Below are 57,671 nucleotides of genomic sequence, written 5' to 3' on the forward strand. Positions count from 1 at the left end.
CCTGTTGGCGAAGGAGCACCCGGACGTGCTGCGGCTGGGGCACGACCTCGTCGACCGCTGGGGCGAGGTCCGGCCGGGTGCCCCCGACGCCGTTCCCGCCGCCCGCAACCAGCTCTTCCGGCACTCCTTCTGGACCACGCACGGGCTCCGCTTCACCGACGGCCCGTACGAGGACGTCCTCCCGGTCCAGCGCGCGCACCTGCTGGCTTCCGGTGCGGGGACACTCGCCACCCTGGACCGGCTCTGCGTCCGCCACCGTCGCCCGGGCGCCGGGGCGTGGCGGGGAAGCGGGGCGCTGCTCGCCGCGTACGGACAGCTCATCGCCGGGACCGGCGACGGCCCCCGGGCCGCAGCCGCGCGCACGGCCCACATCCGGGCGCTGCTCGAAGAGCCCGGCGCTGTCCCCGCCCGCGACCGCGCCGCCCTGTTCCGCGCCGCCGGTCTCCCGGGTCCCTACGCCGCCCAACGTGCGCGAACCGCGGCCCGCACCGCCCGCGCCCGCCTCCCCGCCGCTCTGCTCCGGCACCGTAAGGCGCTCCGCACGCGCGTCCTGCGCGCCGCCTACCGCGCCGACCTGCTGCGGCCGCTGGACCCCCGCCTCGCGGTGTACGGGGCGTACTGGAACCGCGGGATCGCCTGCAACCCGGCCGCCATCCACGCCAAGGCCCTCGAACTGGCCCCGCACATCCGGGGCGTCTGGGTCGTCTCCTCGCGCCACCGTGACCGGGTGCCGCCCGGTGTGCCGTACGTCATCGAGGGCTCCCGTGCCTACTGGCGGACCATGGCCACCGCCACGTACCTGGTCAACAACTCCAGCTTCCCCGGCGGCTTCACCAAGCGTCCCGGGCAGATCTACCTCCAGACCCACCACGGGACCCCGCTGAAGACCATGGGCCTCGACCAGCGCGCGTACCCCGCCCTCACCAACGGGATCAGCTTCGAGAAGATCGTCGCGCACACCGACCAGTGGGACTACAGCCTCTCCGCCAATCCCCACAGCACCGAGATCTGGGACCGCGTCTACCCGTCCTCGTACGAGCATCTGAGCCTGGGCTATCCGCGCAACGACGTCTTCTTCACCACCACCACCGAGCAGACGGCGACGATCCGCGCCGGTCTCGGAATCGGCCCCGGGCAGAAGGCGCTGCTCTACGCCCCGACCCACCGCGACTACCGCAAGGGCTTCCTGCCCCGCCTGGACCCGGAACGCGTCGCCCGCGCACTGGGGCCCGGACACGTGCTGCTGGTGCGCGCCCACTACTTCTACGGGGGCACGGCGGGACTCACCGACGCGCGGCACGGCCGGGTCGTCGACGTCACCGGGCACTCCAGCGTCGAGGAACTCTGCCTGGCCTCCGACGGGTTGATCACCGACTACTCCTCGCTGATGTTCGACTACGCGTGTCTGGACCGCCCGATCATCGGCTACGCACCCGACTGGGACGCCTACCGCGCCTCCCGCGGCACCTACTTCGATCCGCTGTCCGGGCGGCCGGGGGAGACCCCGGGGGCGATCGCCACCACCCAGGACGAGCTGCTGGAGCTGCTGCGGAGCGGCGCGTGGGAGAACGAGCGGACGAGGGTGCTGCGCAAGGCGTTCCGGGACCGGTTCTGCCCGTACGACGACGGGCGCGCGGCGGAGCGTGTGGTGCGGCGGCTCTTCCTCGGAGAGAAGGGGGTCTGAGGCACGTCGTCACTCGAACGGCGGATCGGGCCCGTCCGGTGCGACCCCTCCGCATCCCGCCGTCGTTGTGCTCAACAGCTCATGCACGCGGCAATGTCGGGAGAACCTCATGCACCAGTCGGCCTATGAGCAGATGGAACTCTGCATCGAGGAGTATCTGCCCAAGACGCGCAGACACCGCGTCGTGGACCTCGGCTCGCGGATTTCCGGCAAGCAGTCCCGTACGCACAGGGGATTGCTGGCAGGCCACGACATCGACTACTTCGGCGTGGACGTCCTCGACGGACCCAACGTCGACGCCGTGATGAAGCGGCCGTACCGCATCCCCGCGAAGTCCCGCAGTGCCGACGTCGTGCTCTCCGGGCAGGCGTTCGAACACATCCCCTTCTTCTGGGCGTCGATGCTCGAGATCGCCCGCGTCCTCAAGCCCGGCGGCTACACGTTCATCACCGCACCCTCACGCGGCCACGCGCACGACGCCCAGGACTGCTGGCGCTACTACCCGGACGGCTTCCGTGCGATGGCGGCCCACTCACGGCTCGAACTCTGCGAGGCGTACACCGACTTCCCGCCGCGCAAAGGCATCTGGCACGACTACCGGGGCATCGACAAGGGCGCCTACTGGGGCGACTCCGTCGGGGTGTTCCGCAGGCCGCAGCGCTATCCCCGGCTGACGATGTTCGCCGTACGGGAGCTGACCGTGTGGTGGGCCAACCGCGTCGGCGGAGTGGACGCGGTCCCGGTGCCGCGCCCGCTGGACGGCCGTGCGCGGTGCGGGCGGCCGGCAGCACTCCCGCACGACGCGCCGGCCGTGACCTCCTCCTGATTCCATGGTCCAACCGGGGCAAATCAATGGCAGGTTGACGAAAGATGACATGAGTCGCAATGCGCGCGTACTGTCCCTGGGCATGGCTTGGCGCAACGCCGTCAACGGCGTCCTTCAGCAACTCACCGGGTACCAGCTCAGGCGAGTGTCCGTGCCCGCTCCCCGTATCGCCCCCGCCGCTCCGGCGCCCGCACCGAAGCCCAAGCCGAAGGCCAAGGCCGGTCCGCAGTTCCCGGCGGACTACGACGACGAGGCGAAGGACATCATCCGGGAGGTCAAGCCGTACTCGATGACCTCCCCCGAGCGGCTCAACGCCTTCATCCTCGCGACCCGCCACATCGCCCGCCACAACATCCCCGGCGACATCGTCGAGTGCGGCGTGTGGCGCGGCGGTTCCATGCAGGCGTGCGCGAAGACACTGCTCTCGCTCGGGGAGACCGAGCGCGACCTGTACCTCTTCGACACGTACGAGGGCATGACCCCGCCCACCGAGGAGGACCTGCGCCGCGACGGCAGGTCGGCACAGGAGCTGCTCGACGCGCAGGGCAAGGACCGGCCGATCTGGGCGGTGGCCTCCCTGGAGGACGTCCAGGCCGGATTCGAGAACGTGCCCTACCCGAAGGAGCGCGTCCACTACGTGCGGGGCAGGGTCGAGGACACCGTCCCGGACCGCGCCCCGGAGCAGATCGCGATTCTCCGTCTGGACACCGACTGGTACGCCTCCACCAAGCACGAACTGGAGCACCTCTACTCGCGTCTGGTGAGCGGCGGAGTGCTCCTGATCGACGACTACGGCTACTGGCAGGGCTCCCGGCAGGCCGTCGACGAGTTCCTGGAGAAGACCGGCGAGCAGCTGCTGCTGCTGCGCATGGACGAGGGCCGCATCGCCGTCAAGCCCTGAAGACGGCCCCGACGTCGGCGGTGATTTCGGCGGTGACTTCGGTGGTTACGTCGGCGGTGACTTCGATGTCTACGTTCGCGTGAACCCGTGAACCCCACCAGCCCCGTGCCACACCGGTACGGGGCTCGGTCGTCTGACCGACTCCCGGCCGCCGGCCGTCACCCGAACGGCTGCTGCCGGGTGACCGGGGCGCGGCCCGCGCTGTTAGCCCCGGGGTGCGTCCGGCCCTGATCCGCCGGACCCGCCCCAGACCCCCCAGGTCGTCCGTCCGGAAGGATCGTGCACAGCGCATGCCACCCCGTCTCACCGTCGTCGTCCCCCTGTACAACGTCGAGCAGTACCTCGGTGCCTGCCTGGACTCGCTGGCCGGACAGACGATGTCCGATCTCGAAGTCGTCATGGTCGACGACGGCTCCACGGACGGAAGCGGGAGCGTCGCCCGGGAGTTCGCCGCGCGGGACCCGCGCTTCAGGCTGGTCTCCCAGGAGAACGCCGGGCTCGGCGCCGCCCGTAACGCAGGGGTCCTGGAGGCCCACAGGGACGGGGAGTTCCTGACGTTCGTCGACAGCGACGACATCGTGCCCCCGGGGGCCTACGAGCGGATGCTCGCCGAACTCAGCCGCTCGGGCTCCGACTTCGTCACCGGGAACGTGCTCCGGCTGCGCGCCAACGGCGCACTCGAACAGTCACCGATGTTCCGCAAGCCGATGGAGAAGGCCCGGTCCGCCACGCACATCACCCGCGACTGGCTGCTCCTCGGCGACCGCATCGCCTGCAACAAGGTCTTCCGCAGACCGTTCTGGGACCGCCACGCCTTCGCGTTCCCGACCGGCGTGCTGTACGAGGACATCGCCGTCGTCCTGCCCGCCCACTTCCTCGCCACGTCGGTCGATGTCGTCGAGGAGCCCGTGTACCACTGGCGGGACCGCGCCGGTTCGATCACGACGCGGCGCGCGGTGCCGCAGGGCATCCGGGACCGGGTCACCGCCGTCTCCACCGTCAGCACGTTCCTGGCCGCGCGAGGCATGGCCGAGGCCAAGCGCCGGTACGACGGGCACGCACTCTCCGGAGACCTCTGGCTGTTCATCGACGCGCTCCCGGAGGGTGACGCCGCCTTCCACGAGGCGTTCCTCGAACACGCCAACGCCTTCGCCGCGACCGTCGACCCGGCCGTCGTGGACGCGCTGCCCCTGCACCTGAGGGTCAAGTGGCAGCTCATCCGGGAACGCCGGATGCCGGAACTCCTCGCACTCCTCGCGTACGAGAAGCACGACCGCGACACCTTTCACGTCCGTGGCCTGCTCAGGCCTCGCGCGCACCACCCGGTCGTCGGCGGCCCGCTCCCGCCCCGCGCCACCGCCCTGAGCGGCGCGGACCTCCCCGTACACGCCCACCTCACCCAGGCCCTCTGGCGTGACGGACTGCTGCACCTCAAGGGGTACGCGTACGTCCGCAACGCCCCGGGGCGCTCGGCCGGTACCGGCTGGCTGCGGTCGGGGCGCCGCGTCCTCCCGCTGCGACTGCGCACCTTCCGTACGGACGAGGCAGCCGCCCGGTCCGGCCGCACGCTGCACCGCTACGAGCGGTCCGGCTTCGAGGCCGTCGTCGACCCCCGCACGCTCGCCGCCAAGGGCGCGGGAAAGAGCGGCCGCAAGACCTGGAAGCTGGAATCCGTCGTCCTGGGCGGCGGGCGGCCACGCCGCGGTCCGATGCGGCTGCTCGGCAACCCGGCCGCGCCCGCCGTCGTGTACGCCGGTGAGCGCACCCGGGTCGTCCCCGTCCTGTCGGGCAACAAGCTGGAGCTGCGCACCGACCGGATCGACGCCGTCCTCGTCGCGCACACGGCGACGGCGGACGGTGTACGGATCGAGGTGCGGGTCCTCGACGGCAGCGGGCCGACCGCCCTGCGCCTCCAGGAGTGGCGCACCAAGGAGACCCGGGAGATCCCCCTGGGGACCGGCGAGCCGGGAGCCGCGACGGTCGTCGCCGAGGTGCCGCTCACGGCCTTCCGGGGGTCCGACGGGGTGTGGGGCGTCCAGCTCGTCGGCGGGAGACGCCGGATCACGGTGGCCGCCCGGCCGGAGACCGGCTCCGCGCGGTACCCGCTCGCCGGTGGCCGCGAGGTCTACGTCGCCGCCAACCCCTCGGGGGACCTGGTCCTCACCGACCGGACCGGGCAGCCCGTCGTCGAACGGCTCTCCTGGGCCGACACCGGGGAGCTCGTCCTCGAAGGCGGCCTCGGCGGCCTCCCCGGGACGTACGACCGCGGCATCGAGCTCGTCCTGCGCCACAGCGGCCACCAGGAGGAGACCGCGTTCGCCGCCGAGACGGTGGCGGGCGACGCGGGAGAAGGGTTCAGGGCCGGGCTGGACCCGGCGGCCGTCGACGGGCTCGGCGGACCCCTCCCGCTCTCCGAGGGCCGCTGGTACCTCTTCCTGCGCGCCCTCGGCGAGACCGACCCGGACGCCTACCTTCCGCTGCGTGCCGCGACCCCGCTCCACGCCGGACTGCCGCTCCACCGTGAGCAGGACGGCCACCGGCCCTTCACCCTGGAGCGCCGGTTCCACGACCGGCTCGTCCTGGAGTCCGGCAGCGCCCTGCCCGTCGTGGACCGGGGCGCGTACGGGCAGAGCCGGCTGCGCGAGCGGTACGCCGGCCTGCGCGGCCTCGGGGAACTGCGCCCGGCCGTGCTGTACAGCAGCTTCGACGGACGGCAGTTCTCCGATTCGCCGCGGGCGATCCAGGAGGAACTGGCCCGCCGCGACAGCACGCTCGAACACCTCTGGGTGGTCCGCGACGAGCAGGTACGCGTCCCGGCCGGCGTACGGGCGGTCGCCCTGCACAGCGCCGAGTGGCACGAGGCGCTGGCCCGCAGCCGCTGGATCGTCTCCAACACGCAGCTTCCCGAGTGGTTCGAGCGGGCCGACGGACAGTTCGTCGTCCAGACCTGGCACGGTACCCCGCTCAAACGCGTCGGCCGCGACCTGGCGGGCACCCCGACCGCCGATGCCGCCTACATGGCGTCGATGCCGCGGCGCGCCGCCCAGTGGAGCGTCCTGGTCTCCCCGAACACCTTCTCCACCCCCGTCCTGCGACGGGCCTTCGGCCACACCGGCGCTGTCATCGAATGCGGCTATCCCCGCAACGACCTCCTGTACGCCCCCGACCGGGAGAAGGTCGCCGACTCCGTACGGGAGAGACTGGGCATCCCCCAGGACAAGCGCGTGATCCTCTACGCGCCCACCTGGCGCGAGGACCTGCCCAAGCAGGGCGGCCGCTACGGGCTCGACCTCCAACTCGACCTGGCCCACGCGGAGAAGGAACTCGGCGAGGACAGCGTCCTGCTCGTGCGCCGCCACTACCTGGTGGGCGGAAGCATCCCGCAGAGCGCGTGCGTCCGGGACGTGTCGCGTCACCCGGACGTCGCCGAGCTGCTGCTGATCAGCGACGCGCTGGTCACCGACTACTCGTCGCTGATGTTCGACTTCGCCGGGACCGGCCGCCCGATGCTGTTCCACACGTACGACCTGGAGCACTACCGCGACACCCTGCGCGGCTTCTGCTTCGACTTCGCCGCGCAGGCGCCCGGCCCGCTGATCCCCACGTCGGCGGGCGTGGTGGAAGCCCTGCGGGACCTCGCGGCCGTCACCGAGACGCACCGCGACGCCTATGCCCGGTTCCGTGAGTCGTTCTGCGATCTCGACGACGGCACCGCGGCGGTCCGGGTCGTCGATCTGATGCTCAAGGGGGAGCAGGCATGAGCACACCGGACTTCAGCTGTGTCGTCACCGGCGGGGGAGGGGCCGCCGCGCTCCGTGCTTCCGTCGGCTCGGTGACCGGCCAGAGCCTGCGGGCCACCGAGGCCCTCGTCGTCCTCGCGGGCGACTGCGGCCCTGACACCCGGGCGGCGGCTGAGGAACTCGCCGTGGGCCACCCCGGCCGGGTCCGCCTCGTCGTCGCGGACGGCGCCGCTGCCACCACGGGAGCCCTGCGCAACACCGGGCTCGACGCGGCCACCGGCCGGCACGTCCTCGTGCTCGGCGAGGGTGAACGCCTCCAGCCGCACGCCTGCCGCAACCTCTGGGAGGCCGCCGAACGCACCGGCGCGGACCTCGTGGCCGGGCGCTGGAGCCGGCTCACGGGGGAGGGCACCAAGGAGCGCGAACCCTCCTGGCAGCACCAGCTGTTCGCCCGCTCCCGGACCGTCACCCGATTCGGCGACGCACCCGAACTGGCGGTCAGGGACGCGCTGGTGACCGGGTTCTGTGTACGCCGTGAAGCCGTCGAGCGGCACGGTCTGCGGTACGCGGAGGACCTCACCCGCAGCGAGATCCTGTTCGGACCCCTGGCGGCCGCAGCCGTCGGCCGGATCGCGCTCGTCCGCAGACTGACCGTGACCGGCCGGGTGGAGAGCGGGCAGGACGTCGCCGGACTGATCCAGGCGCACCGGGGTGTGTGCGGCACCCTGGTCGCGCAAGGGCTGCACGAACTGCGCGAGCAGCGGGAACGAGCCTTCGCCCTCGACCGGCTGGTGCCGCTCGTCCGGACCTTCCCACGGCTGCCCTCCGACGACCGCGACCGGATCGCCGCCGCTGCCGCCCGGGGCCTGGCCGACAGCGTCCCGGGCCCGGTCCGGGAGACCCTGCCGCCCCTCGAACGGGTCGCCGTCCACCTCCTCGCCCAGGGCGACGCGGAGGGCCTGCTCGCGGCGGCGTACGCGCTGAACCGGCCGGGTGCGGTGGCCGCCCCCCTCGTCACGGGCGACGACGGCCGGGTCCACTGGCCCGCCCCGGGGCCGCCCCACGCGGAACCCGTAGCCCTGGACGTCACCGGACTCGGCCACCAGTACCGCCCGTTCGGCGAGTTGCGCCTGATGAACCGGCTCACCCGCTGCACCCCGGAGAACGGCCGCCTCCTTCTCGAAGGGCACCTGGTCCTGCCCGCCCACGCGGCTCCCGGCCCCGGCCTCCCGCTCACCGCCGAGCTTGAGTTCCGGGTACGGGACGGCTCCCGCGCCTTCCGCTTCCCGGTCGCCGAACTGCACCGCGAGGCCACCGGCATCCGCTGGCGCACCCACGCCGACCTGACCCGCGTCCTGCGCCCCCTCGGGGCCCGCGACACGCTGTGGGACGCCCGCCTGTTCGTCGAGGCCGACGGCACCCGGTGCGTCAGCGACCTCTACGCCGCCCACGGACTGATCGGGGCGACGGACCGATTCACCGCCCGCCCGCGGCTCGGACGGCTCGCCGGGGACACCTGGGAGCCCTACGTCACGCTCAAGGACCACCTGGCTCTGCGGCTCGTCCCCCGCAACCGGCCCGCCCGCGCCCTGCGCCGCCTGGTCCACTACGCGACCCACTTCCGTCCCGCCCGCAAGGCACAGCTCCTGTCGAAGGCTCTGCGCAAGAGGCGCGACCGGTGGCGCTCCCGGGCGTTCAAGGCGTCCGTCTACAACACCTGGCTCTGCCGGCTGCCCGTACGCAGGGGTTCCGTCGTCTTCGAGAGCCACATGGGCAAGTGCTACGGAGACAGCCCCCGGGCCATCCACGAGGAAGTGCGCGGACAGGGTCTCCGGCTGCACTGCGTCTGGTCGTACGAGACCTCCCCGAAGGGCTTCCCCGCCGACGCGCGGCTCGTACGCCGCTGGTCGTGGCGGTATCTGTGGGCCCTGGCCCGGGCCGAGTACTGGGTCGACAACCAGGGCTTCCCGCAGAATCTGCGCAAGCGCCCCGGTACGACGTACCTCCAGACCTGGCACGGCTCGGCGTACAAGCGCATGGGCTTCGACGAGACGCGGGTGCGGATGCAGAACGCGCCGCAGCGCCACCGCCTCCAGGAGGCCGTGCACCGCTTCGACCACTTCCTCGTCCGCTCCGAGCACGACGTGCGCACCCTCGCCCGCGCCTACCGGCTGCCCCCGGAACGGCTGTTGGCGACCGGCTACCCGCGCAACGACGCCCTGCTGGCCGCACGGGCCAGGGACGAGGCCGAAGGCCGGCTGCCGCGTTCCGCGCTCGCCGACCGTCTCGGCATCCCCGACCACAAGAAGGTCGTGCTGTACGCGCCGACGTTCCGCGGCGGCCCCGGGAAGCGCAAGCGGCGGCGGCTCCCGCTGGACGTGGCCCGCTTCGCGGAACGCTTCGGCGATCAGTACACGCTGCTCGTGCGGGCCCACTACCTGGAGGCCGCACGGCTGCCCGTGTGCCCGCCCGGGACGGTGGTGGACGTGTCGGCGCACCACGACGTCACCGAACTGCTCACGCTGGCCGACGCGTTGATCACCGACTACTCGTCGATCATGTTCGACTACGTGCTCCTGGACCGGCCCGTCGTCCTGTTCGCCCCCGACCTCGACGCCTACGCCGCCGCCCGGGGCAGCTACTTCGACCTGCGGGAGAAGGCACCGGGGCCGGTCGTGGAGACGGAGGACGAACTGTTCGCGGTGATGGGCCGGCTGAAAGCAACCGGCACCGCGTCCGAGGAGGCGCGCGCCGCGTTCGCCGAGGAGTTCGGCAGCTACGACAAGGGCGACGCGGCCCGTACCGTCGTCGGCACCGTCTTCGCCCGCCACCTCTCACGCACCTCCAGGGGGGCCGGCCGATGAGCCGCAGCCGTGACGTGTTCATCGTCTCCAACAGCACCGACGAACTCGGCGGAGTCACCGGCTGGACGCACCGGACGGCCCGGCTCCTCCAGGAGCGCGGCCACCGGGTGCGGGTGATCGGCATCCACGCCTCCGAGCTGAAGATGGCGCTCCCCGACACCCCCGGCTACCCGGTCACCGCCCTCTACCCGACGCACCCGCCGACCCCCTGGGCACCGAAGAGGCTGCGGGACCGTCTGCGCATCCCGGCGCGCCGACGGGAGGCCGCCCGGGCGGAGGAGAAGCGGCGCGCGGTCCGGCGGCTCTCCGGGATCTTCCGCACGGCGGGGCCCGGCGCGATCGTCCTCGTCACGCAGGTGTGGGCCATGGAGTGGGTCGGGGAGGCCGACACCTGCGGCCACCGCGTCATCGGAATGAGCCACGAGTCGTACGACTACTCGCGGGCGAGCCACCGCTACCGCTGGATCAAGAACCACTACAGCACCCTGGACCGCTGGCTCGTCCTCACCGAGGAGGACGCCGACATCTGGGCCGGCGACGGCATGAACAACGTCGGCTTCATGCCGAACGCCCTGGCCGGACTGCCCGACGTGCCCTCCCCGCGCACCGCGAAGAGCGTGGCGAGCATCGGCAGGCTCAGCGACCAGAAGGGCATCGACATGCTGCTGGACACCTGGGCGCTGGTGGCCCCGCAGCGGCCGGACTGGCGGCTGGGTGTGTACGGGGCGGGCGAGGACGAGGCGGAACTGAAGGCCCTGTGCACCGAGCTGGGCCTGGACGGTTCCGTCGAGTGGAAGGGGCGGACCGACGATGTGCCCGGAGCCCTCGCGGACGCCTCGGTCTTCGTCCAGTCCTCGCGCGGCGAAGGGTTCCCGCTGGCGCTGATGGAGGCGATGGCGAGCGGAGTACCGTGCGCCGCCTTCGACTGCGCGCCGGGCGTACGGGAGATCGTGCGTGACGGCGAGGACGGGCTGCTCGCCCCGGCCGGGGACATCGCCGCCCTGGCCGACCGGCTGCTTCGGCTGACCGGCAACCCCCGGATGCGGGACGCGATGGGGGAGCGGGCACGGACGAATGTGCAGCGGTTCTCCGAGGCGGAGACCGTCTGCCGCTGGGAAGAGCTGTTCGCCTTCCTGGAGCGGTGAGCGAGGGCGGGGGGAGGCGCCGGGCCGGGACCGTCCACCGGCCCGGCACCGCCGTCCTGCGCGGGCCTCAGTCCCCCACCGGGCTCGCTGTCGCCGCCCTGGACGGGTCCGACGGCGCCCGCACCGCCGACTGCCGGGGCAGCGTGCCCACCGGACGACGCTCCTTGAGCGGTACGGGCACGGGCAGCCCCGCCGTCTCGCCCAGGAAGACCCGGCGCACCACCCGCTCCGCGGCGTACCCGTCGTCGTACGGACAGAACCGGGCCCGGAACGCGGCCCGCAGCTGTGCGGACCGGGAGCCCCGCCAGTGGTCGGTGGTGAAGATGTCGAACAGTTCGTCCTGGCTGCGCGCGACGACTCCCGGCGGAAACGTCTGCAGATCGAAGTACGTGCCCCTGGCCGCCTCGTAGGCCTGGCTGTCGTCGAGGTGGATGACGAGCGGGCGGTCCAGATTGGCGTAGTCGAACATCAGCGACGAGTAGTCCGTGATCAGGGCGTCCGAGGCCAGGCAGAGCGCCTCCAGCGACGGGTGGTCGCTGACGTCGATGATCCAGGGATGCGGGGACCGGCCGGCCGGGGCCTTCGGGGCGCTGTACAGGTAGTGGGAGCGGGCCAGGACGACGAAGCGCGGGCCGAGCACCTGCAGGAGCCGTTCCAGGTCCAGGCCCTGGCGCTGGGAGCGCCGGTAGTCGCGGTGCGTCGGCGCGTACAGGATGGCGGTGCAGTCCTCCGGGACGGACAGCGTCTCGCGCACCCGTGCCACCTCCCGCGGGTCGGTGCGGTGGAAGACGTCGTTGCGCGGATAGCCGTACTCCAGCGTCGTGTAGGCGGACGGGTAGGTCCGCTCCCAGACGAGCGTGGAGTGCAGATTGGCGGAGAGGGAGTAGTCCCACTTGTCGATGTTGCGCAGCAGCTGGTCGAAGTCCGTGGACCCGGCCGCGGCCGGGCGGTCCACCAGGTCCGTTCCCATGGTCTTCAGCGGCGTCCCGTGATGGGTCTGCAACAGCACCTGACCGCGCCGCTTCACCAGCCGCCGGTCGAAGTTGACGTTGTTCACGAGGTACTTGGAGCGGGCCAGCGCGGTCCAGTAGCGGAACGTTCCCGGGTGCAGCCGGCGGGTCGCGGTGGGCACGGTGTGCGCGTGCTCGGGGCGGCAGATCCAGGAGGTCCGCAGCCCCGGGACCAGCTCGCGGGCCTTCGCCTCGATCGCCGCCGGATTGCAGGCGTAACCGCGGTTCCAGTACGCGGCGAACACCGCGTCGTGGGGGCGGACGGGCAGCCGCAGCTGGACGCGGTAGTGCAGCTGGAGGAGGGCACCGCGCACCGCGTGACGCAGTGACGCGGTGCGGAGCCGCAGCACGCCGCCCAGTTGCTGCGCGGCCCACAACAGCCGGTACGTACGGTGGGCGCCCAACCGGAACAGCCCGTGGCGCAGCCGTGCGCGGCGCGGGACGGGGGCGCCTGGAGTGCGGTAGCGGACGCAGTGGGCGCGGGCGCGGCGGAAGAACTCGGCGCGGGTGCCCGGCGGCAGCCGGCCGTGCGAGGTGAACAGCGTGGAGAAGTGGTCGAGCATCCGCCGGAACATCACCGGCCGCCAGACGGCGAGACCGGGCCGCTCGTCGATGAACGCGAAGACCCGGTCGTACTGGTCGAAGACGTCGAAGTGACGGCGGCTGGTGGTGGAGAGGATGTTGCCGCGGCGCCGCTGACGGTAGCCGACGCAGACGGCGTCGAGGACCGCGATCGATCCGGCGGCCATGAGCACCGGATAGGTCCAGGGCGTGTCCTCGTAGTAGCCCGGCGGGAAGGTGAAGCCCTCGGCCTCCACGAACTCGCGGCGGTACGCCTTGTTCCAGACGACCATCAGGACCTTGAGCAGCTCGGGGCGGTCCGCGAGCCGGAAGGAGGGGGGACCGGTCTCGGTGAGGTGCTGGGCGAGCTGGTTGCGGACGGTCCGGCCCGACCAGTACACCCGGGTGTAGTCGTAGACGAGGACGTCCGGGCAGCCGGTCGCCGCGATCCGGTCGGCGATGGTCCGCAGCGCGTCCGGCAGGAGCGTGTCGTCGCCGTCGAGGAAGATCAGGTAGTCCCCGCTCGCCTCGGCGATCCCGGCGTTGCGCGCGGGGCCGAGGCCGGTGTTCTCCGGCAGGTGGACCACGCTGAACCGGTGGTCGCGGCCGGCGTACTCGTCGGCGATGGCGCCGCAGGCGTCCGGTGAGCCGTCGTCGACCACGATGATTTCGAAGTCCTTGAAGGACTGGCCCGACACCGAGTCCAGGCACTCGTGCAGATACGCCTGGACCCGGTACGCGGGCACGATGACACTGAACCGGGGCACAACACATCCATGGGTCGGTCGCGGGCGGCAGGTGGCCCGCAAACGGCCGAAGGAGTGACATGGTTACGCCAGACGTGGCATTCGGGGGACATCGGGGGTGGAGCGGCCCGGTTACGGGTAACGGGGCCGCTCCGTGTTGACGCGCCGGCCGGGCGCGGTGCCGTGCCTACTTGACGGCGCCCGCCATCACCCCGGACACGAACTGCCGCTGGAACGCGAAGAAGACGGCCAGCGGAATCACCATCGAGACGAACGCTCCGGGCGCGAGCACATCGATGTTGTTGCCGAACTGGCGCACCTGCTGCTGGAGCGCCACGGTGATCGGCGGGGACTCGGAGTCGGCGAAGATCAGCGCCACGAGCATGTCGTTCCACACCCAGAGGAACTGGAAGATGCCGAGCGAGGCGATCGCGGGTCCGCCCAGGGGCATCACCACCCGGGTGAAGAGCCTGATCTCACCCGCCCCGTCGAGCCGGGCGGCCTCCAGGAGTTCGCGGGGGATCTCCGCGAAGAAGTTGCGCAGCAGGAAGATCGCGAACGGCAGCCCGAAGGCCGTGTGGAACATGATCACGCCGAAGGTCGTCTCGAAGAGGCCGATGACCCCGAAGAGTTCGGAGACCGGGATCAGGGCGACCTGGACCGGCACGACCAGCAGCCCGACGACGATCAGGAACCACCAGTCGCGACCGGGGAACTCCATCCAGGCGAAGGCGTATCCGGCGAGCGAGCCGATCACCACGACCAGGAACGTGGTCGGCACGGTGATCATCACCGTGCTGAACAGGGAGTCGGTGATCACCGAGTTGTCCAGCAGGCGCTGGTAGTTGGAGAACGTCAGCTCGGAGGGGGCCGTGAAGATCTTCCACCAGCCGGTCGCCGCGATGTCGTCGGCGTCCCGCAGCGAGGAGAGCAGCAGCCCGATCGTCGGCATCAGCCAGAACAGGGCCACCAGGATCAGGAAGACCCGCATCACCCCGCCGCCCGCCCGGGCGGCGAGCCGCGCACCGAGGGACTGCTTGGCCTTCACCGTCGGCACTGTGGTCACCGGCGCCCCTCCTTGCGTATCCGGCGGATGTTGAACAGCATCACCGGGATCACCAGCAACAGCAGGAGTACGGCGATGGCGCTGCCGATCCCCAGGTCGGCGTCCGTGCCGAACGAGGACCGGTACAGCTGGAGCGCCAGTACGTTCGCGTCGTCCTGCGAGGACCCCGGCGCGATGATGAACACCAGGTCGAAGATCTTCAGGACGTTGATCATCAGGGTGACCAGAACGACCGCGAGGACCGGGGCGAGCAGCGGCACCGTGATCCGGCGGAACACCTGCCACTCACTGGCACCGTCCACCCGGGCCGCCTCCAGCAGTTCACGCGGCAGACCGGCCAGGCCCGCCGCGATCAGCACCATCGCGAAGCCCGCCCACATCCAGATGTAGCTGCCGATGATCCCGGGCGTCACCAGGGACGGACCGAGCCAGTCGACGCCGTTGTACGGCTCCGCGAAGTTGGACGCCGGCAGCCGGACCTGGGCGCCGTCCGCCGAGGCGGGCAGGGTGAACGTGCCGTCCGCGCCCGCTGTCGCCGACGCGATGACCTTGCCGTCCCTGACCGCCTCGACCTTGATGCCCTTGAGGCCGAGCTCCTTGGGATCGACGACATTGGGTGTGCCGCCGCCGCCCTTGGTGAAGTCCAGCCAGGCGGTGCCGGAGATCTTCCCGTCCCCGCCGCCGGCCGCCTTCGCCGGTGCGGCGTCACCCGGCATCTTCGCCGGGGCCACGCCGACGAGCGGGATCAGGACCGGCTCACCGGCCCTGACCGGCTGCTTCGTCACGAACGAACCGCCACCGCCCGCCTTCAGCGGATGCGCGGGCAGCGGATGCGCCTTGGGGAAGCCCGACGACTCGGCGAACGTGTCGTGCACCCCCACCCATACGGCGTTGGCGACCCCGCGCTCCGGGGCCTGGTCGTACACCAGCCGGAAGATGATGCCCGCGGCGAGCATCGAGATCGCCATCGGCATGAAGACGATCAGCTTGAACGCCGTGCCCCAGCGGATGCGTTCGGTCAGCACCGCGAAGATCAGGCCGAGCGCGGTGGAGACCGTCGGCGCGAGCACGACCCAGACCGCGTTGTTCTTGACCGCGGTACGGATGGTGGCGTCGCTGAACAGGGCCTTGTAGTTGTCGATCCCGGCGAAGCCCGTACCCGCCTGGTCGAAGAAGGACCGGTAGACGGAGTAGATGATCGGGTAGACCACGAGGGCGCCGAGGAGGACCAGCGCGGGCAGCAGGAACACCGCCGCGACGAGCTTCCTGGTACCGGTCACACTCCTGGCCGGGCGACGGGGTGGACGCTGGTCGGCGGGGGGCACCACCGCGGTGGTGCCCCCCTTGGCCGCTTCTCTCATCCCGTCAGCTCTTGAACGCCTTGGCCGCGTCGGACTCCAGCGTCGCTTGGGTCCCCGCGATGTCCTTCGGGTTCTTCAGGAAGTCCTGGAGTGTCTTCCACTCGCCCTTCCCAGGAGTGCCGCCGAACGACTGCGGCGCCTGGTCCGACATGTCGAACCGGACGTCGTCCCCGGCCGCGACCAGCGCCTCGGCCATCGTGCGCTGTACGTCGTTCGGATACGCGGCCGCGTCCAGGCCCTTGTTCGGCGAGATGAATCCGCCCGCCTCGGCCCAGATCTTCGCCGCGTCGGTGGAGGCGAGCCAGGTCAGCAGCGCCTGCGCGCCCTTGCTGTCCTTCAGCGCCACCGCCGCGTCGCCGCCCGTCACCACGGGGGACTCGGCGCCGACCGCGGGGAAGGGGAACACCTTGGCGTCCGTCCCGATCTCGGCCTTCGTCTGCGCGATGTTGATGGAGACGAAGTCGCCCTCGAAGACCATGGCGCCCTTGGGCTGGTCACCGCCGGTGAACGTCTGCGTGACGGACGCCGGGAACTCGGTCTGGAGGGCGCCGTCCGCGCCGCCCGCGATCAGGCTCGGCTTGCCGAAAAGCTGGGCGAGGGTGGTGAGCGCGTCCTTCACGGACGGGTCCGTCCACTTGATCTCGTGCTGTGCCAGCTGGTCGTACTTCTCGGGTCCGGCCTGGGAGAGGTAGATGTTCTCGAACCAGTCGGTGAGGGTCCAGCCGTCCGCGCCGGCGACCGAGACCGGGGTGACACCGGAGGCGGAGATCGTCTCGGCCGTGGCCAGGAAGTCCTTCCAGGTCTTCGGCTCGCTCGCGCCCGCGTTCTCGAACGCCTGGGCGTTGTACCAGATCAGCGACTTGTTCGCGGCCTTGAAGTACACCCCGTACTGGGTGCCGTCCACCGCTCCGAGGTCCTGCCAGACCTGTGCGTAGTTCTTGCTCAGCTGGGCCTTCGCCTCGGCCCCCACCGGCTTGGCCCACTTCTTCGCCACGGCCTGCTGGATCGCCCCGACCTGGGGAATCATCGCGACGTCCGGCGGCTGGCCTCCCGCCACCTTCGTACCGAGGAAGTTGACGATCGGGTCCTGGGCCGGGACGAAGGTGACCGTCGCTCCCGTGCGCTTCTCGAACTCCTCCAGCACCTTGGTGAAGTTGGCCTGCTCGGGTCCGGTCCACACCGCCGCGACCGAGACCTTCTCGCCGTCCAGTTTCGGCAACACGACACTCGACGGGCTCTGGCTGTCCTTGGCGGAGCCCTTGCCCGGCTTGTCCTTGCCGTCGCTGTCGCCACCGCAGCCGCTGAGGGCCAGTGCCCCGACCGCGGTGCACACCAGTGCGGCCCTACGCATACGAAGGGTTGTGCGCATCCCTGCCCCGTCTCTCCTGCGCGCATGTGCGAGGAGCCCCCGCTCGAATCCCGCGGGGTCCCCCGTGCGCATGGCGTGTCTTCATTGCGTACACGTCGTTCGTGCGCACAGTCCTACGCCCGGGGCGCGGGCGCCGCAATACCGTGATCAGCCCCAACCAGGGGATCGTTGTGGGCTCGTGACGTGCGGTCAGTAAGCAGGCGGCCTGATCGAGGCCGTGGAGTCAGGAGGGGAAGGGGAGGAGCGGGGGCAGTCGTTCCGCGTTCACCGAGCGGGCCGCTCGCTCCAGGGCGCTGGCCAGCAGCGCCAGGTCCGTCGGTCCGTTGCCCAGTTCCCGCACGGGACGCCGGGTGGGCGGATCGCCCATCCGCTCCCACTCCAGGGGGACGACGGTGGGGCGCAGGGTCGCCGTACGGGGAATGCGGCCGGTGACCCGGCCTCCCTGGAACGGGGTGACCCGGCCGTCCGGATGCCCCAGCCTGCCCCGGCCCGGGGCAGGTTCGTCCGGGGAGGGCGGCACGGCCGGTGCGTCGAGGATGATCCGCAGCCGCGCCCCGCGGGCCAGCTCGGTGTCCTCCGTACGGTCCGGGCGTGCGGAGGTGGCGACCAGGTGGACGCCGAGCCGTCCGCCGTCCCTGGCGACCGCCTCCAGCGCGCGGACGACGGAGCCGGCGGCCGGGCGGCCGGGGCTGCCGAGCGCGGGGGCGACCAGGGCGTCGAAGTCGTCGGCCAGGACGACGAGCCGGGGCAGCGGCGAGGGGCCGGGGTCGGTGGTCCGCGCGGAAGGCCTCAGCCGCAGGGTTCCGGTGGCCGGTGAGTCCAGGTCGCCCCGCTGCTCGCCGGCGCTCGGCGGGCGCTGGCCCACGATCCGCTGCCCCACCCCGTGCCGTGCGTGCCACTCGGCGAAGTCCAGCGGGCCGAGCAGCTCGGCGCGGCGCTTGAGCTCACCGCCGAGTGACTGGGCGAACTCCCGCATCCGCACGGGATCGGAGGCCACCAGGTGCGTGAAGACGTGCGGGAGTTCGGTGCAGGGGCCGAGCCCCTCACCGCGCTCGTTGCCCGCCCCGTCGATGAGCAGGATGCCGAGCCGGTCGGGCCGCGCCGCGGCGGCCAGTGAGGCGGCGACGGCCCGCAGCAGCTCGGAGCGCCCGCTCCCTGCGGGGCCCTCGATCAGCAGGTGCGGTCCTTCGTCGGCCAGATCGACGCTGAGGGCCCCCCGGGGCCCGGCCCCGAGCACGACGACGGGCCGCCCGGCGTACACCGCCGACCCGCCCGGCCCCCGGCTCTCGGTGCCGGGGTACGGCGTACGGCCGGAGTCGCGGGTGTTCGGGTACGGGGTGCGCTCGGAGTCGCGAGTGCTGGGGTAGGGGGTGTGCTCGGAGTCGCGGGTCTCGGTGCCCGGGTACGGCGTACGGCCCGAGCCGCTGTCCGTGCGCGGATACGGCGTGCGGCCCGAGCTGTGGGCCGTGCTGCCCGGGTACGGGGTCCGGCCCGAACCGGAGCTGTCCCGTTCCGGGGCTGCGCGCTGGGCGCCCACCCGGGCTGCCGTGCTGACCGTGCGGCCCGAACCCGGGGTGTCCAGTTCCGACGCCGAGGGGCCTGGCGGGGCCGCGGGGCGCGGTGACGCACCCGGCTGCTCCTCCGCCGTGGAGGCCCAGCGTGCCATCAGCGACGCCGGGGTGGCCCTCGCCAGCCCCAGCTCGTCCAGCAACCGGGCGGACGGCGGGAGCGCCGCGGACGCCGGGCGGCCCGGCAGGGCCACCGAGCCCTCCTCGCGCAGCGGGGCCAGGGCCCGTCCGAACCGCTCGGCCCAGGCCACCGACACCGCGTCCACGGCCGCCACCGTGCCGTTGCCCGCCGTCTGCCCGCCCGCCGTACGCAGCAGGCGCAGCGCGGTCGCCACATCGCCGCTCAGCATCGCGACGGCCCCGCACTCCCGGAACGCTGTCGAGGCCCGGCACGCGGCGTCGTACGTCGCCGTCACCGGAGACGTGGGTGAGGAGGCCGGTGTCTCGGCGAGGCAGATCAGATGGATACCGGCGGCCGCCCCCGAGCCCGCCAGCCTGGCCGTGGTCTCCCGCAGCGCCGCGGAACCGGGGTCACCGTCGACGATCACCACGGTGTACGGACCCGTGTGCAGCCGGGCGGCCTCCGTGACCGCCGACCGGTCGACGCTCGCCCAGCCGGGACCGAGCGGCCCCTCGTCCAGCCGGCGCACCAGCTCCCCGGTGCGGGCCGTGGCCTGCTCCCGGTCGTACGCGAGAAGCAGTCTGCAGTCCTGTCCGTGCATCGGCCGCAGGTGCGGCAGCCACCCGAGCCACGCCCACTCCCGGCGCCGCTCGTCCGCACCGCGTGCCCGGTCCGTGCTGATCAGCACGATCTCCAGGTCGAACGGGGAGTGCAGCGCGGCGAGCTGCGCCACCGTCGACCGGGCCAGTCCGGCCAGCCGGGACCTCGGACCCGCGAGGCCGAGCGAACCGGCTTCCCGGAGGCACACGGTCACCGGAACGGCGGGCAGGTCGGCCCGGTCGGTCGTGCCCAGCCGTACGACGAGCGCCTCGGGATGCGCGGTGTCGCGCTCCCACAGGCGCGGGCCAGGACCAAGAGCGGTCAGCAGTACCGCCGCAGGGTCGGGCCAGGTGCCCGCCGGGGCGGTGGAGCGCACAGGCGGCGAGGAGGGAGAGGAGGACGGGGAGAAGGGGGAAGCGGCGGCGCGGGCGTTGTCCGTCCGCTCCGTCGTGTCGTGGGCGGCCTCGCCCCTGCCGCCTGCCAGCCGCCTGGCCCACGCGCCTATGCCGCCGCGCCTGGGCGGCTCGTCCGCGAGGTGGCGGGTGCCGTGCCCATGGGTGACGGCGGGGCTGTAGCGGTCGTCGTCCTGCACGTCGTCGTGTCCCGCCGGTCCCGGGCCGCCCCGGGGGGAAGCCCCGCCGTACGTGTGCGCCGAACCGTCCCCGTCCCCGTACCCGTGCCCCTCGTACTCCGCTTCCCCGTGCGCCGTCCGTTCCTGGGCGTGGGTGACCGATGCCCGGTTCACCCGCAGGTGGCCCTCGCCGTCCGGGGCTGTCGGCAGTGTGGGCCCACGGGTGCCCGAGGTGAGCCGGAGCGTCGATTCGCCGAGCCGCAGCAGCGCGCCCGGGGTCAGCCGGACCGGCCGGTCGTGGACCTCCGTACCGTCCAGGGAGGTGCCGTTGGTCGAGCCCAGATCGGTCACCGAGACGCGGCCGTCCTCGGAGACCGTGACCGCGCAGTGCAGGCGGGAAACGTCCGGGTCGTCGAGCGGGACGTCCGCGTCGGCCGAGCGGCCGATCCGGATCTGCCCGCCGTGCAGCAGATGCACCCCGCCCGCGTCGGGTCCGGCGATCACATGCAGATGCGCGGGAACGGCGTCGTCCGCCGCCTCGTCCTCACCGGGTACCTGGAGCGACAGCACCGCGCCGTCCACCAGTGGGGGCTCACCCAGCGCGATGCGCTGCGCGTCGAGCCGCTCGCGCCCGGCGAACAGCACCACCGCGCCGCCGCCCATGGAGCTGTCGGGCCCGGAGACGGCCGAGGCCAGCCCGGAGGCGACGGCGGCGAGAGCGGTGCCTGCGGGTGCGGTGACCAGCACATCGCAGGCGCGCGCCGGGGTCGGGTTCTGGCCGCTGCGCGGCGCGAGGACGGTCAGCCGGATCTGCATCGCCGTCAGCGGTCCCTTCTGCGCGGGCGCCCGGCAGGGGGAGACGGCCTGTGATTCCCCCCACCCGGCACGGACGCGTCGTCCGGTACAGGTCGTCACGTACCGCGGGGCTCCCGACCCCACAGTTCCGTGCTGGAGGCATCCTCGCACCTGCCACTGACAACACGCCCGGGGGTCATCACTAAGTGATCTTGAATGGTCGGCTGTGGACCCAAAAGTGCCTGCTTGGGCCTGGCCCTGCGTCCCCGAGGGGCAGTTGCGGCACTGCGGCAAGCCGTTCTGTACGTCTGTTCGACAACCATTCGCGTGTGGTTCGCGTCTTCACCCCCACACACTCCAGGACACACAGGACACGGCAGGAACACGACCGCAAGACGACCGGCCGACGGCCCGTTCGGCGGCATTAGAGTGGGCCGCACATCCGGGCAGGCCCGGCGGACGGCAAGCACCACGATCAGCAGGGAGCGCATGACGTGCGGCCTGTAGGCAGCAAGTACCTCCTGGAGGAGCCGCTCGGACGCGGCGCCACCGGCACCGTCTGGCGAGCCCGCCAGCGGGAGACCGCGGGCGCCGAGGCGGCCGTCGCGGGCCAGCCCGGCGAAACCGTCGCGATCAAGGTCCTCAAGGAGGAGCTGGCCAACGACGCGGACGTCGTGATGCGGTTCCTGCGCGAGCGCTCCGTGCTGCTGCGGCTCACCCACGAGAACATCGTGCGCACCCGGGACCTGGTCGTCGAGGGGGATCTCCTCGCCCTCGTCATGGACCTGATCGACGGCCCGGACCTGCACCGTTACCTCCGCGAGAACGGCCCGCTCACCCCGGTCGCCGCCTCGCTCCTCACCGCCCAGATCGCCGACGCGCTCGCCGCCAGTCACGCCGACGGCGTCGTGCACCGCGACCTCAAGCCCGCCAACGTGCTGCTCGACGAGCGCGACGGCCGGATGCACCCGATGCTCACCGACTTCGGCATCGCGCGGCTCGCCGACTCCCCGGGCCTGACCCGGACCCACGAGTTCGTCGGGACGCCGGCCTATGTGGCACCGGAGTCCGCCGAGGGCCGCCCGCAGACCTCAGCCGTCGACATCTACGGCGCGGGCATCCTGCTGTACGAGCTGGTCACCGGCCGTCCGCCGTTCGCCGGCGGCACCGCGCTCGAAGTCCTCCACCGGCACCTCAGCGAGGAACCGCGCCGCCCCACCACGGTTCCCGCACCGCTGTGGACGGTCATGGAGCGCTGCCTGCGCAAGGACCCCGACCAGCGGCCCAGCGCCGAGAACCTGGCCCGGGGACTGCGTGCCGTCGCCGCCGGCATCGGCGTACACGCCAACTCCGCCCAGATCGCGGCGGCCGACGGTGTGGGGGCCCTGCTCGCCCCCGACCCGGCCCCCGCAGCGGTGCCGGAGACCCTGGGTGCGGCCGACCCCACCCAGGTGCTGCCGAGCAACGCGGGCTCGTACGACCCGAACGCTTACGACCCTGCGGCCGCCACCAGCGTCATGCGGCAGAGCCCCGGACCGAACCAGGGACACGGCCAGGGACACGGCCAGGGAGCGGGCGGCGCCGACCCGACGTCCGTCATGCCGCCCGTCCCGCCGCGCCCCGACGGGCCTCCGGAGCCCGACGGCCCGCACCCGTGGCAGTCGCAGCTTCAGGCGGCGCGCGACCGCAACGAGCAGACGCAGATCCAGTACCTCGACCCGAACGACGACCCGTTGCGCCGTCGGCCCCAGCGCCAGCAGCAGCCGCCGCAGCAGCAGCAGCAGCGGCAGCCCCAGCGCCAGCAACGTCAGCAGCCCCCGCAGCACCAGCAGTACCCGCCGCAGCAGCCCCAGCGCTACCAGCAGCCCCCGCAGCAGCACCAGCCTCAGCAGCGCCAGCAGTACGCGCCGCCGCAACAGCCTCAGCAGCCCCAGCCGCCGGCTCCGCGCCAGCCGAGGCAGCCGAGGCAGCGCAGTTCCAACCCGATGCGCATCCCGGGGCTCGGCTGTCTGAAGGGCTGCCTGTTCACCGTGGTGCTGCTCATCGTCGCGAGCTGGCTGATCTGGGAACTCACGCCGCTCCAGGACTGGGTGGCGCAGGGCAAGGGCTACTGGGAGGCGATCGGCGACGCGATCTCCACCGTGACGGACTGGGTCTCGGAGCTCGGCAATGCAGCCGACAGCGGCGAGAACGTCGGCAACTGACGCCGGAGAGCAGCGATTCTGTAGCTATGTCGACTTCTACGGGGCAATTTCGCCCGTAGAAGTGGAGGTTGGCGCCATCCAGGGCACGCAGTACCCCGATCGCCGCGTAACTTTGTCGATCGGGGGTCCAACGCCAGCCGCTGAGGGAGCAGTCTTGGCACGGAATATCGGCAGCCGGTACACCGCCCACCAGATTCTGGGGCGCGGCAGCGCCGGCACGGTGTGGCTCGGCGAGGGGCCGGAAGGCCCCGTCGCCATCAAGCTGCTGCGGGAGGACCTCGCGTCCGACCAGGAGCTCGTGGGCCGCTTCGTCCAGGAGCGCACCGCCCTGCTCGGGCTCGACCATCCGCACGTCGTCGCCGTCCGCGACCTCGTGGTGGACGGCACCGACCTGGCGCTCGTCATGGACCTCGTACGCGGCACGGATCTGCGCACCCGTCTCGACCGCGAACGCAGGCTCGCCCCCGAGGCGGCGGCCTCGATCATCGCGGACATCGCCGACGGCCTGGCCGCAGCGCACTCGGCCGGGGTGGTCCACCGCGACGTCAAGCCCGAGAACATCCTCCTCGACATGGAGGGCCCGCTCGGCCCCGGCGGCTCGCACCCGGCCCTGCTCACCGACTTCGGCGTCGCCAAGCTGATCGACACCCCGCGCCGCACCAAGGCCACCAAGATCATCGGCACGCCGGACTATCTGGCTCCCGAGATCGTCGAGGGCCTCCCGCCGCGCGCCGCCGTCGACATCTACGCCCTCGCTACGGTGCTGTACGAGCTCCTCGCGGGATTCACGCCCTTCGGTGGCGGCCACCCCGGCGCCGTCCTGCGCCGCCACGTCACCGAGACGGTCGTCCCCCTCCCGGGCATACCGGAGGAGCTCTGGCAGCTCCTGGTCCAGTGCCTGGCCAAGGCGCCGGCCTCCCGGCTGCGCGCCTCCGAGCTCGCGGTCAGGCTGCGCGAGCTGCTCCCGCTGCTGAGCGGCATCCCGCCGCTGGACGTGGACGAGCCGGACACCGAACCGGAACCGCAGACCTACGACGAGCAGCAGTACACCCCGGCCGCCGAGGAGCCACGCCGCCGCGGCGCCGTCCCCCTCGTGCCCGGCTCCTCCCCGGACTCCAACCGCGACACCCACACGAGCATGCGCGTCCCGGCCCCCGACGAACTGGCCGGAGGCCCGCTCGGCACGGCACGGGCCCCGCGCGCTCCCGGCCGCCCGCGCCCCGGCTCGGCCCGCAACAAGTCCGCCGCTGTCCGTAAGCGACGTATCACGCTGGGTGTGGCAGCGGTCGTCCTCGGCGCGGCCGTCGGCGTCGGCAGCTGGCTGGCCGCCGGGGGCGACGACGCGGGCGCCACCCCCCAGGACACCAGGAACTCGGCGCCCGCATCGCCCTAGAAAGCTGCTGAAGATCTTGTGTGGGGGCTGTCCGGCCGTGGGCCGGGCGGCCCTTTCGCTATGCGGTGGGCGGGGTGAGGGCCCAGGTGTCGCCGGTTCGGGTGAGTCCGAGGTGGATCAGTCGGCGGAGGTTGAGGGCTGCTGCGCGGTGGTGGAGCCAGGTGTCGTTCTTCAGGACGCCGCGGTAGGGCACTCTGCGGTTGCCCCGTGCGACGAGCCAGGCGATGGCCCGTTCGACCGGTGGCCGCCAACGCCGGTACTCGGCTTGCCAGCCGGGGCTGGTGGCAGCCTCGTCACGGGCGGCCTTGAGCAGGTCGTACTTGGCGTGGACGGTGAAGACCCGGCCGGTCTTGGACTTCGTGCAGTGTTCCCGCAGCGGACAGCCGGTGCACAGTTTCTTGAACTGGGCCTGGCGTTCGCCGCCCCGGCGGACCTGGCCAAGGGGAACGGTGTGTCCGGCCGGGCAGGTGACCTGCCCGTTCGTGGTGTCGACGTCGAAGTCGTCGGCGGTGAAACCGCCGGGGACGGCCGGCCGCAGCGGTGGTGGCTTGAGGACCAGGTGGTGTCCCTGCTCTTGCAGGTGCTCGCGTAACTCGCCGGTGCCGTAAGCGGCATCGCCCAGGACTGTGACCGGGGATTCCTCGTCGGCGAGGAGATCCCGGGCGACGGCTGCCTCGTGGTTGTGGGCTCCGCTGCCGGCGGTCAGCGCGACCTCGGTGAACAGCCCTTCCTCGGGCTCGAACGCCACATGGGCACGGAAACCCTCCTGGTGGCGGGAGCGGTTCTTGTGGATGTGCCGGGCCTCGGAATCGACCGTGGAAACGGTGCGGTCGTAGACCGTGCGACGGGCGATGCGCCACCGCCCGTCCCGCCCGTCGGAGCCGTCGACGGGTTCCACGTCCTGCCCGGCGACCAGCGCGAGAAGGCCGACCGCGTGCGCCGCAGCCTCTCCCAGCTCCTGCTCGGGCAGCCGGCCCAGCAGGTTCAGTGCGTCGGTGACCAGGGCATCGACCAGATCGGCGCGGGCCTGCTCGTCGTTCCAGACGATCTTCGGTTTGCCCGGATCGGTGTAGTCGTGGGCGGTGCACCACCGGTCGGCGACCTGCTGGGCGCCCGGGACCTCGCGGACCACCCGGCGGACCGCGGCGACCAGCTGAGTGACCGTGTCCTGGGTGGCGACCGCGTCGTCCAACACCGTCGAGTCCAGCGCCCGGCGCTGCTTCCCCTTGAGCACACCGGTGGCCGCGACGACCTCCCTGACCTTCGCGAACAGCCGGTTCGGGTCACCGGAGCGCTGCAGTCGACGACGGAAATACGTCAACAATGACGGATCAAACGCAGTGTCATGCAGCCCGAGTCCGCACGCGGCCTTCCAGCGCAGATCGCAGCGCAACTCCTGCACCGTCTCGAAATCCGAGAGCCCGTGCAGGCTCTGGAGCACCACCGTGGCGGCCAGCACCTGCGGCGGCAACGAGGGACGCCCGTTCGTCGAGGGATACATGTCCGTGAACATGGCACCGGGGAAGATGACCTCGCGATGCTCAGCCAGAAACGCGAACACACTCCCGGCCGGGATCAACTCCCGGCACGTCTCCCACACGTCCTCGCCGACGCTCTCCCCAGCCCATTCCCCCTGCATGAACACAAGACTGGCCCCACTCCACCCGGAGCGGGGCCAGAACCCAATATTTTCAGCAATCTTCTAGGTCCTGTCTGGAGTTCCCCCGCGGCGTCGCGGCGTCGCGGCGTCCGGCACCGCCGCCTCCGGCGTTGTCGTCAGTCGCGAGGGCTCCGCCATCGCTCCCTCCTCCGCCTTGGATTCGACGGCACCGGACGCCGCTCCCTCTCCCGCGCTGGAACTCCAGACAGGACCTGGCCCCGCAGCGGAACGGGCACGAACCGGGGCGCGCTTCCGGGCGAGGGACAGCTTCACTCGTCCAGCCGTTACGCTGGACCCGTGGCAGTCGTCGATATTTCCGAAGAGCTGAAGTCCCTCTCCTCCACCATGGGGTCGATCGAGGCCGTCCTGGACCTGGACACGTTGAGGGCGGACATCGCCGCGCTCGAGGAGCAGGCTGCGGCGCCGTCCCTCTGGGACGACCCGGAGGCCGCGCAGAAGATCACGAGCAAGCTTTCGCATCTCCAGGCCGAGGTCCGCAAGACCGAGGCCCTGCGTGGCCGTATCGACGATCTCGGCATCATGTTCGAGCTCGCCGAGGACGAGGGCGACGCGGACGCGCTCGCCGAGGCCGAGACCGAGCTGGAGTCCGTACGCAAGGCGCTGGACGAGATGGAGGTCCGCACCCTTCTCTCCGGCGAGTACGACTCGCGTGAGGCGCTGGTGACCATCCGCGCCGAGGCGGGCGGCGTCGACGCCGCAGACTTCGCCGAGAAGCTCCAGCGCATGTACATCCGCTGGGCCGAGCGGCACGGCTACAAGACCGAGGTCTACGAGACGGCGTACGCCGAAGAGGCCGGCATCAAGTCGACCACCTTCACCGTCGAGGTCCCGTACGCGTACGGGACGCTCTCCGTCGAGCAGGGCACCCACCGGCTCGTCCGGATCTCGCCCTTCGACAACCAGGGCCGCCGCCAGACGTCCTTCGCGGGCGTCGAGGTGCTGCCGGTGGTCGAGCAGACCGACCACATCGAGATCGACGAGTCCGAGCTGCGCATCGACGTGTACCGCTCCTCGGGTCCCGGCGGCCAGGGCGTCAACACCACGGACTCCGCGGTGCGCCTGACCCACCTGGCGACCGGCATCGTCGTCTCCTGCCAGAACGAGCGCTCGCAGATCCAGAACAAGGCGTCCGCGATGAACGTCCTCCAGGCGAAGCTCCTCGAGCGCCGCCGCCAGGAGGAGCAGGCGAAGATGAACGCGCTCAAGGGTGACGGCGGAAACTCCTGGGGCAACCAGATGCGTTCGTACGTCCTGCACCCGTACCAGATGGTCAAGGACCTGCGTACGGAGTTCGAGATGGGTAACCCCGAAGCGGTCTTCAACGGCGAGATCGACGGCTTCATCGAGGCCGGTATCCGCTGGCGCAAGCAGAGCGAGAAGTAGCCCCACGCACTGAGCAGTTGAGCCCGGCCGGCCGCCCGCCGCCCGGGCTCTTCCGTGTTCCGGCAAGGGGAGTTGGGGGGACGGCGTGGCGAATGCGTCACAGTCGTGGTTCCGAATGCCTGTCAAGAACCCACATATTGGTGCGCATTACACGAAACGGCCTTGACGTAATCCTCAAGTCTGGACAGGGTGCTTGAGCAGCATGCGTATGTCCGGGCACGGGTGCGAACGGGGGCGGGCGGGATGGTCACGGCACGAAGTGGCCCTGCCGAGAGCGCAACCCCGCAGGGCCGTGGACCCGCATATGGCTGCTCCATATTCAGATTTCGGCTACTGGGGGTAGCAGCAGATGACCAAGAAGACGCGAGTCCGCGTCGCGCGGATAGCCGCAGGTGCGGTAATCGCCGCGGGCGCCTCGCTCACCGCTGCCGGTGCGGCACAGGCCGTCGGTATCGGTGTTGATGTCGCCGGTCTCAGCGTGAAGGCCGAGGCCGACGAGAGCGGTGTCGAGCTCGACGCCGGTCTCGGCCTCGACGGCGAAGGCACGGCCGGTGGCGGTGATGTGGCCGGTGGCGGTGATGTTGCCGGTGGTGGTGATGTTGCCGGTGGCGGTGACGTCGCTGGTGGTGGCGACGCGGCTGCTGCGGCGGGTGGCGGTGACGCTGCTGCCGCGGGTGGTGGCGACGCTGCTGCTGCGGCGGGTGGCGGTGACGCTGCCGCTGCCGGTGGTGGCGACGCGGCTGCCGCTGCTGGTGGCGGTGACGCTGCTGCCGCGGGTGGTGGCGACGCTGCTGCTGCGGCGGGTGGCGGTGACGCTGCCGCTGCCGGTGGTGGCGACGCGGCTGCCGCTGCCGGTGGTGGCGACGCGGCTGCCGCTGCTGGTGGCGGTGACGCTGCCGCTGCCGGTGGTGGCGACGCTGCCGCTGCGGCGGGTGGCGGTGACGCCGCTGCTGCTGGTGGTGGCGACGCGGCCACGGGCGGTAACAGTGGCAACGGCGGCAACAGCGCCGGGGGCCAGCAGGCCGGCGGCACCGGTACGTCCGGGACCTCCGGTTCCGGCACCGACGGCGGCGCGGGCACCTGCACCGTCGACCTCGACGGCGCCGAGTGTGTCGACAACACCGACACGGACAGCGTCGGCAACCAGCCGGTCGAGCAGGGCAAGGGCAAGGACGAGCTCGCCGAGACCGGTGCGGCCGAGACCACGTTCCTGCTGGTCGGCGCCGCGACGATGATCGCCGGCGGCATCGGCTTCCGGATTCTTCCGCGCCTGGTGAACGGCCGCACGGCCGCCTAAGGGCGATCAGCGGTACGAACGTACAGAGGGACCCGGCCCGCCCAAGCGGACCGGGTCCCTCTGCATGTCACAGGCCTTTCGGAGGCCCGCCCGACGGTCTCGCCGCCCTGCTACGCGAGCAGTGCCAGCGCGGCGACCAGCAGCACCATGAGCGCGATCAGCATCGCGGGGCTGAGCCCGGCGAAGGGTCCCTGCTCCCGCTCCTGCTCCTCCATCTGCTGGCGCACGGCCCGGCAGACGCGGCAGCGCCCCTCGTTCACGGGCGCCGCGCAGTTCGCGCACACCAGTCGGTCATAGGTCATGCGCTTTCTCCTCCCGCGCGGCGGAGCCGCATACACGTTCTCTCCGCACAACGCTCCGGGAAACGCGGCTGTTCCCCCTACCACTGTGCCAGCTTGCGCGGATTTCGGCGCGGGCCGCCCGGCCGCGTGACGCCGGACCCTGTCGTATCAGGCGCCGAGAGGCGTCGGATTTGCCCGTTCCAGGCGTCACAAAACACTCATTACCGGAGCCCGCATGCACGCCAGAGCCCGGTTCGCGTATGGTCACGCTCACCTATTCCCGGCCGACCGTGGTGCACTCGTGATCCGATTCGACAACGTCTCCAAGACCTACCCGAAGCAGAGCCGTCCCGCGCTCCGGGACGTCTCACTCGACATCGAGAAGGGCGAGTTCGTCTTCCTGGTGGGCTCCTCCGGTTCCGGCAAGTCCACCTTCATGCGGCTGATCCTGCGTGAGGAGCGAGCCAGCCAGGGCATGGTCCATGTGCTCGGCAAGGACCTCGCGCGGCTGTCCAACTGGAAGGTGCCGCAGATGCGCCGTCAGCTGGGCACGGTCTTCCAGGACTTCCGGCTCCTGCCCAACAAGACCGTCGCCGAGAACGTGGCCTTCGCGCAGGAGGTCATCGGCAAGCCGCGCGGCGAGATCCGCAAGGCGGTGCCCCAGGTTCTCGACCTCGTCGGTCTCGGCGGCAAGGAGGACCGGATGCCCGGTGAGCTCTCCGGTGGTGAGCAGCAGCGCGTGGCGATCGCGCGGGCGTTCGTGAACCGCCCCATGCTGCTGATCGCGGACGAGCCGACCGGCAACCTCGACCCGCAGACCTCCGTGGGCATCATGAAGCTGCTGGACCGGATCAACCGGACCGGCACCACCGTGATCATGGCGACCCACGACCAGAACATCGTCGACCAGATGCGCAAACGCGTCATCGAGCTCGAGCAGGGCCGTCTCGTACGTGACCAGGCGCGCGGCGTCTACGGCTACCAGCACTGAGCACCCGCACGAGCATCGAGTACTGAAAGGACGCCATGCGCGCCCAGTTCGTCCTGTCGGAGATCGGCGTCGGTCTTCGTCGCAACCTCACGATGACCTTCGCCGTGGTGGTCTCCGTCGCCCTCTCGCTCGCCCTGTTCGGTGGCGCGCTGCTGATTCGCGACCAGGTCAGCTCGATGAAGACCTACTGGTACGACAAGGTCAACGTCTCGATCTTCCTCTGCAACAAGAGTGACGCCAAGGACGTGCCCAAGTGCGCCAAGGGTGCGGTCACCACTGAGCAGAAGAAGGAGATCAGGGCCGATCTCGAGAAGATGGAGGCTGTCGAGAAGGTCAGCTTCGAGACGGTCGACCAGGCGTACAAGCACTACCAGGAGCAGTTCGGCGACACTCCGATGGCCGGCAACATCACGCCGGACCAGATGCAGGAGTCGTTCCGCGTCAAGCTCGACGACCCGCAGAAGTACAAGGTCGTCGCCACGGCATTCGCGGGGCGTGACGGGGTGCAGTCCGTCCAGGACCAGAGATCCATCCTGGACAACCTCTTCGAGCTGATGAACGGCATGAACACGGTGGCGCTCTTCGTCATGGCGCTGATGCTGGTCATCGCGCTGATGCTGATCGTCAACACCGTCCGAGTCTCGGCGTTCAGCCGCAGACGGGAGACGGGCATCATGCGGCTCGTCGGTGCCTCCGGCTTCTACATCCAGATGCCGTTCATCATGGAGGCGGCCTTCGCCGGCCTGATCGGTGGCCTGCTCGCCTGCGCCATGCTGATAGGGGGCCGGTACTTCCTGATCGACGGCGGACTCGCCCTCCAGGACAAGCTGAACCTGATCGAGTTCATCGGCTGGGACGCGGTCCTCACCAAGCTGCCGCTGGTCCTCGCGATCGGGCTGCTGATGCCGGCCGTGGCCGCGCTCTTCGCACTCCGCAAGTACCTCAAGGTGTGAGATGCGCCCTGGCGCCGCGCGGCCAACCGCCGGTGCGGCGCCGGGGCCTTGTCCTAGACTCGACGCCATGCCGGGCCCTTCGTACCGTCTCCGGCCCCGCGGTCTCTGCCGCGGGGCGGCCCTGACATTGATCTTCGGGTGTGTGCTCGCCACCGCCGCCGCCACCGGGTCGCTGCCGCGAGAGGCCGAGCCGGGGAAGAACCCGGACATACAGACGCGCTCCGTCGCCTCCGCCGTGGACCCCCGGGACCGTGAAGCGGTCGAGGACGCGGCCGCCGAGGCCGAGGCCGACGGGAAGTCCGTGACGGACGCGGCCCAGGAGGCCGTCAGTCGCAGTGGGGACCGCTGGGGCGCGGTCTACGACGAGCAGGAGTACGCGGACTTCGAGCAGGCCCTGGACGGCTCGTACACCGGTGTCGGCCTCTCCGCCCGGCGTGCGGCCGACAAGAGCGTCTCCGTGTCCCGTGTCGAGCCCGGTGGGCCCGCGGACCGGGCGGGCGTCCGCAAGGGCGACCAACTGCGCACGGTCGACGGTCACCCGGTCGACGGGCGTCCCGTCGCCGAGGTCGTGGCCCTGCTGCGCGGAGACCGTACGGGTGCCACGGAGGGCACCGAGGTCGTCCTGGGGCTCCGGCGCGAGGGTCACGGCTGGACCGAGACCCTGCGCCGGGCCAGGCTCTCCACCGAGGCCGTCACCGTCCGGCGGCTGGGCGGCACTCCCTCCTCCGCCGTCCTGATCAAGGTCACCGCCTTCACCAAGGGGTCGGGTGCCGAGGTCCGGGACGCCGTGCGCGCGGCCCCCCGGGACGCCGGAATCCTCCTGGACCTCCGTGCCAACGCGGGCGGCCTGGTCACCGAGGCCGTCACCGCGGCCTCCGCGTTCCTGGACGGTGGCCTGGTGGCCACCTACGACGTGCACGGCGAGCAGCGCGCCCTGAACGCCGAGCCGGGCGGCGATACGGACCGGCCCCTCGTCGTCCTCGTCGACGGCGGGACCATGAGCGCCGCCGAACTGCTGACGGGCGCCCTCCAGGACCGGGGCCGCGCCGTCACCGTGGGTACCCGCACCTTCGGCAAGGGATCCGTGCAGATGCCCAGCAGGCTCGCGGGCGGTTCGGTGGCCGAACTGACCGTCGGGCACTACCGCACACCGGTCGGCCGAAGCGTCGACGGACAGGGCATCACACCGGACCTGGTGGCCGGTGCGGCGGCCCAGCAGCGGGCCGAGACAGTATTGAGTGGCATCGGGGGTGGGTCGTAGTGCGAAAATGACCGCACTATGGCCAAGGAAAAAGACACAGGGCGCAAGATGATCGCGCAGAACAAGAAGGCGCGGCACGACTACACCATCCTCGACACGTACGAGTGCGGCCTCGTGCTGATGGGCACCGAGGTCAAGTCGCTGCGGATGGGCCGGGCCTCTCTGGTCGACGGCTTCGTCCAGATCGACGGCAACGAGGCGTGGCTGCACAACATCCACGTCCCGGAGTACGTGCAGGGGACCTGGACCAACCACACGGCCAAGCGCAAGCGCAAGCTGCTCATGCACCGGGCCGAGATCGACAAGCTGGCGTCGAAGTCGCAGGAGACGGGCCACACGATCGTGCCGCTCGCGCTGTACTTCACGGGCGGCCGGGTCAAGGTCGAGATCGCGCTCGCGAAGGGCAAGAAGGAGTACGACAAGCGCCAGACACTGCGCGAGAAGCAGGACACCCGGGAGACGAACCGTGCCATCTCGGCGGTCCGGCGACGTCAGCGGAGCGCCTGAGCCGGAATAGGCTGGCACCGTCGCGCGCTGTTGACGTACGATGGCACTGCACCCCCCGGGGTGTGGCACCACCTTTGAAAAAAACACATGGGGATGATCGGTTTCGACAGCGGATGTCGAAGCAGGGGAAGCGAGTCGAGGAAGCGGCAATGATCTCGTAAACCATATGTCGCAAACAATAATCGCCAATTCCAAGCGCGATTCCTCCGCCTTCGCCCTCGCTGCCTAATTAGCAGCTAAGCGAAGACTCTGCGGAGTGTCAGCCCGGGGTTGATCCCGACCCGGATCCTGGCATCACTAAGGGATCTAAACTTCTGGACCCGGTCACGGGGCCCAGAAGGAAATCAAACAGTGGCTGGGCCTGTCGGAGGCTTGTTCGCGTGACCTCCGGGGCCGAGAAAAGCGCAGCGAACTGCACTCGGAGAAGCCCTGGTTCCGCACCGTTGGACGCGGGTTCGATTCCCGCCATCTCCACAATTCCCATGTACACGAGGACCCCGTTGCCACCAGGCAACGGGGTCCTCGTGTTTCCCGGTGCCGGCACCGGTCACGGGCGCCGGATGCCGACCGCCGCGACCACCAGTGCCAGACCCGCGGCCCCCACGGGCACCGCGTAGCCGGTCACCGTTCCGGAATGCTCCACCATCCAGCCTCCGGTCGCCGAGCCGGCGGCTATGCCGCCGAGCAGCGCCGTGACCGCGAGCGTCATGCCCTCGTTCAGCTGTCCCTCGGGTGTGAGGCGCTGGACCAGGGTCATCCCGGTGACCATGGTCGGCGCGGTCGCGGCGCCCGCCAGCAGCAGACAGCCCGCGAGCACGAGCCGCGAGTCGGTCGAGGCGGCGGCGAGCAGGGGCAGGGACATCAGTGCCGTCATCCCGGTCAGGCAGAGCAGCAGCCGGCGCCGGACGTTGCCGACGGGCCGCAGTGATCCGTAGAGCAGGCCCGCGGCGCAGGACCCGGCCGCCTGGAGGGCGAGGATCGCGCCTCCGGCATGGGCGATGGACACCACCTCCATGGCACCGAACACCGCGCCCGTGGCGAGGAACGCGGCGAGCAGGGCGGGCATCCCGGCGGTACGGAACGGGGACGCGGTGTGGGTACGGGGTGCCACCGGGGGCTCGGTCGCCCGCTGCGCGGCGAAGATCAGGACTCCGGCCATCATCAGGACCGCGCCGGCCAGGGTGCCGGCCTCGGGGAACAGCGCCCCGCACAAGGTCGCGGCCAGAACGGGGCCGAGCATGAAGCAGAGCTCGTCCGCGGCCTGCTCGAAGCTGTTCGCGGTGTGCAGGGCCGCCGGATCGCCCCGGTGGATGTGCGCCCAGCGGGCCCGGGACATGCCGCCGGTGTTGGGTGTGGTGGCCGTCGCGGCGTAGGCGGCGAAGAGGGTCCAGACAGGGGCGTCGAAGTGGACGCAGAGCACCAGCGCGAGCGAGCCGAGCGCGGCGACCGCGGTGGCCGGTACGGCGACCCTGGCCTGGCCGTAGCGGTCGACGAGCCGCGCGGTCCAGGGGGCGACGACGGCCATGGCGGCCAGGCCCGCCGCGGTGACCGCGCCCGCCAGGGCGTACGAGTCGTGGGCTTCGGCGATCATGATGACCGCGCTGACACTGAACATGCCCGAGGGCAGCCTGGCCAGCAGATTGCCCGCGGTGAACGCGCGGACACCCGGTGTGCTGAGCAGCCGGCGGTACGGGTTGACCCGTGCTTCCGGCGGTGTGGACGGGGCGGGGCGCGGGTGGCTCGGGGCGGCGGTGCTGGTGTCGGGCGGCATGGGCCAAGCGTCGGGGCGCCCGGTCCGTGCGGTCCAACACCTACTCCGTACCGATTAACGCGTGCGTGTTGTAAATTCTGCGCGTGGCAACCTCCGGCACCGATCCCCGGCTCCTGCGCGCCTTTCTCGCGGTCGCCGACGAACTGCACTTCACCCGCGCCGCTGCCCGGCTCTACGTGGCCCAGCAGGCGCTGAGCAGGGACATCCGGAGGCTGGAGCGCGAACTCGGTGCCGAACTCTTCGTACGCACCACCCGTCAGGTCTCCCTCACGCCGGACGGTGAGCGGCTCCTCCCGTACGCCCGGCAGGTGCTGGACGCCCATGACGCGCTGGCCGCCGCCTTCGGGGATCCGGCCGCCCGGCCGTTGCTCGTCGATCTCAACACCGACGGTATGACCGCCGCCCGGGTGCTGGCGCGGGCCCGGGAGCTGGCTCCGGCGTGCGAACTGATGGCGCGCTTCGAGAGCGGTCTGACGTGGGCGGCCGGCGAGTTGCTGGCCGGGCGGCTCGACGTCTCCTTCGGGCGGGCCGCGGGGCTCGACCCGGCGGTGCGGTCACGGCTCTCCGTGCAGCCCGTCCGGTACGAGCCGATGGCCGTCCTGCTTCCCCGCGCTCATCCACTTGCCGGTCGGGAGGTCGTCGCACTGGACGAGCTGGCCGGTGAAACCGTCTACGCCGGCGCGGGCAACGAGCGCACCCGGGAGTGGACGGACCTCGCGCGGCGGCTCTTCGGCGAGTGGTCCATCACGCTCGCTCCGCCCGTGCCCCTCGCTGTCGGAGTGGCCGAATTTCAACGTGTCATGGCGAAGTCGGGGAATCCTGTGCTCGCGGTTGTGGACTTTCCGCCCCTGCCCGGAACCGTCGTACGGCCCCTGGTCCGCCCCGTACCGTTGTCGCCGCTCGTGATGGTCTGGCGTAATGGGGTGACTCACCCAGGTCTGTCCGCTCTGTGCGTGGCGGCTGCCCAACTGGGGGAGGCGGAAGAGTGGATGGCCCGTCCACCTGGATCTTGGTTGCCGGAAATCGACGCATCACTGATGTGTCACCGTTCCTGAACAAGACCCGGGGACCGGAGCTTCAGGGTCCGGGTCGTGCGCTACATTCATGGTCCGGGTGCACTGGGACAGGCGCGCGTGGACAGGGCTGGGGCCCCTTTGACCGCGCGAAACGGTCATTCCACTTGCTCCCGGTTCATTGAGTGGGGGATGTGCGTACACCTGTGGAAAACTGGCGTGAAGGTACCCGAACCGGGCATACGCACGAGCCGAACGAGGTCACGCTCCAACTCGACGGCCTGGGACGGCAACTCTCCGAACTGGCCATCGAGCCGGGCACTCCGGACAGCTCCGACAACCCGGTCTTCGTCGACGAGAGCGGCCGTCGCAGCAAGTCCCTCCGACGCGTCGGCTGGCTGCTCGCCGCGATCTGTGCCGGTTACGCCGTGACGCTGGTCGTGGCCCTCCTCGGCGGCAGCTCGCACGCGCCCTGGCTGCCGATCACCGGTCAGCCCGAGAAGTCGGCGGAGGTGGAGGTCCAGCCCGCCCCGACCGAACCGGTCGGACCGGAGGCGAGCCCCGGCCCGGCCACCCCGAGTGCCACTCCCTCGGACCTCGACGCCCCAGGCAGCGGCGCACCGCAGTCGGCCAACGGAGCCGACCCCGTGCCGGCCGGGTCCGCGCCGGCCACCCGGGCGCCCCTGCCCACCGTGGCCGCCCCGGACGAGGAGGCCGCCGCCTCGTCCTCCGCTCCTGCCGCTCCGGTCCCCGCTGCGCCCGCGCCCGGCTCCTCGTCACCCGTGGAGCCGGAAAGCCCCGCCCCGCCCGTCGAGACGACCGTTCCGCCGGTGGATGAACAAGAAGGCGCCCCCTAACGATGAAAGCCCCCGCCGCGCGGGTCGGGCACCACCGGAAGAAGCGGGCCAAGCGCAGACTTCCCATGCGCTATCTCCTCCCGTCACTGCTTCTCGTCGCCCTGCTCGCCATGCTCATGCTGCGTGGCTACGTACACAGCGAGATCCTCGCCGACCACCGCGTCCAGCCCCCCGCCCCCACCACCCAGGTGCCGGGTCACGTCCTGGAGGGCGGTCCGGTCATCGACGCCCGGTCGGCCACCGAGCCCGCCAAGACGCTGCGCATACCCGACCGCAAGATCGTCATCACCTTCGACGACGGCCCCGACCCGGTCTGGACGCCGCGGGTCCTCGACTCGCTGGAGAAGCACGGCGCACACGGCGTCTTCTTCGTCACCGGCACCATGGCCTCGCGCTACCCCGGCCTCGTCCAGCGCATGGTCGACGAGGGCCACGAGATCGGGCTGCACACCTTCAACCACCCCGACCTCTCCTTCCAGACGCCCGAGCGGATCGACTGGGAGCTGTCCCAGAACCAGCTGGTGCTGGCAGGGGCTGCCGGTATCCGTACGTCTTTGTTCCGGCCGCCGTACTCCTCGTTCTCCGACGCGATGGACAACAAGTCCTGGCCCGTCACCCAGTACATCGGCAGCCGCGGCTACCTCACCGTCGTGAACAACACCGACAGTGAGGACTGGAAGCGCCCCGGGGTGGACGCGATCATCGAGCGGGCCACGCCCAAGGGCGGCCGGGGCGCCATCATCCTGATGCACGACTCCGGCGGCGACCGGTCCCAGACCGTGGCGGCCCTCGACACGTTCCTGCCGAAGATGAAGCAGCGCGGATACGAGTTCACCCACCTCACCGCGGCCCTCGGCGCTCCCAGCGCGCACACCCCGGCGACCGGGTTCGCGCTCGTCAAGGGCAAGGCGTTCGTCTCCGCCGTCAGCGTCTCGGAGCGGATCACCGATGTGCTCGTGGTCGGCCTCGCGGTCATCGGCGTGCTCGTCATGGTCCGGTTCGGCCTGATGCTGGTGCTCTCGTTCCTGCACGCGCGGCGGGTCCGGAAGAGGGACTTCAGCTGGGGTCCGCCGCTCGCACGACCGGTCTCGGTGCTCGTCCCCGCGTACAACGAACGCGAATGCATCGCCGCGACCGTAAGGTCACTGGTCGCCAGTGACTATCCGATCGAGATCATCGTCATCGACGACGGTTCCACCGACGGAACGGCCGACATCGTCCAGGCGCTCCGGCTCCCGAACGTCCGCGTCGTCCGCCAGCGCAACGCGGGCAAACCCGCCGCGCTCAACAACGGCATCGCCCACGCCCGGTACGACATCGTCGTGATGATGGACGGCGACACCGTCTTCGAACCCTGCACGGTCCGCGAGCTCGTCCAGCCGTTCGCCGACCCCCGGGTCGGGGCGGTCGCGGGCAACGCCAAGGTGGGCAACCGAGACTCGCTCATCGGCGCCTGGCAGCACATCGAGTACGTGATGGGCTTCAACCTCGACCGCAGGATGTACGACCTGCTGGGCTGCATGCCGACCATCCCCGGCGCCGTCGGGGCCTTCCGCCGCGAAGCGCTGGACCGGGTCGGCGGCATGAGCGAGGACACGCTCGCCGAGGACACCGACGTCACCATGGCCCTGCACCGGGACGGCTGGCGCGTCGTGTACGCGGAGAACGCCCGGGCCTGGACCGAGGCGCCGGAGTCCGTTCAGCAGTTGTGGTCGCAGCGCTACCGGTGGTCGTACGGCACCATGCAGGCGATCTGGAAGCACCGCCGCTCCGTCATCGAGCGGGGACCCTCGGGCCGCTTCGGACGGGTCGGGCTCCCGTTCGTCTCGCTCTTCATGGTCGTCGCCCCGCTGCTGGCACCCCTCATCGACGTCTTCCTGCTGTACGGACTGGTCTTCGGTCCGACGGGGAAGACGGTCGCCGCCTGGTTCGGCGTCCTGGTGGTGCAGGCGGTCTGCGCCGCGTACGCCTTCCGGCTGGACCGGGAGCGCATGGTCCATCTGATCTCGCTGCCACTCCAGCAGATCCTGTACCGCCAGCTCATGTACGTCGTGCTGCTCCAGTCGTGGATCACCGCTCTCACCGGTGGCCGGCTGCGCTGGCAGAAGCTGCGGCGTACGGGAGTGGTGGGGACGCCCGGCGCCCAGCAGAACGGGCGCACGGCCGCCGGACGGGACCGGAGGACCGTGGCATGACCTACCCGGACCAGCCGTTCCCGCGGGCGCACGAGCCCGTGCCGCAGCAGCCGCACCGGTCGCAGCCGCACCGGTCGCAGCCGCACCGGTCGTCGCCGTACCAGCCGTTGCCGTTCGAGCCGGGGCCGTACCAGCGGACGCCTCCGCCCCGGCAGCCCCCGCCCGGCGCCCCCGCCACCCGACCCGCCGAGGACGAGCAGGCGAAGAAGCCCGGCCGCGACCGCTATCTCGACCTGCTGCGCGCCGTCGCCCTCGTCCGCGTCATCCTCTTCCACCTCTTCGGCTGGGCCTGGCTGACGGTGATCTTCCCGTCCATGGGCGTCATGTTCGCCCTGGCCGGGTCCCTGATGGCCCGCTCGCTGGCACGCCCCGCCGCGAGCGTGGTGCGTGACCGGCTCCGCCGGCTGCTGCCGCCGATGTGGGCGTTCTCGCTCGTCGTCGTACCGCTCATGTTCGCGCTCAGCTGGAAGCCGGTACGGGAGGAGGGCCTGTGGTGGTTCGTCAGGCTCGGCTGCTACCTCCTGCCGATCGGCTCCCCTCCCTTCCCCGAGGAGAGCGGATCACCCGGCGGGTACTTCGAGGTGTCCTGGGCCGAACAGGGCGTGGGGCCGCTCTGGTACATCAGGGCCTACCTGTGGTTCGTCATCGCCTCACCGCTCCTGCTGAAGGCGTTCCGCAGGCTGCCGTGGGTGACGATGCTCGCCCCGATCGGCCTCACCGCCGTGCTCGGCACGGGTCTGGTGACGATCCCCGGGGCCACCGGTGAGGCGGTCCTCGACTTCGCCGTGTTCGGCTCCTGCTGGATCCTCGGCTTCGCCCACCACGACGGTCTGCTGAAACAGGTCCCGCGCTATCTGGTGGTGTCCTCCGCCGCGATCGTCATGGGCTTCGGCCTCTGGTGGGCTTCCGGCCACCTCACCGACGAGGGCTGGAACCTCGACGAGATCCCGCTCGCCCAGTCCACCTGGTCCTTCGGCTTCTGCGTGATCCTCCTCGTGTACGCCCCGTCCTGGCGGAAGCTCCCGGACAGGCTCGCCGGGTGGGACAGCCTGATCACCCTGGCCAACAACCGGGCCGTGACGATCTACCTCTGGCACAACCTGCTGCTGATGGCGAGCGCACAGCTCGTCGACCAGCTGTGGAACGTCCCCTGGGCCGGCGACCACCTCGACCCGTACCTGGAGCGCTCGTACACCGTGCTCACCCTGATCGCGGTCTGGCCCCTCCTGGGCCTGGTGATCCTCGCGTTCGGCTGGGTCGAGGACGTCGCGGCCAGGCGCCGGCCGCGCCTGTGGCCCAACGGCACCCGGAAGGAACCGGAGAAGGCGCCGCGGTCCCGCACGGGCGGCCGCGCCCGCGCCCGCGCCCGCTGACCGTTCACTCCCTCACCGGGCCGTCCCCGGCCCGGTGAGAGCAAGGTTGCCTACCGGTCACCTCGCGGCACCACGCCGAAACGCGCGCTCCATACGGTCGGGACACAAGCACCCGACACCTCGTGGAGGCGCCTGATGGCCGGCCGTTGGATCGAACAGTGGGACCCGGAGGACGAGACCTTCTGGCGCGAGACGGGCGAGCGCGTGGCCCGGCGTAACCTCTGGTTCTCGGTGCTCTCGGAGCACATCGGATTCTCCATCTGGACCCTGTGGTCGGTGATGGTCCTGTTCATGGGACCGGAGTACGGGGTCGACCCGGCCGGGAAGTTCTTCCTGATCTCCACGGCCACCCTGGTCGGCGCGCTCGTCCGGGTGCCGTACACCTTCGCCGTCGCGAAGTTCGGCGGGCGCAACTGGACAGTGTTCAGCGCGCTGACGCTCCTCGTGCCGGCCATCGCCGCGTTCGTCGTGATGGAACCGGGCACCTCGTACGGAACCTTCGTCCTCGTCGCCGCGCTCGCCGGGATCGGAGGAGGCAACTTCGCCTCCTCCATGACGAACATCAACGCCTTCTTCCCGCTGCGCAAGAAGGGCTGGGCGCTCGGCCTCAACGCGGGCGGCGGCAACATCGGCGTCCCCGTCGTCCAACTCGTCGGACTGCTCGTGATCGGCACGGCAGGGGCCGCGTACCCCCGGCTCGTCCTCGGCGCGTACATCCCGCTGATCGTCGTCGCCGCCCTGTTCGCCGTGTTCCGCATGGACAACCTGCGGCCGGTGCAGAACGACACCGGGGCGGCCTGGGAAGCGGTGCGCGACCCGCACACCTGGATCATGGCGGTGCTCTACATCGGCACCTTCGGCTCGTTCATCGGCTACAGCTTCGCGTTCGGTCTCGTGCTGCAGACCGAGTTCGGAAGGACCCCGCTCCAGGCCGCCTCCCTCACCTTCATCGGGCCGCTGCTCGGCTCCCTGATCCGGCCGGCGGGCGGCTGGCTCGCCGACCGGTACGGCGGCGCCCGCATCACCCTGTGGAACTTCGCGGCGATGGCCGCGGCGACCGGAGTCGTCGTCCACGCCTCCGGTGCCGAGTCCCTCGGCGTCTTCCTCATCGGCTTCATCGCCCTGTTCGTGCTGACCGGCCTGGGCAACGGATCGACGTTCAAGATGATCCCCGGGATCTTCCACGCCAAGGCCGTCAGCAAGGGCATGCGCGGCGAGGAGGCCGCCGCCTACGGACGACGGCTGTCCGGCGCGGCCATGGGGCTCATCGGGGCGATCGGCGCACTCGGCGGGCTCGCGATCAACCTGGCGTTCCGGCAGTCCTTCCAGACGGCGGGCACCGGGACGGCCGCCTTCTGGTCCTTCCTCGCCTTCTACGCCGTGTGCTTCGCCGTCACCTGGGCGGTATACCTTCGCCGGACCGCCGCGGTGGCCGCGAAGCCGCAGCTCAGCTATGCCGAGGTGTGACGGAACCCGCGTGCGTACGGGGGGACGTAACGGGTGTGAAATACAAGTGAACCGAGGCTGTCACGCAGTGTTGGCAGTCTCGGCCCTCCGCACCACCGAGCATTAGCGGGACACGAGAGCCGGGTATCACGCCATGCACGACGACGCACAGCACGGGCCCCTCGCGGGCTTCACGGTCGGGGTGACCGCCGCCCGTCGCGCCGAGGAACTCGGCACACTCCTCCAGCGCAGGGGCGCCGTGGTCCTGCACGCCCCCGCCCTGCGCATCGTGCCCCTCGCGGACGACAGCGAACTCCTCGCCGCCACCAAGGAACTCATCGACGACGTACCCGATGTCGTGATCGCCACCACGGCGATCGGATTCCGCGGCTGGGTGGAGGCCGCCGACGGCTGGGGCATCGGGGACGCGCTCCTGCGGGTGCTGCGCGGCGTCGAACTCCTGGCGCGCGGCCCCAAGGTCAAGGGCGCCATCCGCGCCGCCGGCCTCACCGAGGCGTGGTCACCGGGGTCCGAGTCGATGGCGGAGGTCCTGGACCGGCTGCTCGGCGAGGGCGTCGAGGGCCGCCGTATCGCCCTGCAACTGCACGGTGAACCGCTGCCCGGGTTCGTCGACGCCCTGCTGGCAGCCGGTGCCGAGGTCGTCGGCGTCCCCGTCTACCGGTGGATGCCCCCCGAGGACATCGCCCCGCTCGACCGGATGCTCGACGTCACCGTCGCCCGGGGCCTGGACGCGCTGACCTTCACGAGTGCCCCTGCCGCCGCCTCGTATCTGAACCGGGCCGAGGTACGCGGGCTGCTTCCCGAGATTCTGTCCGCACTCCGGGACGACGTCATGACGGTCTGCGTCGGCCCCGTGACCGCCGTCCCGCTCCAGGACCGGGGCATCGACACCCTCCAGCCGGAACGCTTCCGGCTGGGCCCGCTCGTCCAACTGCTGTGCGCCAGGCTCCCGGACACAGCCCGCCCGCTGCCGGTCGCCGGCCACCGGATCGAGATCCGCGGGCACGCGGTCCTCGTCGACGGCGCCCTGCGCCCGGTGCCGCCCGCGGGCATGGCCCTGCTCCACGCCCTGTCCCGCCGGCCCGGCTGGGTCGTGGCCCGGGCGGACCTCCTGCGCGCACTGCCCGGCAGCGGCAGCGACGAACACGCGGTGGAGACGGCGATGGCCCGGCTGCGCAGCGCGCTCGGCGTACCCCGGCTGATCCAGACGGTCGTCAAGCGCGGCTACCGGCTGGCACTGGACCCGGTGGCCGAGACGAGATCCGACGGGTAGGCGGCGCCCGGCCGGGGGAGCGGCCGGGCGGATGTGGGGCGCGGCACGTGTCAGGACCCTGGGATAGCGTGCTCGGATGATCCATGACAGCCACCCCGTCGCCGACGGCATGACCCTGCGCCCCGTCACCCTCGCCGACGCCGGCTCCCTCGCCGAAGCACTGACCCGCAGCCGCGCGTACATGCGTCCCTGGGAGCCCCTGCGGCCCGACGAGTTCTACACGCCCCAGGGGCAGACACAGCGCCTCACCGGGCTGCTGGCCGACCGGGACGCGGGACGCGCGATGCCGTGGGTCCTGGTCGACGCGGAGGACCGTGCGGTCGGATCCTTCACGCTCGCCAGCATCGTCCTCGGGCCGTTCCGCAGTTCCCCCCTCGGCTACTGGGTGGACGTCGAGCAGGCGGGCCGCGGGCTCGCGACCGCCGCCGTCGCCCGCATCTGCGACCTCGCGCGCGACGGCCTCGGACTGCACCGCATCGACGCCGGGACCCTCGTGGACAACGCCGCCTCGCAGCGGGTGCTCGCCAAATGCGGCTTCGAGCAGTTCGGTACGGCCCCGCGCTACCTCCACATCAACGGTGAGTGGCGCGACCACCGGCTGTTCCAGCGGATCCTGCACGACGGCCCGCCGTGCTGACCCGTCGGGCAGCGCTCAGGCGGTCACGGACCTGACGTGGCGATGGCCGTCCAGCGGGTAGTCGGGAGGAGACGCCGGGAGGATGCCGGTGAGCGGGAAACCGCACTTCTCCGCGACCCGGCAGGACGCCTCGTTGTCCACCTGGTGCAGGAGCTCCAGGTGTGCGAGCCCTGCTCCGGTGGAGGGAGCGAACGAGGCGAACGCCCAGTCGCAGAGAGCCGCGAGGGCCCTGGGCGCCACACCGCGGCCCCGCGCGGCCGCCGTCGTCCAGTAACCGACCTCGGCCGTGTCCGACGCCGGTCCTGGCCGCTTCAGCGCGAGGTTGCCGACCAGTTCGCCGCCCCCGTCCGTGTCGGTCACGGCGAAGCCGAAGCGGGTACCGGCCGCCCAGCCCTCCCGCTGCTCCGCCAGCCACTCGGCCGCCTCGTCGGCGCTCGACACCCGCGTTGCCAGCCAGTGCCGCATCGCCGGGTCGGCGTGGGCGGCGAGGAGAGCGGGAGCATCGTCCGGCCGCCACGGCCGCAGGAGCAACGAGCCCGTGGTGAGGGTGATGCCGGGGTGTCCTTCGTCCATCCAGTCACGGTACTGAACTCCCTCGCGGCGCCCGGAAGGCACCCACCCGGCAGGAGGGGTTCCGGCCCGGCCCGGTGACGGGCACTCTGGTGGGGGATTCCCCATCGGTGACCCCGAGGCGGTGACGGACGTATGGCGCGTGTGGCGGCGGGCAGGGGCGGGTACGACTGGCGGTTCGGCTCCGGCCGGATCAGCCTCGACCTGGTGGCGACGGGGACCGGGCCCTTGGGCGCGTGCGAACAGTTCACCGGTCCTGGACCGCTCGCCGACTGGCTGGTGGCCGCCGGCCTGGTGCCGTGCGGCACGGTGCTCGCGGCGGTCGACGACACCTGGGTCACCCGCTTCCGCCGGCTGCGCACGGACATCGGCCGGCTGCTCACCGCCGAACTCGGCGGCGGCGGGGACGACACCGCCCTGGAGCACGTCAACGCGCTGGCCGCCGGGACCCCGCCGGGACTGCGCGCGGTACGGGCCGGTGGCGGCGCACTCACCCGCACCCTGAACGCCCCGCCCGTGTGCGGGGAACTGCTCGCCGCCGTCGCCCGGGACTGCGTGGACCTGCTCACCGACCCGGCGGCCAGAGCGGCCCTGCGGCGCTGCGAGGGCGAGACCTGCCGTCGCCTCTACCTCGACACCTCACGGGGGCACCGGCGCCGCTGGTGCTCCAGCGAGGTCTGCGGGAACCGGGAACGGGTCGCCCGCCACCGCCGCAGGACGGCCGCCCTCGTGGACGGGTCCCAAAAGAATCTCGCGCCGGACTGAATGGTCCGGCGTCCGGCCCCGTACTGATGGTCGAAAGGCTCGACAGGGTCTCGACCGGGAGGTTCGGGTGCGCAAGGATGCGGCCGTGGCCGATGACCGTCCGCACAGGGCTCGACATCGCAGTGAGCCGCCCCGCACCGCCTCCGACGTCCCCGACGAGGAGCTGATGCGGGCGCTCTACCGCGAACACGCCGGGCCGCTGCTCGCCTACGTGCTCCGCCTCGTGGCGGGGGACAGGCAGCGCGCCGAGGACGTGGTGCAGGAGACGCTCATCCGTGCCTGGAAGAACGCCGGTCAGCTCAACCGGGCCACCGGCTCCGTACGCCCCTGGCTGGTGACGGTCGCCCGACGGATCGTCATCGACGCCCACCGCAGCCGGCAGGCCCGGCCGCGCGAGGTCGATCCGTCGCCGCTGGAGGTCATTCCCGCGGAGGACGAGATCGACAAGGCGCTGTGGCTGATGACGCTCTCGGACGCGCTGGACGATTTGAGCCCCGCGCACCGGGAAGCATTGGTCGAGACCTATTTCCGTGGACGTACGGTCAACGAGGCCGCCGAGGTGCTCGGAATACCCAGCGGGACCGTGCGCTCCCGGGTCTTCTACGCACTCCGTTCCATGAAGCTCGTACTCGAAGAGAGGGGGATCACGGCATGAGCGACCACGAATGGCAGCCATTCGGGCCCCGCCCCACCGGCCCCCGCGGCCCCTCGGGGCCCGCAGGCCCGTCCCGCGGAGCCTCCGGGCCGCCCCACCGCCCCTCCGGCCCCTTCGAGCACCCCGTGGAGGGGCCTGGCCACGACGCCGCCGGTGCCTATGTCCTGGGCATCCTGGACGAGGCCGGGGCGAGCGCCTTCGAGGCGCATCTCGCGCACTGCGCGCTGTGCACCGCCCACCTCGACGAGTTCGCCGGCCTCGAACCCCTGCTCGCGATGCTCTCCGAGGCGCCCGCGGCCCACCCGGGCGCCCGCCCCGTCCCGCACGTGCCCGAGCCGCCCGCCCCCGCTTTGCTCGGCCGGCTCGTCGACGAGGTGGCGCGGAAGCGGGACCTGCGCCGCCGGCGCGGCCGGTATCTGCTGGCGGCTGCCGCCGCGGTGATCATCGCGGGTCCCGTGATCGCCGTCATGGCCACCGCAGGCGACGACGGCGGGCGGTCCGTGGCGGCGGGCGACCCGCATCCCACCAGCCCGGCCGAGGACGCCTTCTTCCACCACATGAAGGAGAAGACGACGGCCACCGACCCCACCACCGGCGTGGACGCCACCGTCGGCATGGAGTCCAAGGCCTGGGGGACCCACACCGTCCTCCGGCTCAAGAACGTCAAGGGCCCCGAGAAGTGCAGTCTCGTCGCCGTCTCCAAGTCCGGCGACGAGGAGGTCGTCACCTCCTGGTCCGTACCGAAATGGGGGTACGGGATCGAGGACTCCCCGCACCCCTCCGCGACGTCCCCCCTGTACGTGCACGGCGGTGCGGCGATGGCCCGCGACGACATCGACCACTTCGAGGTACGGACCTTCGACGGTGAGCGGCTGGTGGAGATCGGCGCGTGAGCCTGCGGGCGCGCCGGGGGACACCTTCCGACGCGCAATCGCAATGCTGGTCACAGGTGCGGAGCGGGCCCCCTTTCGCGTACGGTTGACGGCTGCTCTATGCACGTCAGAAGGGGGCCCCGGTGGCCGCGCAGGATGCCGCTGTCGATTCGTTGCGGGACCGGGAAATCGGTGTCGAGCAAGAACATCTGGACCGGGTTTACCACCGCCTCGAAGAGAAGATCGACGAGGCGGAATTTCTCATGCACGACGCCGTGAAGAGGGGCCAGGTCGGTACGCCGGGGGCGCTCGCCGAGCGCGACGCCCAGGTCTTCCGCGCCGGGGTGCACCTCAACCGGCTGAACAACGAGTTCGAGGACTTCCTCTTCGGGCGGATCGATCTGCTGCTCGGCAAGGACGGTGAACGCGGCCCGGACGGCGCCTTCACCTCCGTCGAGCCCGCCGACGACGCCGTACGTCCGGACAACACCGCGCACATCGCCGAGACGCTCCACATCGGCCGCATCGGGGTCCTCGACTCCGACTACGCGCCGCTGGTGATCGACTGGCGGGCCCCGGCGGCGGCGCCGTTCTACCGCTCGACGCCCAAGGAGCCGGGCAGGGTCGTACGCCGACGGGTCATCCGCTCCAAGGGCCGCAAGGTCCTCGGTGTCGAGGACGACCTGATGCGCCCGGAGCTCACCGCCCGCCTGGGCGGCGACACGCTGCCCGTCATCGGCGACGGTGCGCTGATGGCCGCACTCGGCCAGGCCCGCAGCCACACCATGCGGGACATCGTCTCGTCCATCCAGGCCGAGCAGGACATGGTGATCCGGGCCCCCGCCGCCTCCGTCACGGAGGTCTCCGGAGGCCCCGGCACCGGCAAGACCGCGGTCGCCCTGCACCGGGCCGCGTATCTGCTCTACCAGGACCGGCGCCGGTACGCGGGCGGCATCCTCGTCGTCTCGCCGACCCCGCTCCTGGTCGCCTACACCGAGGGCGTGCTGCCCTCGCTCGGCGAGGAGGGCCAGGTCGCGATCCGCGCGGTCGGCTCGCTGTCCGACGAGGCGTCGGGCGTCGAGGGCGCCACCACCTACGACGAACCGGCCGTCGCCCGTATCAAGGGCTCGTCCCGGATGCTCCATGTGCTGCGCAAGGCGGCACGCGGGGCGCTGGAGCAGCCCAGGGCGCAGCCGGCGTCCCAGGACGGCCAGTTGTCGTTCGGGGACGAGGAGCAGGAGCAGGAGCAGGCACGGCCCGTCGGCACCCCCACCCGGCTCCGGGTGGTCGCCTTCGGCGCCCGCGTCGAGCTGAACGCCGACGAGCTCCAGCGCATCCGCAACAACGTGCTCAGCGGCACGGCGCCCGTCAACCTGCTGCGCCCCCGTGCCCGCAAGCTGCTGCTGGACGCCCTGTGGACCAAGTCCTCGGGCCGGGGCCGCTACACCGACCCGGAACTCGTCGCCGAACTGCGTTCCTCCTTCGACGAGGACGTCTCCACCGAGACGCCCTTCCTCACCTTCCTCAACGACTGGTGGCCCGAGCTCACGCCCCGCAGGGTGCTGGCCACGATGGCCGACGAGCGCCGGCTCGGCCGGTGGGCCCGCCGCATCCTCAACCAGGGCGAGGTGCGACGGCTTGCCCGCTCCCTCAAGCGGCTCGACAGCGAGGGCCAGGGCCCGCTCTCGGTCCACGACGTCGCGCTGCTCGACGAGCTGCAGACCCTGATCGGCACCCCGAACCGGCCCAAGCGCAGGCGCGAGTACGACCCGCTGGACCATCTCACCGGTCTCGAGGAGCTGATGCCGCAGCGCGAGGAGACCCAGTGGGAGCGGGCCGAGCGGCTGGCGGCGGAGCGTACGGAGTACGCCCACGTCATCGTCGACGAGGCGCAGGACCTGACGCCCATGCAGTGGCGGATGGTCGGCCGCCGGGGCCGGCACGCCACCTGGACGATCGTCGGCGACCCGGCGCAGTCCTCCTGGTCCGACCCGGACGAGGCGGCGGCGGCCCGGGACGAGGCGCTCGGCAGCCGCCCCCGCCGCCGTTTCACCCTCACGGTCAACTACCGCAACCCGGCGGAGATCGCCGAGCTGGCGGCGAAGGTGCTCGCCCTCGCGATGCCGGGCATGGAGTCCCCGGCGGCGGTCCGCTCGACCGGTGTGGAGCCGCGCTTTCAGCCGGTACGGGACGGGGACCTGGCCGGCACGGTCCGCGAGGAGGCGCGCAGGCTGCTCTCCGAGGTGGACGGGACCATCGGCGTGGTCGTCGCCATGAACCGCCGTGCCCAGGCACGCGAGTGGCTCGCGGAGCTCGGGGAGCGCGTGGTGGCGCTCGGCAGCCTGGAGGCGAAGGGCCTGGAGTACGACGCCACGGTCGTCGTCTCGCCCGCCGAGATCGCCGACGAGTCACCGGCCGGCCTGCGGGTGCTGTACGTGGCGCTGACCCGGGCCACGCAGCAGCTCACCGTGGTGTCGGGGGAGCGTGACGTGCCGGACGAGGACGGGGTGCCGGACCTGCTGAGGGACTGAGCGGGCGAGCCCGGCCGGGGAGCCGCCGCGGCTGAATTCCGGTCATCCTGCGATGCGGGAATCACTTCCCGGGGGTCTTTGTTAGCCTGGTGATGGCACCGGCTCGATCCAAGCCCCCGGGCCCAACCTTCGTCGCTTCGAGCGACCACTTGCCGCGAGGCGAGCATGGCGGGTCGGTGCCACCTAAGTGAAGAAGACAGGCCCGCGTCACCTTCCGGTGGCGCGGGTCTGTTTTTCGTTCCGGAGGCGGTTCACGAGGGGGTGGGGTCACGAGGGGGTGGGGCTTCCACCGACGACCCCCCTTCTCGTATGGTGGAAACTAATTTCCGATGGGTGGCAGTCATTACCGGCTACCCGCCGGTAGGTGCGACGATCGGTAAGCATGACCGCGGCGAGTGCCGCGGGCACGCGGCAATGAAGCTAAGGGAAAGCGAAGGACTCGGCCATGGCAACGGCGCCCAGCGTCTCGTACTCGATGACGGTCAGGCTGGAGGTGCCCGCGAGCGGCACAGCGGTCTCCCAGCTCACCACGGCCGTGGAGTCCTCCGGAGGTTCGGTCACCGGCCTCGACGTGACCGCTTCCGGCCACGAGAAGCTGCGGATCGATGTCACCATCGCGGCCTCCTCCACGTCGCACGCGGACGAGATCGTCGAAGGCCTGCGCGACATCGAAGGTGTGGTGCTCGGCAAGGTCTCCGACCGTACGTTCCTGATGCACCTCGGCGGCAAGATCGAGATGGCGTCCAAGCACCCCATCCGCAACCGTGACGACCTCTCGATGATCTACACCCCGGGTGTCGCCCGTGTGTGCATGGCGATCGCCGAGAACCCCGAGGACGCACGCCGCCTCACCATCAAGCGCAACTCCGTCGCAGTTGTGACGGACGGCTCCGCGGTGCTCGGTCTCGGGAACATCGGTCCGATGGCCGCGCTCCCCGTGATGGAGGGCAAGGCGGCCCTGTTCAAGCGCTTCGCCGGCATCGACGCATGGCCCATCTGCCTGGACACCCAGAACACCGACGAGATCGTCGCCATCGTCCGCGCGATCGCCCCCGGCTTCGCGGGCATCAACCTGGAGGACATCTCCGCACCCCGCTGCTTCGAGATCGAGGCGCGGCTGCGCGAGGCCCTGGACATCCCCGTCTTCCACGACGACCAGCACGGCACCGCCATCGTCGTCCTGGCCGCCCTCACCAACGCCCTGCGCGTGGTGACCAAGGACATCGGGGACGTACGGGTCGTCATGTCCGGCGCGGGAGCGGCCGGTACGGCCATCCTGAAGCTGCTCATCGCCGCGGGCGTCAAGCACGCCGTCGTCGCCGACATCCACGGTGTGGTGCACGCGGGCCGCCAGGACCTGGTGTCCGCCGACCCCGACTCGCCGCTGCGGTGGATCGCGGACAACACCAACCCGGAGGGCGTCACCGGAACCCTCAAGGAGGCCGTCCTCGGCGCGGACGTCTTCATCGGCGTCTCCGCCCCCAACGTCCTGAACGGCGAGGACGTGGCCGCCATGGCGGACGGTGCGATCGTGTTCGCGCTCGCGAACCCGGACCCCGAGATCGAGCCCGCGATCGCCCGTCAGACGGCGGCGGTTGTCGCGACCGGCCGCTCGGACTTCCCCAACCAGATCAACAACGTGCTGGTCTTCCCGGGCGTCTTCCGCGGCCTGCTGGACGCTCAGTCCCGCACCGTCAACACCGAGATGATGCTCGCCGCCGCCGGCGCCCTCGCGGACGTCGTCGCCGAGGACGAGCTGAACGCGAACTACATCATCCCCTCGGTCTTCAACGACAGGGTCGCCGGAGCCGTCGCGGGGGCCGTCCGTGCCGCCGCGAAGGCCGCCGGCGCCGCCGTCGAGAGTTCCTCGGACCTCGGCTGAGGCACGCCCTCCGCGCAGGCCGGCCACGGCCCGTGCGGAGGGTGCCCTGCCTCACACGCGGCCGCCGTACGGCGCGTCGTGGGTCGCGGCGTCCCAAACGCCCCTTTAGGGTGGCGGGCAGCGGGCCCCTCAGGGCCCGGCATCCGCTGCGGACCGCTTCAGGGAGTCGACGGAACGTCACTACGCGCAAGCCGTGGCGCTTTTCGTGTGACTCCGGAGGGTTCCGGATTGGCTTTCCCGCCGCTGGTGGGGGCAGGATGCGTATTCGGGCGAGAGGGTCTGACATCAGACCCGGGTCCGGGGACTGTCAGAGGGCCCTGGCAGCATCGGCTTCGATCTCACGCCTCACAGGCAAGAAGAACACGGGAGTACAAACATGAACCGCAGTGAGCTGGTGGCCGCCCTGGCCGACCGCGCCGAGGTGACTCGCAAGGACGCCGACGCCGTGCTGGCCGCGCTCGCCGAGACCGTCGGAGAGATCGTCGCCAAGGGCGACGAGAAGGTCACCATCCCCGGCTTCCTGACCTTCGAGCGCACCCACCGTGCCGCTCGCACCGCTCGGAACCCGCAGACCGGCGACCCGATCAACATCCCCGCCGGTTACAGCGTGAAGGTCTCCGCGGGCTCGAAGCTCAAGGAAGCCGCCAAGGGCAAGTAAGGCCCTGAGCAGCAAACGAAGAGCGGTCACCCCGTGGGGGTGGCCGCTCTTCGGCGTCCACGGCCCTCAGAGGGCCCTCTGAGGGCCGTGGACGCCGAACGGCGGTGACTCCCCCTCAGAGGGAGCCACCGCCGTCCGTACAGTGCCGTTGTGCGCCTCGCTAGACGAGCGACCCGCCCGGCAGCTCGACCTTCGCGCCGAGCTTCTCCAGCTTGTCCATGAAGTTCTCGTAGCCGCGGTTGATCAGGTCGATGCCGTGCACCCGCGAGGTGCCCTGCGCCGCCAGAGCGGCGATCAGGTACGAGAAGCCGCCGCGCAGGTCGGGAATGACCAGATCGGCGCCCTGGAGCTTCGTGGGACCCGACACGACCGCCGAGTGCAGGAAGTTGCGCTGGCCGAAGCGGCAGTCGGAGCCGCCCAGGCATTCGCGGTAGAGCTGGATGTGCGCGCCCATCTGGTTGAGCGCCGAGGTGAAGCCGAGCCGCGACTCGTACACCGTCTCGTGGACGATGGACAGGCCGCTGGCCTGTGTCAGCGCCACCACCAGGGGCTGCTGCCAGTCCGTCTGGAAGCCGGGGTGCACGTCCGTCTCCAGGGCGATGGCGTTCAGCGCGCCGCCCGGGTGCCAGAAGCGGATGCCCTCGTCGTCGATCTCGAAGGCCCCGCCGACCCGGCGGAAGGTGTTCAGGAAGGTCATCATCGAGCGCTGCTGGGCGCCGCGCACGTAGATGTTGCCTTCGGTCGCCAGCGCCGCGGACGCCCAGGAGGCGGCCTCCAGGCGGTCCGGGATGGCCCGGTGGGTGTAACCGTCGAGCCGGTCGACACCCGTGATCCGGATGGTCCGGTCGGTGTCCATCGAGATGATCGCGCCCATCTTCTGCAGTACGCAGATGAGGTCCTCGATCTCCGGCTCCACGGCCGCGTTGGACAGTTCGGTGACACCTTCGGCGAGCACGGCCGTCAGCAGCACCTGCTCCGTGGAGCCCACCGACGGGTACGGCAGCCTGATCTTGCAGCCGCGCAGTCGCTGCGGGGCCTCCAGGTACTGGCCGTCCGCCCGCTTCTCGATCGTCGCGCCGAACTGGCGCAGCACCTCGAAGTGGAAGTCGATGGGCCGGCCGCCGATGTCGCAGCCGCCGAGACCCGGGATGAAGGCGTGGCCCAGACGGTGCAGCAGCGGGCCGCAGAAGAGGATCGGAATGCGCGACGAGCCCGCGTGCGCGTCGATGTCGGCGACGTTCGCGCTCTCGACGTGGGAGGGGTCCAGGATCAGTTCGCCCGGCTCGTCACCGGGGCGGACGGTCACACCGTGCAGCTGCAGCAGTCCCCGGACCACCCGCACATCACGGATGTCGGGCACGTTGCGGAGCCGGCTGGGCCCGCTTCCGAGCAGTGCGGCGACCATCGCCTTGGGCACCAGGTTCTTGGCGCCGCGGACGCGGATCTCGCCCTCGAGCGGGGTTCCGCCGTGGACAAGCAGGACATCGTCTGTGCCGGTCATGAATCTCGCGTTCCGGAGTGGTCGGGCGGGGGGCCATCGAAAAGGGTAATGGCCTCCTACCCCCCTTCCGTAAGGCATACGGGCGTGTACGAACGTCAAGGATCCGCCACAACACCCTCTGCCCAACACTCCTGGCTGAGGGTTACCGTCCGGAAGGGGGCGCAACAGTGCGCTCCCCGTGCGTCCGTGCGCCCCTGAGCTGCACTCGCAGGCGCTTCGGGACCGGCCGGTCCACTTGGTCCCCGCGGAGGCCCGGGATGCGGGATCATTTCTGCCATGACGGAGGTGTCCTCGCTCACAGGGCGGCTGCTCGTGGCCGCCCCCGCCCTGGCGGACCCGAATTTCGACCGCGCGGTGGTGCTGCTCCTCGACCACGACGAGGAGGGCTCGCTCGGCGTGGTCCTGAACCGCCCGACCCCGGTCGGTGTCGGTGACATCCTCGCGCCCTGGGCCGGACTCGCCGGGGAACCGGACGTGGTCTTCCAAGGTGGCCCCGTCTCGCTCGACTCCGCGCTCGGCGTGGCAGTGATCCCCGGCGACGACGGCCCTCTCGGCTGGCGCCGGGTGCACGGGGCGATCGGCCTGGTGGACCTGGAGACGCCGCCGGAGCTGCTGGCCGCCTCCCTCGGATCGCTGCGGATCTTCGCCGGGTACGCGGGCTGGGGCCCGGGACAGCTGGAGGCGGAGCTCGGTGACGGTGCCTGGTACGTCGTCGAGTCCGAACCCGGCGACGTGTCCTCGCCCCGCCCGGAGAACCTCTGGCGGGCGGTCCTGCGGCGCCAGCGCAGCGAGCTCGCGATGATCGCGACGTATCCGGACGACCCCTCGCTGAACTGACGGCGCGGCCCGGTGCCGGACCGGTGGGACGGCCGGGCGTGCCGGGAGGCCCTGGCGGCTCCGGTACGGCGTGCCCTTCAGTACCCTTGGCGGTTATGAGCACTCTTGAGCCCGATCGCGGGGCAGGTACGGGGACCCTCGTAGAGCCGACCCCACAGGTGTCGCACGGCGACGGCGACCACGAGCGCTACGCCCATTACGTCCAGAAGGACAAGATCATGGCGAGTGCCCTGGAGGGCACTCCCGTGGTGGCGCTGTGCGGGAAGGTCTGGGTACCGGGGCGCGACCCCAAGAAGTATCCGGTCTGCCCCATGTGCAAGGAGATCTACGAGTCCATGGGCGTCGGTGGCGACAAGGACAAGGGCGGCAAGGACAAGAAGTAGTCCTCGCCGGCCCGCGGTCGCCGGGAAGACCGTAGAAGGATCTGTAGCAGGGCCCCTGGGGCGTGCGGCGACGCGTGCCCCAGGGGCCTTTGCGTTGCACGGGCTGCTTCCGCTGGTCACAGAGTGGTAGAGACCACTTGTCCAGGCCCTGATGCGCACCTACTCTCCTGCCAGTTGTGCAGAACGAAACGTGCGTTGCACAGGATGCAACGACTGACCGGTAGGGGCTCCGATGAATCTTTCTGCCCGAATTGCCGCCCCCGCTGCGGCGCTCGTGCTGGCGGGCCTCACCGCCACCGCCTGTGCGCCGCAGACCTCCGACACCAGCGCCAAGGGGGACGAGAAGTCCGGAACCCTGCGCGTCTGGCTGTTCCAGGAGGTCGGCAACAAGCCCAAGGAACAGGTCGTCGACGCGGCCGTCGCCGACTTCGAGAAGAGCCACAAGGGCGCGGAGGTCGAGGTCGAGTACATCCCCGTCGACACCCGCGCCCAGCGGATCAAGGCCGCCTTCAACGACCCGAAGAGCGCCCCGGACCTCATCGAGTACGGCAACACCGACACGGCCGGTTACGTGAAGGACGGCGGACTCGCCGACGTCTCCGAGGAGTTCGCGGCCTGGGACGAGGCCAAGGACAGCGACCCGATAGCCAAGCAGTCCGTGACGGTCGGCGGAAAGATCTACGGAGCCCCGCTCTTCGTCGGCGTACGGGCGCTGTACTACCGCACCGACGTCTTCGAGGACCTGGGCATCGAGGTACCCAGGTCCCAGGCCGAACTGATCTCCACCGCGAAGAAGGTCCACAAGGAGAAGCCGGACCTGTACGGCCTCGCCGTCGGCGGCGCGTACACCTACGGCGCGATGCCGTTCATCTGGGCCAACGGCGGCGAACTCGCCGACGACACCGGCGACACGTACAAGGCCGCCATCAACAGCGACAAGGCCCGCAAGGGCATCGAGGCCTACACCTCGCTCTTCGGCGACGCCAACTGCCCGGCCGCCAAGTGCGCCTCCATGGGCGGCAACGCGACCATCACCTCCTTCGCGTCCGGCAAGGCGGCCATGGCCATCGGCGGCGACTTCAGCCACACCGCGGTCGAGGCGGGCGCCGTGAAGGGGAAGTACGCGGTCGTACCGCTGCCCGGCGTCGCACCGGGTTCGATCGCCCCGGCGTTCGCGGGCGGCAACAACATCGGCGTGCTCAAGAGCAGTTCGCACCGCACCCTGGCGGTGGACCTGATGAAGTCGCTGACCGGCAAGCAGACCCAGGCCAAGCTCTTCGACGCCATGGGCTTCCTGCCGACCTACACCGACGTACGGGACAACGCGGCGAAGAAGGAGCCCTTCGCCGCGCCGTTCGTCCAGACCCTCGGCGCGGGCGCCAAGTTCGTCCCCGCCTCGCCGGGCTGGGGCCAGATCGACGCCTCGCTCGTCCTGCCGACGATGTTCCAGGAGATCGTCAGCGGGCGTAAGGACGTCGCGCAGGCGTCGGACGACGCCGCGAAGAAGATGGACGCGGCGTTCGCCGCCGCGGGCTGACCATGACCGCGACCGGCACCACGTACAAGGCTCCCGGGGCGGGCGGCGGCGTACAGCCCCGCCCGCCCCGGCGCCGCCGCTCCGTCTCACCCGCCCGGCAGCCGGGCTGGACCCCCTGGCTCTACCTCCTGCCCGCGCTGGTCCTCCTCGGGGCGCTCCTCGTCTACCCGATCTACCAGCTGGGCCTGATCTCCTTCCTGGAGTACACCCAGGCCCAGGTCAGCGGCGGCGAGCCGACCACCTTCAAGGGGTTCGGCAACTACGGGACACTCTTCCGCGACAGCCAGTTCTGGCAGGTGCTGCTGGCGACCGTCGTCTTCGCCGCGGCCTGCGTGGTCGCCACCCTCATGACCGGCTGCGCGCTCGCCGTCCTGCTGACCCGGATCCGCGCCCTGCCCCGGCTCGCGCTGATGATGGCCGCGCTCGGCGCCTGGGCGACCCCCGCCGTCACCGGGTCCACCGTCTGGGTCTTCCTCTTCGACCCCGACTTCGGACCGGTCAACCGTGTCCTGGGGCTCGGCGACTTCTCCTGGACGTACGGGCGCTACAGCGCCTTCGCCCTGGTGCTCCTCGAAGTGCTCTGGTGCTCGTTCCCGTTCGTGATGGTGACCGTCTACGCCGGCATCCGGGCCATCCCCACGGAGGTGCTGGAGGCGGCTTCCCTGGACGGCGCGTCGCAGTGGCGGATCTGGCGGTCGGTCATGGCACCGATGCTCCGGCCGATCCTGGTCGTCGTCACGATCCAGTCGATCATCTGGGACTTCAAGGTGTTCACCCAGATCTACGTCATGACCAACGGCGGCGGCATCGCCGGCCAGAACCTGGTGCTCAACGTGTACGCGTACCAGAAGGCGTTCGCGTCCTCGCAGTACAGCCTCGGCTCGGCGATCGGTGTCGTGATGCTGGTGATCCTGCTGGCCGTGACGCTGGTCTATCTGCGCCTCGTCCGGCGCCAGGGGGAGGAACTGTGAGCGCCTTCAGCACCCGTTTCCGGGTCCGCAGGCCAGGCCGGCTGGCCGCCGAGGCGGCGGCCCTGCTCATCGCCGTCGCGGTCGCCTTCCCGCTCTACTGGATGGTGCTCTCCGCGTTCAAACCGGCGGGCGAGATCCAGTCCACCGAGGCACGCCCCTGGACGCTGTCACCGTCCCTCGACTCGTTCCGCCGGGTCTTCGAACAGCAGGACTTCGGCCGCTACTTCCTGAACAGCCTGCTCGTCGCGGGCACGGTCGTCATCGCGTCCGCGCTCATCGCGTTCCTGGCGGCGACGGCGGTGACCCGGTTCCGCTTCAAGTTCCGGACGACCCTGCTGATCATGTTCCTCGTCGCGCAGATGGTGCCGGTCGAGGCGCTGACCATCCCGCTGTTCTTCCTCATGCGGGACTTCGGGCAGCTGAACACGCTGGGATCGCTGATCCTGCCGCACCTCGCCTTCTCGCTGCCGTTCGCGATCTGGATGCTCCGCGGCTTCGTGAAGGCCGTCCCGGAGGCGCTGGAGGAGGCCGCGTACATCGACGGGGCGAGCCGCACCCGCTTCCTGTGGCAGATCCTCTTCCCGCTGGTCTTCCCCGGCCTCGTGGCGACCAGTGTCTTCTCGTTCATCTCGACCTGGAACGACTTCCTGTTCGCGAAGTCCTTCCTCATCAGCGACACCTCCCAGTCGACGCTTCCCATGGCGCTGCTGGTCTTCTTCAAACCCGACGAGAACGACTGGGGAGGGATCATGGCAGCCTCGACGGTGATGACCATTCCCGTCCTGGTCTTCTTCGTCCTCGTACAGCGACGCCTGGTCTCGGGACTCGGCGGAGCGGTTAAGGACTGACGTGGACAATCTCATTCCCGCGCCTGTGCGCACCGGCGCCGAGGACGGGCCCGGATCCACCCTGGACGCGTCCACCACCCTCACCGCCCAGGCCGGCACCGAGACCACCGAGCGCTGGCTGCGCTCCACCCTCGGTGCGGCGTTCGGCCTGCCGCTCGCGCCCGGGGGGCCCGCGCCGGCCGCGAACACCATCGCG

At 71.1% G+C, this 57,671-nt stretch carries 43 protein-coding genes and 1 other RNA gene (2 of these 44 only partly in view); 34 read left to right on the forward strand and 10 right to left on the reverse strand.

Translation table 11 applies throughout. The annotated features are described in order from the left end of the window. From F0344_RS22390 to F0344_RS22415, 6 genes are all read left to right on the forward strand, one after another. Positions 1-1,684, forward strand: the 3' portion of a protein-coding gene (locus tag F0344_RS22390; RefSeq protein ID WP_185300504.1) for a CDP-glycerol glycerophosphotransferase family protein. The gene continues 329 nt to the left of window position 1, outside the view; the window shows 1,684 of its 2,013 coding nt (coding positions 330-2,013); its start codon lies off the left edge, out of view; the stop codon is at positions 1,682-1,684. A 109-nt stretch (positions 1,685-1,793) separates the two neighbouring features. After that, positions 1,794-2,510: a methyltransferase domain-containing protein gene (locus F0344_RS22395; RefSeq protein WP_185300505.1), complete on the forward strand. Its 717-nt coding sequence runs from the start codon at positions 1,794-1,796 to the stop codon at positions 2,508-2,510. Between the two features lie 49 nt (positions 2,511-2,559). Next, positions 2,560-3,411 carry a TylF/MycF/NovP-related O-methyltransferase gene (locus tag F0344_RS22400; RefSeq protein ID WP_185300506.1) on the forward strand — a complete coding sequence of 284 codons (852 nt, stop codon included), beginning with the start codon at positions 2,560-2,562 and terminating at the stop codon, positions 3,409-3,411. A 290-nt stretch (positions 3,412-3,701) separates the two neighbouring features. Then, entirely contained in the window at positions 3,702-7,172 is a 3,471-nt protein-coding gene (locus F0344_RS22405) for a bifunctional glycosyltransferase/CDP-glycerol:glycerophosphate glycerophosphotransferase (protein WP_185300507.1), read from the forward strand. After that, a complete protein-coding gene (locus tag F0344_RS22410; protein WP_185300508.1) occupies positions 7,169-10,015 on the forward strand; it encodes a bifunctional glycosyltransferase/CDP-glycerol:glycerophosphate glycerophosphotransferase in 2,847 nt (948 codons plus the stop codon). The genes F0344_RS22405 and F0344_RS22410 overlap by 4 nt, the downstream gene beginning before the upstream one ends. Next, positions 10,012-11,160 carry a glycosyltransferase gene (locus F0344_RS22415; RefSeq protein ID WP_185300509.1) on the forward strand — a complete coding sequence of 383 codons (1,149 nt, stop codon included), beginning with the start codon at positions 10,012-10,014 and terminating at the stop codon, positions 11,158-11,160. Before F0344_RS22410 ends, F0344_RS22415 begins: the two co-directional genes overlap by 4 nt. A 67-nt stretch (positions 11,161-11,227) precedes the next feature. On the opposite strand, the gene F0344_RS22420 is transcribed toward F0344_RS22415, so the two are convergent. The 5 genes from F0344_RS22420 to F0344_RS22440 form a co-directional block, all read right to left on the reverse strand. Continuing rightward, the gene (locus tag F0344_RS22420; RefSeq protein ID WP_185300510.1) at positions 11,228-13,498 is read right to left on the reverse strand and encodes a bifunctional glycosyltransferase/CDP-glycerol:glycerophosphate glycerophosphotransferase; all 2,271 of its coding nucleotides are present in this window, start codon (positions 13,496-13,498) and stop codon (positions 11,228-11,230) included. Between the two features lie 166 nt (positions 13,499-13,664). Continuing rightward, on the reverse strand, positions 13,665-14,543 hold the full coding sequence (locus F0344_RS22425) for a carbohydrate ABC transporter permease (RefSeq protein ID WP_185300511.1): 879 nt from the start codon (positions 14,541-14,543) through the stop codon (positions 13,665-13,667). Further along, entirely contained in the window at positions 14,540-15,904 is a 1,365-nt protein-coding gene (locus F0344_RS22430) for a carbohydrate ABC transporter permease (RefSeq protein ID WP_185300512.1), read from the reverse strand. The genes F0344_RS22425 and F0344_RS22430 overlap by 4 nt, the downstream gene beginning before the upstream one ends. 4 nt (positions 15,905-15,908) lie before the next feature. Continuing rightward, on the reverse strand, positions 15,909-17,273 hold the full coding sequence (locus F0344_RS22435; RefSeq protein WP_185300513.1) for an ABC transporter substrate-binding protein: 1,365 nt from the start codon (positions 17,271-17,273) through the stop codon (positions 15,909-15,911). Between the two features lie 223 nt (positions 17,274-17,496). Then, positions 17,497-20,949, reverse strand: a complete 3,453-nt coding sequence (locus F0344_RS22440; RefSeq protein WP_185302832.1) for an FHA domain-containing protein — start codon at positions 20,947-20,949, stop codon at positions 17,497-17,499. Between the two features lie 473 nt (positions 20,950-21,422). On the opposite strand from F0344_RS22440, the gene F0344_RS22445 reads away from it, so the two are divergent. Both F0344_RS22445 and F0344_RS22450 read left to right on the forward strand, forming a co-directional pair. Then, positions 21,423-23,132 carry a serine/threonine-protein kinase gene (locus tag F0344_RS22445; RefSeq protein WP_185300514.1) on the forward strand — a complete coding sequence of 570 codons (1,710 nt, stop codon included), beginning with the start codon at positions 21,423-21,425 and terminating at the stop codon, positions 23,130-23,132. 154 nt (positions 23,133-23,286) lie between these two features. Continuing rightward, positions 23,287-24,525 carry a serine/threonine-protein kinase gene (locus F0344_RS22450; protein ID WP_185300515.1) on the forward strand — a complete coding sequence of 413 codons (1,239 nt, stop codon included), beginning with the start codon at positions 23,287-23,289 and terminating at the stop codon, positions 24,523-24,525. Between the two features lie 58 nt (positions 24,526-24,583). On the opposite strand, the gene F0344_RS22455 is transcribed toward F0344_RS22450, so the two are convergent. After that, a complete protein-coding gene (locus F0344_RS22455) occupies positions 24,584-26,164 on the reverse strand; it encodes an IS1182 family transposase (protein WP_185298508.1) in 1,581 nt (526 codons plus the stop codon). Between the two features lie 318 nt (positions 26,165-26,482). Between F0344_RS22455 and prfB the strand changes: the two genes are divergently transcribed. Together prfB and F0344_RS22465 are read left to right on the forward strand one after the other, a co-directional pair. Further along, positions 26,483-27,589 (forward strand): peptide chain release factor 2, encoded by a 1,107-nt coding sequence (prfB, locus tag F0344_RS22460; protein ID WP_185300516.1) that lies wholly within the window; start codon positions 26,483-26,485, stop codon positions 27,587-27,589. A 349-nt stretch (positions 27,590-27,938) separates the two neighbouring features. Beyond that, on the forward strand, positions 27,939-28,886 hold the full coding sequence (locus tag F0344_RS22465; RefSeq protein ID WP_185300517.1) for a hypothetical protein: 948 nt from the start codon (positions 27,939-27,941) through the stop codon (positions 28,884-28,886). Positions 28,887-28,996: 110 nt separating this feature from the next. Here F0344_RS22465 and F0344_RS22470 read toward each other — a convergent pair whose 3' ends face one another. Further along, entirely contained in the window at positions 28,997-29,188 is a 192-nt protein-coding gene (locus F0344_RS22470; RefSeq protein ID WP_185300518.1) for a hypothetical protein, read from the reverse strand. Between the two features lie 280 nt (positions 29,189-29,468). On the opposite strand from F0344_RS22470, the gene ftsE reads away from it, so the two are divergent. From ftsE to ssrA, 5 genes are all read left to right on the forward strand, one after another. Further along, entirely contained in the window at positions 29,469-30,158 is a 690-nt protein-coding gene (gene ftsE, locus F0344_RS22475; RefSeq protein WP_014046319.1) for a cell division ATP-binding protein FtsE, read from the forward strand. 35 nt (positions 30,159-30,193) lie between these two features. Further along, positions 30,194-31,111, forward strand: coding sequence for a permease-like cell division protein FtsX (ftsX, locus tag F0344_RS22480; RefSeq protein ID WP_185300519.1), 918 nt, complete (start codon positions 30,194-30,196; stop codon positions 31,109-31,111). A gap of 67 nt (positions 31,112-31,178) precedes the next feature. Then, a complete protein-coding gene (locus F0344_RS22485; RefSeq protein ID WP_185300520.1) occupies positions 31,179-32,372 on the forward strand; it encodes a S41 family peptidase in 1,194 nt (397 codons plus the stop codon). Positions 32,373-32,390: 18 nt separating this feature from the next. Further along, positions 32,391-32,879, forward strand: coding sequence for an SsrA-binding protein SmpB (gene smpB, locus F0344_RS22490; protein WP_185300521.1), 489 nt, complete (start codon positions 32,391-32,393; stop codon positions 32,877-32,879). Positions 32,880-32,968: 89 nt separating this feature from the next. After that, positions 32,969-33,356, forward strand: a transfer-messenger RNA (tmRNA) gene (gene ssrA / locus F0344_RS22495). Between the two features lie 70 nt (positions 33,357-33,426). Here the strand turns inward: ssrA and F0344_RS22500 are convergent. Beyond that, on the reverse strand, positions 33,427-34,650 hold the full coding sequence (locus tag F0344_RS22500) for an MFS transporter (RefSeq protein WP_258050048.1): 1,224 nt from the start codon (positions 34,648-34,650) through the stop codon (positions 33,427-33,429). An 83-nt stretch (positions 34,651-34,733) separates the two neighbouring features. On the opposite strand from F0344_RS22500, the gene F0344_RS22505 reads away from it, so the two are divergent. The 7 genes from F0344_RS22505 to F0344_RS22535 all read left to right on the forward strand — a co-directional run bounded on the left by F0344_RS22505 (position 34,734) and on the right by F0344_RS22535 (position 43,465). Beyond that, entirely contained in the window at positions 34,734-35,705 is a 972-nt protein-coding gene (locus tag F0344_RS22505) for a LysR family transcriptional regulator (RefSeq protein ID WP_185300522.1), read from the forward strand. Positions 35,706-35,869: 164 nt separating this feature from the next. Next, positions 35,870-36,520 carry a hypothetical protein gene (locus F0344_RS22510; RefSeq protein WP_185300523.1) on the forward strand — a complete coding sequence of 217 codons (651 nt, stop codon included), beginning with the start codon at positions 35,870-35,872 and terminating at the stop codon, positions 36,518-36,520. Between the two features lie 65 nt (positions 36,521-36,585). Beyond that, complete coding sequence (locus F0344_RS22515) at positions 36,586-38,715, forward strand: glycosyltransferase (protein ID WP_185302834.1); 2,130 nt, start codon at positions 36,586-36,588, stop codon at positions 38,713-38,715. Beyond that, positions 38,712-40,088: an acyltransferase family protein gene (locus tag F0344_RS22520; protein ID WP_258050049.1), complete on the forward strand. Its 1,377-nt coding sequence runs from the start codon at positions 38,712-38,714 to the stop codon at positions 40,086-40,088. The genes F0344_RS22515 and F0344_RS22520 overlap by 4 nt, the downstream gene beginning before the upstream one ends. Before the next feature lie 135 nt (positions 40,089-40,223). Then, positions 40,224-41,555, forward strand: coding sequence for a nitrate/nitrite transporter (locus F0344_RS22525; protein WP_185300524.1), 1,332 nt, complete (start codon positions 40,224-40,226; stop codon positions 41,553-41,555). Positions 41,556-41,688: 133 nt separating this feature from the next. Beyond that, a complete protein-coding gene (locus tag F0344_RS22530) occupies positions 41,689-42,828 on the forward strand; it encodes a uroporphyrinogen-III synthase (protein WP_185300525.1) in 1,140 nt (379 codons plus the stop codon). Between the two features lie 76 nt (positions 42,829-42,904). After that, the gene (locus F0344_RS22535) at positions 42,905-43,465 is read left to right on the forward strand and encodes a GNAT family N-acetyltransferase (RefSeq protein WP_185300526.1); all 561 of its coding nucleotides are present in this window, start codon (positions 42,905-42,907) and stop codon (positions 43,463-43,465) included. Between the two features lie 15 nt (positions 43,466-43,480). Here F0344_RS22535 and F0344_RS22540 read toward each other — a convergent pair whose 3' ends face one another. Beyond that, entirely contained in the window at positions 43,481-44,038 is a 558-nt protein-coding gene (locus tag F0344_RS22540; RefSeq protein ID WP_258050050.1) for a GNAT family N-acetyltransferase, read from the reverse strand. Between the two features lie 132 nt (positions 44,039-44,170). Here F0344_RS22540 and F0344_RS22545 point away from each other — a divergent pair, with 132 nt between their 5' ends. From F0344_RS22545 to F0344_RS22570, 6 genes are all read left to right on the forward strand, one after another. Further along, complete coding sequence (locus tag F0344_RS22545; RefSeq protein WP_185300527.1) at positions 44,171-44,800, forward strand: CGNR zinc finger domain-containing protein; 630 nt, start codon at positions 44,171-44,173, stop codon at positions 44,798-44,800. A 67-nt stretch (positions 44,801-44,867) separates the two neighbouring features. Continuing rightward, a complete protein-coding gene (locus F0344_RS22550; RefSeq protein ID WP_185300528.1) occupies positions 44,868-45,455 on the forward strand; it encodes a sigma-70 family RNA polymerase sigma factor in 588 nt (195 codons plus the stop codon). Beyond that, positions 45,452-46,348 carry an anti-sigma factor family protein gene (locus F0344_RS22555; RefSeq protein ID WP_258050051.1) on the forward strand — a complete coding sequence of 299 codons (897 nt, stop codon included), beginning with the start codon at positions 45,452-45,454 and terminating at the stop codon, positions 46,346-46,348. Before F0344_RS22550 ends, F0344_RS22555 begins: the two co-directional genes overlap by 4 nt. A 122-nt stretch (positions 46,349-46,470) precedes the next feature. Continuing rightward, on the forward strand, positions 46,471-48,858 hold the full coding sequence (locus F0344_RS22560; protein ID WP_185300529.1) for a HelD family protein: 2,388 nt from the start codon (positions 46,471-46,473) through the stop codon (positions 48,856-48,858). Between the two features lie 445 nt (positions 48,859-49,303). Then, entirely contained in the window at positions 49,304-50,740 is a 1,437-nt protein-coding gene (locus tag F0344_RS22565) for an NAD-dependent malic enzyme (protein WP_185300530.1), read from the forward strand. Positions 50,741-51,116: 376 nt separating this feature from the next. Beyond that, positions 51,117-51,398, forward strand: a complete 282-nt coding sequence (locus F0344_RS22570) for an HU family DNA-binding protein (protein WP_003968811.1) — start codon at positions 51,117-51,119, stop codon at positions 51,396-51,398. 160 nt (positions 51,399-51,558) lie between these two features. Here F0344_RS22570 and murA read toward each other — a convergent pair whose 3' ends face one another. Then, positions 51,559-52,899: a UDP-N-acetylglucosamine 1-carboxyvinyltransferase gene (gene murA / locus F0344_RS22575; RefSeq protein WP_185300531.1), complete on the reverse strand. Its 1,341-nt coding sequence runs from the start codon at positions 52,897-52,899 to the stop codon at positions 51,559-51,561. 276 nt (positions 52,900-53,175) lie between these two features. Here murA and F0344_RS22580 point away from each other — a divergent pair, with 276 nt between their 5' ends. The 6 genes from F0344_RS22580 to F0344_RS22605 form a co-directional block, all read left to right on the forward strand. After that, a complete protein-coding gene (locus tag F0344_RS22580; protein WP_185300532.1) occupies positions 53,176-53,736 on the forward strand; it encodes a YqgE/AlgH family protein in 561 nt (186 codons plus the stop codon). 95 nt (positions 53,737-53,831) lie between these two features. Further along, positions 53,832-54,119 (forward strand): DUF3039 domain-containing protein, encoded by a 288-nt coding sequence (locus tag F0344_RS22585; protein ID WP_185300533.1) that lies wholly within the window; start codon positions 53,832-53,834, stop codon positions 54,117-54,119. Positions 54,120-54,351: 232 nt separating this feature from the next. Beyond that, positions 54,352-55,656, forward strand: coding sequence for an extracellular solute-binding protein (locus tag F0344_RS22590; RefSeq protein WP_185300534.1), 1,305 nt, complete (start codon positions 54,352-54,354; stop codon positions 55,654-55,656). Positions 55,657-55,658: 2 nt separating this feature from the next. Continuing rightward, complete coding sequence (locus tag F0344_RS22595; RefSeq protein WP_185300535.1) at positions 55,659-56,627, forward strand: carbohydrate ABC transporter permease; 969 nt, start codon at positions 55,659-55,661, stop codon at positions 56,625-56,627. Continuing rightward, a complete protein-coding gene (locus F0344_RS22600) occupies positions 56,624-57,475 on the forward strand; it encodes a carbohydrate ABC transporter permease (RefSeq protein ID WP_185300536.1) in 852 nt (283 codons plus the stop codon). Before F0344_RS22595 ends, F0344_RS22600 begins: the two co-directional genes overlap by 4 nt. Before the next feature lies 1 nt (position 57,476). Further along, positions 57,477-57,671, forward strand: partial view of a beta-N-acetylhexosaminidase gene (locus F0344_RS22605; protein WP_185300537.1) — the beginning only. 1,440 nt of this gene lie beyond the right edge of the window; only the first 195 of its 1,635 coding nucleotides appear in the window; its start codon is at positions 57,477-57,479; its stop codon lies beyond the right edge, outside the window.

It is taken from the genome of Streptomyces finlayi, from assembly GCF_014216315.1.
Classification (GTDB): Bacteria; Actinomycetota; Actinomycetes; order Streptomycetales; family Streptomycetaceae; genus Streptomyces; species Streptomyces finlayi_A.

Bases quoted from the DNA above. Each gene is read 5' to 3' on its own strand.
- smpB (WP_185300521.1), top strand. From the start codon at position 32,391: ATGGCCAAGGAAAAAGACACAGGGCGCAAGATGATCGCGCAGAACAAG.
- F0344_RS22555 (WP_258050051.1), top strand. From the start codon at position 45,452: ATGAGCGACCACGAATGGCAGCCATTCGGGCCCCGCCCCACCGGCCCC.
- F0344_RS22485 (WP_185300520.1), top strand. From the start codon at position 31,179: ATGCCGGGCCCTTCGTACCGTCTCCGGCCCCGCGGTCTCTGCCGCGGG.
- F0344_RS22405 (WP_185300507.1), top strand. From the start codon at position 3,702: ATGCCACCCCGTCTCACCGTCGTCGTCCCCCTGTACAACGTCGAGCAG.
- ftsX (WP_185300519.1), top strand. From the start codon at position 30,194: ATGCGCGCCCAGTTCGTCCTGTCGGAGATCGGCGTCGGTCTTCGTCGC.
- murA (WP_185300531.1), bottom strand. From the start codon at position 52,899: ATGACCGGCACAGACGATGTCCTGCTTGTCCACGGCGGAACCCCGCTC.
- F0344_RS22395 (WP_185300505.1), top strand. From the start codon at position 1,794: ATGCACCAGTCGGCCTATGAGCAGATGGAACTCTGCATCGAGGAGTAT.
- F0344_RS22565 (WP_185300530.1), top strand. From the start codon at position 49,304: ATGGCAACGGCGCCCAGCGTCTCGTACTCGATGACGGTCAGGCTGGAG.
- F0344_RS22520 (WP_258050049.1), top strand. From the start codon at position 38,712: ATGACCTACCCGGACCAGCCGTTCCCGCGGGCGCACGAGCCCGTGCCG.
- F0344_RS22435 (WP_185300513.1), bottom strand. From the start codon at position 17,273: ATGCGCACAACCCTTCGTATGCGTAGGGCCGCACTGGTGTGCACCGCG.
- F0344_RS22400 (WP_185300506.1), top strand. From the start codon at position 2,560: ATGAGTCGCAATGCGCGCGTACTGTCCCTGGGCATGGCTTGGCGCAAC.
- F0344_RS22440 (WP_185302832.1), bottom strand. From the start codon at position 20,949: ATGCAGATCCGGCTGACCGTCCTCGCGCCGCGCAGCGGCCAGAACCCG.
- F0344_RS22540 (WP_258050050.1), bottom strand. From the start codon at position 44,038: ATGGACGAAGGACACCCCGGCATCACCCTCACCACGGGCTCGTTGCTC.
- F0344_RS22585 (WP_185300533.1), top strand. From the start codon at position 53,832: ATGAGCACTCTTGAGCCCGATCGCGGGGCAGGTACGGGGACCCTCGTA.
- F0344_RS22525 (WP_185300524.1), top strand. From the start codon at position 40,224: ATGGCCGGCCGTTGGATCGAACAGTGGGACCCGGAGGACGAGACCTTC.
- F0344_RS22535 (WP_185300526.1), top strand. From the start codon at position 42,905: ATGATCCATGACAGCCACCCCGTCGCCGACGGCATGACCCTGCGCCCC.
- F0344_RS22590 (WP_185300534.1), top strand. From the start codon at position 54,352: ATGAATCTTTCTGCCCGAATTGCCGCCCCCGCTGCGGCGCTCGTGCTG.
- F0344_RS22570 (WP_003968811.1), top strand. From the start codon at position 51,117: ATGAACCGCAGTGAGCTGGTGGCCGCCCTGGCCGACCGCGCCGAGGTG.
- F0344_RS22595 (WP_185300535.1), top strand. From the start codon at position 55,659: ATGACCGCGACCGGCACCACGTACAAGGCTCCCGGGGCGGGCGGCGGC.
- F0344_RS22530 (WP_185300525.1), top strand. From the start codon at position 41,689: ATGCACGACGACGCACAGCACGGGCCCCTCGCGGGCTTCACGGTCGGG.
- F0344_RS22465 (WP_185300517.1), top strand. From the start codon at position 27,939: ATGACCAAGAAGACGCGAGTCCGCGTCGCGCGGATAGCCGCAGGTGCG.
- F0344_RS22515 (WP_185302834.1), top strand. From the start codon at position 36,586: ATGCGCTATCTCCTCCCGTCACTGCTTCTCGTCGCCCTGCTCGCCATG.
- F0344_RS22430 (WP_185300512.1), bottom strand. From the start codon at position 15,904: ATGAGAGAAGCGGCCAAGGGGGGCACCACCGCGGTGGTGCCCCCCGCC.
- F0344_RS22580 (WP_185300532.1), top strand. From the start codon at position 53,176: ATGACGGAGGTGTCCTCGCTCACAGGGCGGCTGCTCGTGGCCGCCCCC.
- F0344_RS22415 (WP_185300509.1), top strand. From the start codon at position 10,012: ATGAGCCGCAGCCGTGACGTGTTCATCGTCTCCAACAGCACCGACGAA.
- F0344_RS22545 (WP_185300527.1), top strand. From the start codon at position 44,171: ATGGCGCGTGTGGCGGCGGGCAGGGGCGGGTACGACTGGCGGTTCGGC.
- F0344_RS22470 (WP_185300518.1), bottom strand. From the start codon at position 29,188: ATGACCTATGACCGACTGGTGTGCGCGAACTGCGCGGCGCCCGTGAAC.
- F0344_RS22500 (WP_258050048.1), bottom strand. From the start codon at position 34,650: ATGCCGCCCGACACCAGCACCGCCGCCCCGAGCCACCCGCGCCCCGCC.
- F0344_RS22410 (WP_185300508.1), top strand. From the start codon at position 7,169: ATGAGCACACCGGACTTCAGCTGTGTCGTCACCGGCGGGGGAGGGGCC.
- F0344_RS22455 (WP_185298508.1), bottom strand. From the start codon at position 26,164: ATGCAGGGGGAATGGGCTGGGGAGAGCGTCGGCGAGGACGTGTGGGAG.